General features: G+C 74.3%; 56 protein-coding genes and 1 riboswitch. Of the genes, 33 read left to right on the top strand and 23 right to left on the bottom strand.

Annotated features, from left to right (window positions below):
* The first annotated feature begins 109 nt into the window (after positions 1-109).
* From BMY40_RS11470 to BMY40_RS11445, 6 genes are all read left to right on the top strand, one after another.
* Positions 110-361, top strand: a complete 252-nt coding sequence (locus BMY40_RS11470; protein WP_093658300.1) for a hypothetical protein — start codon at positions 110-112, stop codon at positions 359-361.
* A gap of 20 nt (positions 362-381) precedes the next feature.
* On the top strand, positions 382-759 hold the full coding sequence (locus BMY40_RS11465) for a toxin Doc (RefSeq protein WP_093658298.1): 378 nt from the start codon (positions 382-384) through the stop codon (positions 757-759).
* A gap of 378 nt (positions 760-1,137) precedes the next feature.
* A riboswitch (cyclic di-AMP (ydaO/yuaA leader) is annotated at positions 1,138-1,294 on the top strand.
* A gap of 3 nt (positions 1,295-1,297) precedes the next feature.
* Complete coding sequence (locus BMY40_RS11460) at positions 1,298-1,771, top strand: C40 family peptidase (RefSeq protein WP_093658296.1); 474 nt, start codon at positions 1,298-1,300, stop codon at positions 1,769-1,771.
* 129 nt (positions 1,772-1,900) lie between these two features.
* The gene (locus BMY40_RS11455) at positions 1,901-2,902 is read left to right on the top strand and encodes an NAD-dependent epimerase/dehydratase family protein (RefSeq protein ID WP_093658294.1); all 1,002 of its coding nucleotides are present in this window, start codon (positions 1,901-1,903) and stop codon (positions 2,900-2,902) included.
* Between the two features lie 188 nt (positions 2,903-3,090).
* Complete coding sequence (locus BMY40_RS11450; protein ID WP_093658292.1) at positions 3,091-3,480, top strand: hypothetical protein; 390 nt, start codon at positions 3,091-3,093, stop codon at positions 3,478-3,480.
* Between the two features lie 223 nt (positions 3,481-3,703).
* Positions 3,704-5,119 (top strand): NADP-dependent succinic semialdehyde dehydrogenase, encoded by a 1,416-nt coding sequence (locus BMY40_RS11445; protein ID WP_093658290.1) that lies wholly within the window; start codon positions 3,704-3,706, stop codon positions 5,117-5,119.
* A 125-nt stretch (positions 5,120-5,244) separates the two neighbouring features.
* Here the strand turns inward: BMY40_RS11445 and BMY40_RS11440 are convergent, their stop codons facing one another.
* The gene (locus BMY40_RS11440; protein WP_177213964.1) at positions 5,245-5,670 is read right to left on the bottom strand and encodes an ATP-binding protein; all 426 of its coding nucleotides are present in this window, start codon (positions 5,668-5,670) and stop codon (positions 5,245-5,247) included.
* 396 nt (positions 5,671-6,066) lie between these two features.
* On the opposite strand from BMY40_RS11440, the gene BMY40_RS11435 reads away from it, so the two are divergent.
* Positions 6,067-6,924 carry a helix-turn-helix domain-containing protein gene (locus BMY40_RS11435; protein ID WP_093658286.1) on the top strand — a complete coding sequence of 286 codons (858 nt, stop codon included), beginning with the start codon at positions 6,067-6,069 and terminating at the stop codon, positions 6,922-6,924.
* A 158-nt stretch (positions 6,925-7,082) separates the two neighbouring features.
* Complete coding sequence (locus BMY40_RS11430; protein WP_093658284.1) at positions 7,083-8,306, top strand: hypothetical protein; 1,224 nt, start codon at positions 7,083-7,085, stop codon at positions 8,304-8,306.
* A 27-nt stretch (positions 8,307-8,333) separates the two neighbouring features.
* Here the strand turns inward: BMY40_RS11430 and BMY40_RS11425 are convergent, their stop codons facing one another.
* Positions 8,334-9,365, bottom strand: coding sequence for a DNA topoisomerase IB (locus BMY40_RS11425; RefSeq protein ID WP_093658282.1), 1,032 nt, complete (start codon positions 9,363-9,365; stop codon positions 8,334-8,336).
* A 197-nt stretch (positions 9,366-9,562) separates the two neighbouring features.
* On the opposite strand from BMY40_RS11425, the gene BMY40_RS11420 reads away from it, so the two are divergent.
* Positions 9,563-10,642, top strand: a complete 1,080-nt coding sequence (locus BMY40_RS11420; protein WP_093658280.1) for a glutamate--cysteine ligase — start codon at positions 9,563-9,565, stop codon at positions 10,640-10,642.
* Positions 10,643-10,667: 25 nt separating this feature from the next.
* Here the strand turns inward: BMY40_RS11420 and BMY40_RS11415 are convergent, their stop codons facing one another.
* On the bottom strand, positions 10,668-11,120 hold the full coding sequence (locus BMY40_RS11415; RefSeq protein WP_093658278.1) for a hypothetical protein: 453 nt from the start codon (positions 11,118-11,120) through the stop codon (positions 10,668-10,670).
* 222 nt (positions 11,121-11,342) lie between these two features.
* Here BMY40_RS11415 and BMY40_RS11410 point away from each other — a divergent pair, with 222 nt between their 5' ends.
* From BMY40_RS11410 to BMY40_RS11395, 4 genes are all read left to right on the top strand, one after another.
* Positions 11,343-11,981 carry a hypothetical protein gene (locus BMY40_RS11410; RefSeq protein WP_245770015.1) on the top strand — a complete coding sequence of 213 codons (639 nt, stop codon included), beginning with the start codon at positions 11,343-11,345 and terminating at the stop codon, positions 11,979-11,981.
* Between the two features lie 220 nt (positions 11,982-12,201).
* Positions 12,202-13,845 (top strand): catalase, encoded by a 1,644-nt coding sequence (locus tag BMY40_RS11405; protein WP_245770014.1) that lies wholly within the window; start codon positions 12,202-12,204, stop codon positions 13,843-13,845.
* Between the two features lie 124 nt (positions 13,846-13,969).
* Positions 13,970-14,242 carry a DUF4235 domain-containing protein gene (locus BMY40_RS11400; RefSeq protein ID WP_093658275.1) on the top strand — a complete coding sequence of 91 codons (273 nt, stop codon included), beginning with the start codon at positions 13,970-13,972 and terminating at the stop codon, positions 14,240-14,242.
* A gap of 365 nt (positions 14,243-14,607) precedes the next feature.
* Positions 14,608-17,808 (top strand): glycosyl hydrolase 115 family protein, encoded by a 3,201-nt coding sequence (locus tag BMY40_RS11395; protein ID WP_093658273.1) that lies wholly within the window; start codon positions 14,608-14,610, stop codon positions 17,806-17,808.
* A 77-nt stretch (positions 17,809-17,885) separates the two neighbouring features.
* Here BMY40_RS11395 and BMY40_RS28565 read toward each other — a convergent pair whose 3' ends face one another.
* Positions 17,886-18,866: a DUF2637 domain-containing protein gene (locus BMY40_RS28565; RefSeq protein WP_245770013.1), complete on the bottom strand. Its 981-nt coding sequence runs from the start codon at positions 18,864-18,866 to the stop codon at positions 17,886-17,888.
* 397 nt (positions 18,867-19,263) lie between these two features.
* Here BMY40_RS28565 and BMY40_RS11385 point away from each other — a divergent pair, with 397 nt between their 5' ends.
* From BMY40_RS11385 to BMY40_RS11365, 5 genes are all read left to right on the top strand, one after another.
* Entirely contained in the window at positions 19,264-20,145 is an 882-nt protein-coding gene (locus BMY40_RS11385; RefSeq protein WP_177213977.1) for a glycoside hydrolase family 19 protein, read from the top strand.
* Positions 20,146-20,294: 149 nt separating this feature from the next.
* Positions 20,295-20,708: a site-specific integrase gene (locus BMY40_RS11380; RefSeq protein WP_093658271.1), complete on the top strand. Its 414-nt coding sequence runs from the start codon at positions 20,295-20,297 to the stop codon at positions 20,706-20,708.
* Positions 20,709-20,857: 149 nt separating this feature from the next.
* Positions 20,858-21,163, top strand: coding sequence for a hypothetical protein (locus BMY40_RS11375; RefSeq protein WP_093658602.1), 306 nt, complete (start codon positions 20,858-20,860; stop codon positions 21,161-21,163).
* Between the two features lie 71 nt (positions 21,164-21,234).
* Positions 21,235-21,771, top strand: coding sequence for a DUF1360 domain-containing protein (locus tag BMY40_RS11370; RefSeq protein ID WP_245770012.1), 537 nt, complete (start codon positions 21,235-21,237; stop codon positions 21,769-21,771).
* 6 nt (positions 21,772-21,777) lie between these two features.
* Entirely contained in the window at positions 21,778-22,317 is a 540-nt protein-coding gene (locus BMY40_RS11365) for an ATP-binding protein (RefSeq protein ID WP_093658267.1), read from the top strand.
* A gap of 21 nt (positions 22,318-22,338) precedes the next feature.
* Here the strand turns inward: BMY40_RS11365 and BMY40_RS11360 are convergent, their stop codons facing one another.
* Together BMY40_RS11360 and BMY40_RS11355 are read right to left on the bottom strand one after the other, a co-directional pair.
* Positions 22,339-23,610, bottom strand: coding sequence for a cytochrome P450 (locus BMY40_RS11360; protein ID WP_093658265.1), 1,272 nt, complete (start codon positions 23,608-23,610; stop codon positions 22,339-22,341).
* 88 nt (positions 23,611-23,698) lie between these two features.
* Positions 23,699-24,091 (bottom strand): hypothetical protein, encoded by a 393-nt coding sequence (locus BMY40_RS11355; protein ID WP_107436760.1) that lies wholly within the window; start codon positions 24,089-24,091, stop codon positions 23,699-23,701.
* Between the two features lie 138 nt (positions 24,092-24,229).
* Between BMY40_RS11355 and BMY40_RS11350 the strand changes: the two genes are divergently transcribed.
* Together BMY40_RS11350 and BMY40_RS11345 are read left to right on the top strand one after the other, a co-directional pair.
* Positions 24,230-25,006, top strand: coding sequence for an alpha/beta hydrolase (locus BMY40_RS11350; protein WP_218158266.1), 777 nt, complete (start codon positions 24,230-24,232; stop codon positions 25,004-25,006).
* Between the two features lie 68 nt (positions 25,007-25,074).
* Positions 25,075-25,554 (top strand): phosphatase domain-containing protein, encoded by a 480-nt coding sequence (locus BMY40_RS11345; RefSeq protein ID WP_093658261.1) that lies wholly within the window; start codon positions 25,075-25,077, stop codon positions 25,552-25,554.
* Positions 25,555-25,560: 6 nt separating this feature from the next.
* Here the strand turns inward: BMY40_RS11345 and BMY40_RS11340 are convergent, their stop codons facing one another.
* Positions 25,561-26,202, bottom strand: coding sequence for a DedA family protein (locus tag BMY40_RS11340; RefSeq protein ID WP_093658259.1), 642 nt, complete (start codon positions 26,200-26,202; stop codon positions 25,561-25,563).
* A gap of 272 nt (positions 26,203-26,474) precedes the next feature.
* Here BMY40_RS11340 and BMY40_RS11335 point away from each other — a divergent pair, with 272 nt between their 5' ends.
* Complete coding sequence (locus BMY40_RS11335; RefSeq protein WP_245770011.1) at positions 26,475-28,130, top strand: glycoside hydrolase family 13 protein; 1,656 nt, start codon at positions 26,475-26,477, stop codon at positions 28,128-28,130.
* Between the two features lie 68 nt (positions 28,131-28,198).
* On the opposite strand, the gene BMY40_RS11330 is transcribed toward BMY40_RS11335, so the two are convergent.
* Positions 28,199-28,963, bottom strand: coding sequence for a TetR/AcrR family transcriptional regulator (locus BMY40_RS11330; protein WP_093658257.1), 765 nt, complete (start codon positions 28,961-28,963; stop codon positions 28,199-28,201).
* 141 nt (positions 28,964-29,104) lie between these two features.
* On the opposite strand from BMY40_RS11330, the gene BMY40_RS11325 reads away from it, so the two are divergent.
* The gene (locus tag BMY40_RS11325; RefSeq protein ID WP_093658255.1) at positions 29,105-30,073 is read left to right on the top strand and encodes an ATP-binding cassette domain-containing protein; all 969 of its coding nucleotides are present in this window, start codon (positions 29,105-29,107) and stop codon (positions 30,071-30,073) included.
* 64 nt (positions 30,074-30,137) lie between these two features.
* Positions 30,138-30,863, top strand: a complete 726-nt coding sequence (locus BMY40_RS11320; RefSeq protein WP_093658596.1) for an ABC transporter permease — start codon at positions 30,138-30,140, stop codon at positions 30,861-30,863.
* 79 nt (positions 30,864-30,942) lie between these two features.
* Here BMY40_RS11320 and BMY40_RS28030 read toward each other — a convergent pair whose 3' ends face one another.
* On the bottom strand, positions 30,943-32,313 hold the full coding sequence (locus tag BMY40_RS28030) for a hypothetical protein (protein WP_177213963.1): 1,371 nt from the start codon (positions 32,311-32,313) through the stop codon (positions 30,943-30,945).
* A 399-nt stretch (positions 32,314-32,712) separates the two neighbouring features.
* Here BMY40_RS28030 and BMY40_RS11310 point away from each other — a divergent pair, with 399 nt between their 5' ends.
* Positions 32,713-33,078: a hypothetical protein gene (locus BMY40_RS11310; protein WP_245770010.1), complete on the top strand. Its 366-nt coding sequence runs from the start codon at positions 32,713-32,715 to the stop codon at positions 33,076-33,078.
* A gap of 52 nt (positions 33,079-33,130) precedes the next feature.
* On the opposite strand, the gene BMY40_RS28025 is transcribed toward BMY40_RS11310, so the two are convergent.
* Positions 33,131-33,301, bottom strand: a complete 171-nt coding sequence (locus tag BMY40_RS28025; RefSeq protein WP_177213962.1) for a hypothetical protein — start codon at positions 33,299-33,301, stop codon at positions 33,131-33,133.
* Between the two features lie 327 nt (positions 33,302-33,628).
* On the opposite strand from BMY40_RS28025, the gene BMY40_RS11305 reads away from it, so the two are divergent.
* The 3 genes from BMY40_RS11305 (at position 33,629) to BMY40_RS11295 (ending at position 35,519) form a co-directional block, all read left to right on the top strand.
* Entirely contained in the window at positions 33,629-34,243 is a 615-nt protein-coding gene (locus BMY40_RS11305) for a TIGR03086 family metal-binding protein (RefSeq protein WP_093658253.1), read from the top strand.
* A 76-nt stretch (positions 34,244-34,319) separates the two neighbouring features.
* Complete coding sequence (locus BMY40_RS11300) at positions 34,320-34,697, top strand: DUF6412 domain-containing protein (protein WP_093658251.1); 378 nt, start codon at positions 34,320-34,322, stop codon at positions 34,695-34,697.
* Between the two features lie 105 nt (positions 34,698-34,802).
* Positions 34,803-35,519 carry a YidC/Oxa1 family membrane protein insertase gene (locus tag BMY40_RS11295; protein ID WP_093658249.1) on the top strand — a complete coding sequence of 239 codons (717 nt, stop codon included), beginning with the start codon at positions 34,803-34,805 and terminating at the stop codon, positions 35,517-35,519.
* 110 nt (positions 35,520-35,629) lie between these two features.
* On the opposite strand, the gene BMY40_RS11290 is transcribed toward BMY40_RS11295, so the two are convergent.
* From BMY40_RS11290 to BMY40_RS11240, 11 genes are all read right to left on the bottom strand, one after another.
* Positions 35,630-36,409: a polysaccharide lyase gene (locus BMY40_RS11290; RefSeq protein ID WP_245770009.1), complete on the bottom strand. Its 780-nt coding sequence runs from the start codon at positions 36,407-36,409 to the stop codon at positions 35,630-35,632.
* 414 nt (positions 36,410-36,823) lie between these two features.
* Positions 36,824-37,315 (bottom strand): YflT domain-containing protein, encoded by a 492-nt coding sequence (locus BMY40_RS11285; RefSeq protein WP_093658245.1) that lies wholly within the window; start codon positions 37,313-37,315, stop codon positions 36,824-36,826.
* A gap of 101 nt (positions 37,316-37,416) precedes the next feature.
* Positions 37,417-38,508, bottom strand: coding sequence for a YeiH family protein (locus BMY40_RS11280; RefSeq protein WP_093658243.1), 1,092 nt, complete (start codon positions 38,506-38,508; stop codon positions 37,417-37,419).
* Entirely contained in the window at positions 38,508-39,113 is a 606-nt protein-coding gene (locus BMY40_RS11275; protein ID WP_093658241.1) for a cysteine dioxygenase family protein, read from the bottom strand. The genes BMY40_RS11280 and BMY40_RS11275 overlap by 1 nt, the downstream gene beginning before the upstream one ends.
* 110 nt (positions 39,114-39,223) lie before the next feature.
* The gene (locus BMY40_RS11270) at positions 39,224-40,129 is read right to left on the bottom strand and encodes a LysR family transcriptional regulator (protein ID WP_093658239.1); all 906 of its coding nucleotides are present in this window, start codon (positions 40,127-40,129) and stop codon (positions 39,224-39,226) included.
* A gap of 95 nt (positions 40,130-40,224) precedes the next feature.
* A complete protein-coding gene (locus tag BMY40_RS11265) occupies positions 40,225-41,352 on the bottom strand; it encodes an FAD-dependent oxidoreductase (RefSeq protein WP_093658237.1) in 1,128 nt (375 codons plus the stop codon).
* A 110-nt stretch (positions 41,353-41,462) separates the two neighbouring features.
* On the bottom strand, positions 41,463-42,056 hold the full coding sequence (locus BMY40_RS11260) for a GTP-binding protein (protein WP_093658235.1): 594 nt from the start codon (positions 42,054-42,056) through the stop codon (positions 41,463-41,465).
* Positions 42,037-42,429, bottom strand: a complete 393-nt coding sequence (locus BMY40_RS11255; RefSeq protein ID WP_093658233.1) for a DUF742 domain-containing protein — start codon at positions 42,427-42,429, stop codon at positions 42,037-42,039. The genes BMY40_RS11260 and BMY40_RS11255 overlap by 20 nt, the downstream gene beginning before the upstream one ends.
* A complete protein-coding gene (locus BMY40_RS11250) occupies positions 42,426-42,860 on the bottom strand; it encodes a roadblock/LC7 domain-containing protein (protein WP_093658231.1) in 435 nt (144 codons plus the stop codon). The genes BMY40_RS11255 and BMY40_RS11250 overlap by 4 nt, the downstream gene beginning before the upstream one ends.
* On the bottom strand, positions 42,857-45,244 hold the full coding sequence (locus BMY40_RS11245; RefSeq protein ID WP_245770008.1) for a sensor histidine kinase: 2,388 nt from the start codon (positions 45,242-45,244) through the stop codon (positions 42,857-42,859). The genes BMY40_RS11250 and BMY40_RS11245 overlap by 4 nt, the downstream gene beginning before the upstream one ends.
* A 541-nt stretch (positions 45,245-45,785) precedes the next feature.
* Positions 45,786-46,160 carry an RNA-binding S4 domain-containing protein gene (locus BMY40_RS11240; protein ID WP_093658227.1) on the bottom strand — a complete coding sequence of 125 codons (375 nt, stop codon included), beginning with the start codon at positions 46,158-46,160 and terminating at the stop codon, positions 45,786-45,788.
* A 252-nt stretch (positions 46,161-46,412) separates the two neighbouring features.
* Here BMY40_RS11240 and BMY40_RS11235 point away from each other — a divergent pair, with 252 nt between their 5' ends.
* The 3 genes from BMY40_RS11235 to BMY40_RS11225 all read left to right on the top strand — a co-directional run bounded on the left by BMY40_RS11235 (position 46,413) and on the right by BMY40_RS11225 (position 50,682).
* A complete protein-coding gene (locus tag BMY40_RS11235) occupies positions 46,413-47,621 on the top strand; it encodes a glycoside hydrolase family 6 protein (protein WP_245770007.1) in 1,209 nt (402 codons plus the stop codon).
* Positions 47,622-47,955: 334 nt separating this feature from the next.
* Positions 47,956-50,115, top strand: coding sequence for a glycoside hydrolase family 3 N-terminal domain-containing protein (locus BMY40_RS11230; RefSeq protein ID WP_093658590.1), 2,160 nt, complete (start codon positions 47,956-47,958; stop codon positions 50,113-50,115).
* A gap of 156 nt (positions 50,116-50,271) precedes the next feature.
* Positions 50,272-50,682, top strand: coding sequence for a DUF2267 domain-containing protein (locus BMY40_RS11225; RefSeq protein WP_093658225.1), 411 nt, complete (start codon positions 50,272-50,274; stop codon positions 50,680-50,682).
* Between the two features lie 242 nt (positions 50,683-50,924).
* On the opposite strand, the gene BMY40_RS11220 is transcribed toward BMY40_RS11225, so the two are convergent.
* Positions 50,925-51,464 (bottom strand): cupin domain-containing protein, encoded by a 540-nt coding sequence (locus tag BMY40_RS11220; protein WP_093658223.1) that lies wholly within the window; start codon positions 51,462-51,464, stop codon positions 50,925-50,927.
* Between the two features lie 116 nt (positions 51,465-51,580).
* Here BMY40_RS11220 and BMY40_RS11215 point away from each other — a divergent pair, with 116 nt between their 5' ends.
* The 3 genes from BMY40_RS11215 to BMY40_RS11200 all read left to right on the top strand — a co-directional run bounded on the left by BMY40_RS11215 (position 51,581) and on the right by BMY40_RS11200 (position 54,733).
* Complete coding sequence (locus BMY40_RS11215; protein WP_093658221.1) at positions 51,581-52,561, top strand: RluA family pseudouridine synthase; 981 nt, start codon at positions 51,581-51,583, stop codon at positions 52,559-52,561.
* 81 nt (positions 52,562-52,642) lie between these two features.
* Positions 52,643-53,332 carry an HAD family hydrolase gene (locus BMY40_RS11210; protein ID WP_093658219.1) on the top strand — a complete coding sequence of 230 codons (690 nt, stop codon included), beginning with the start codon at positions 52,643-52,645 and terminating at the stop codon, positions 53,330-53,332.
* A 207-nt stretch (positions 53,333-53,539) separates the two neighbouring features.
* Positions 53,540-54,733: a polyprenyl synthetase family protein gene (locus tag BMY40_RS11200; protein WP_093658215.1), complete on the top strand. Its 1,194-nt coding sequence runs from the start codon at positions 53,540-53,542 to the stop codon at positions 54,731-54,733.
* A gap of 7 nt (positions 54,734-54,740) precedes the next feature.
* Here the strand turns inward: BMY40_RS11200 and BMY40_RS11195 are convergent, their stop codons facing one another.
* Complete coding sequence (locus BMY40_RS11195; protein WP_093658213.1) at positions 54,741-55,370, bottom strand: acetoacetate decarboxylase family protein; 630 nt, start codon at positions 55,368-55,370, stop codon at positions 54,741-54,743.
* Positions 55,371-55,379 lie beyond the last annotated feature (9 nt).

Genomic DNA, 55,379 nt, shown 5'->3' with positions numbered 1-55,379 from the left:
GCCCGGCGGGCCGCCGGTCCCACGGCCGGCCCGCCCGGCGGGTACCGGGCGGCCACCGCTTCGGCCTGCGGTGATTGCCGCACCGGTACCGGCGCAGTACCGTTGGGGCATGTCGGCTCTGAACGTGGACTTCAGCGACCAGGAGCTCCAGGACCTGCGGGAGATCGCCCGGGAGCGCGGGATGACGATGAAGGCACTGGTGCGCGAGGCCACCGCCGCCGACATCGCGCGCCACCGGGCTCTGAAGGAGGCTGCCGAGGTCTTCCGCCGCTTCTTCTCCGACCCCGCCGCCGAGCAGGCGTTCGCCGACGCGTTCCCCGACGACGAGCCCCGCGGGGGAGCCCCGGGCCGGGCCGCCTGAAGCGGGGGCCGGGCCGAACCGTGACACCCGTCGTCCACATAGACGTGCCCTGGCTGCTGCAGCGGCACGAGGAGGTCCTCCCGGACCAGCCGGCGATCTCCGACTTCTCCGCCCTCGTCGCGGCCGTCGCCCGCCACCGGGTCGACCCGCCGCGGCTGGGGACCGATCCGGACCCGGCCTGGCGCGCCGCGGCCCTGCTGCACACGCTGGTGCTGCTCAGGCCCCTGCCCGCCGGGAACGCGCGGTTCGCCTGCGCCACCGCCGTCGCCTACATGCACGCCTCCGGCGAGGGCATCGACGCCCCCTACGGCGCCCTGGTGGACCTGGCCCGGGAGATCCTCTCCGGCGCGGCGGACGTCTTCACCGCCGCCGACCGCATCCGCTCCTGGCGCATCTGACGCCCCCTCCACGGCGGTCCGCAGCCCCCGCCCGGCCTGCAGGCCGCTTCGCGACCCGCCGCGTTCACCCGACACGACCGCAGCCATTCGGGCTGATCCGGGTGACATGCCGAACCGGCCCGCGAACCGGCCGCCAGGCCGTCGGCGCATGTCCGGGAGGGCCCAACACCCGCTGCCGGCAGGCCTCTTCACACGCCGGCCGGTCAGCCCCCGGAACGGGCGCCTCTGCCGGCGGGCCGACAGTGAGCATGTTCACAAAACGCCTTCGATCGACCGATCGGGAGCTTTTCTGACGCACTATCCGTAGAAGACCGCAAGTCCCCGCTGAAGGGCGGGGCCGCCCGGACGGACGCCCAATCCTGCCGCCGCCCGGGTGAGAAACGGACCATGACGAGACGGCAGGAGCGGGAGACCCGAGCAAGGCGGGCCGCGCACGACGCGGCCCTTGGGGTGAAGCCACGCGGCGCGTGGCCGGGCAACTTCGCCAGCCCGAACCCGACAGGTCATCTTTCGCAGGCGTATGACGAAGGGTTCACTCATGTCTGCGCACGCACGCATACCGGGTCCGCTGTCCCGGGCGGGCATCACCACCGCCGTCACCGCCGCCACCCTGGCGGGAACGGTACTCATCCCGTCCGCCGCACCCGAGGCCGAGGCGGCCACCCCCGCGAGCAAGGCGCTCAAGGTCGCGGCCTCCAAGAAGGGCGCGCCCTACAGCTACGGCGCCGCCGGCCCCAACCGGTTCGACTGCTCGGGACTCACCCAGTACTCGTACAAGAAGGCGGGCAAGAAGCTGCCGCGCACCGCGGCGGCCCAGTACAACCGCTCGAAGAAGGTCTCCGCCAAGTCGCGCAAGAAGGGCGACCTGGTCTTCTTCCACTCGGGCGGCAGTGTCTACCACGTCGGCATCTACGCCGGCGAGGGACGGATCTGGCACTCCCCGAAGCCGGGCAAGACCGTCCGCAAGGAGAGGATCTGGACCAAGAGCGTGCGCTACGGGCGCGTGAGGTGACACGGCGGCACCCCAGCCGGACCGGGCCGGGCCCCACAAGGGCCCGGCCCGGTCCGGTTCGGCTCCTGGCGATTACGCCACGGGCGTGAAGCCGTTCCGCCCGGCCGCGCCGGCGGGCACGCTCGGCCCATGAGACTTCTGGTGCTGGGCGGAACGGAGTTCGTCGGCCGGGCGGCCGCGGAGGAGGCGCTGGCGCGCGGCTGGGAGGTGACGGTCTTCAACCGGGGGCGCCACGACCCGCCGCCCGGCGCCGCCGCGCTGCGGGGCGACCGCACGGCCGACGGCGGGCTCGCCGCCCTTGAGGAGGCGGCCGGCGGCTGGGACATCGTGGTCGACACCTGGTCCGGCGCGCCCGCCGCCGTCCGCGACGCCGCGGCCGTGCTGGCGCCACGGGCGGGGCACTACGCCTATGTCTCCAGCCGCTCGGTGTACGCCTACCCGCCCCCGGCCGGCCTGGACGAGACGGGCCCGCTCGTCGACGCCTCGCCCGGCGACGGCGACGGCGCCGACTACGCCAGGGCCAAACGGGGAGGTGAGATGGCCGTCGAGGCGGCCTTCGGCGACCGGGGCCTGCTGGTGCGGGCGGGACTGATCCTGGGCCCGTACGAGAACATCGGCCGGCTGCCGTGGTGGCTGCTGCGCATCGCCCGGGGCGGCGAGGTCCTGGCGCCAGGCCCCCGCGACCTGCCCCTGCAGTACGTGGACGCGCGCGATCTCGCGATCTGGACGCTGGACGCCGCCGAGCGCGGACTGGGCGGCCCGTACAACCTGGTGAGCCCGCCCGGCCACGCCACCATGGAGGAGTTGCTGGAGAGCTGTGTGCGGGCCACCGGTTCCGGCGCCGTGCTGCGGTGGACCGACCCGGAGCGGATCCTCGCGGCGGGGGTCGGGCCGTGGACGGACCTGCCGGTGTGGACTCCGCCGGGCGAGTTCCACGACGCCATGCACCGGGGCGACGTCTCCCGGGCCGTCGCGGCGGGACTGCGCTGCCGTCCCGTGGAGCGGACCGTGGCCGACACCTGGGCCTGGCTGTGCGGCCTGGGCGGTGAGCCGCCCCTTCGCCCCGACCGCCCCCGGGTCGGGCTGGCGCCCGAGAAGGAGGCGGAGGTCCTCCGCGCGATGGGGAGTTGATCCCCACGACCGTGATCTTCGCCGTTGCGTGAGGGGAGTCCGCCGTGGTGCCACGCCGGGCGGAGCAGGTACCGGACGCCGGGTGGGCGGCGCTCGCGGTGGCCGGCGCCGGCGGCGAAGGCACCGGCGGACGGCCGTGTGCCGGAACGGCCTGTGACCATCGCCCGCACCGGGGTACAGGTGGGGCTATGAGCACTGAACAGACCGGACAGACCAAGGAAGGGGCGTGCCTCGTCGAGATCGAGCTGCCCCACTGCACCGCTTCGAACGCGGCGGCCGTCTTCGCCGTCCTGAGGTCGGCGTTCCCCGAGTCGCCCGAACTGGGCAACGGCGGGGGCGGGGCCGGGACGGACGGCGAGCAGCGCAAGTTCTGGGTGGGCACGGTCGACGTCCGCACACACGGCGAGGTGGAGTGCACCCTGGAGCTCGGGGAGCCGGTCGAGGCGGACCTCAGCGGCGGCCCCGACGCGGTACGGCAGGTCCAGGAAGCTCTCGCGGGCTTCTACGACGTGACGGCCGAGCCCCGGATCTCGGGTGACCAGGAGGTGGAGGTGCGGCTGAAGCTCGCCCAGCGCTGACCGGCCCGCGGCGGCGCCGGCCGGTCCGCGGCCCTTCGGCGCGGCACGCCCCCCGAACCGCGCCCGTCCTCCCGCCGGGGCGTGCCGGCCGCCGACTGAGACCGCCGCGGGCGGGTACGCGCCCCCGCGAACGGAAGCGAGCGAGGACGAGCGGGAGCGGCGGGCAGCCGCCGGCCGTACCGGCCGGCGGCCGGCACCGTCCCCACCACCCCGGGAGGGACCCATGCCCATCTCGACCACCAACCCGGCCACCGGCGAGACCCTGCAGACCTTCGAGGCCCTGGGCGCGGAGGAGATCGAGGAGCGGCTGGAGCGCGCCCGCGCCGCCTTCGAGGAGTACCGCACCACCGGTTTCGCCGAACGCGCCGAACTGCTGCACCGGGCGGCCGACCTGCTGGAGAAGGAGCGGGACGACATCGCCCGCACCCTGACCACCGAGATGGGCAAGCCCCTCACCGCGGCCCGCGCCGAGGCCGCCAAGTGCGTGAAGGCGATGCGCTGGTACGCCGAGCACGCCGGGGAACTGCTGGCCGACGAGCACCCCTCCCCGGCGGACGTCGAGGACAGCGGCGGCAGCACCGCGTACGTGCGCTACCGCCCGCTGGGCCCGGTCCTGGCGGTGATGCCGTGGAACTTCCCGCTGTGGCAGGTGATCCGCTTCGCGGCCCCCGCACTGATGGCGGGCAACACCGGCCTGCTCAAGCACGCCTCGAACGTGCCGCGGACCGCGCTGTACCTGGAGGACCTCTTCCGCCGCGCCGGCTACCCGCGAGGCTGCTTCCAGACCCTGCTGATCGGCTCCGGCGCGGTGGAGGGCGTCCTGCGCGACGACCGTGTGGCCGCCGCGACGCTCACCGGCAGCGAACCCGCCGGGCGCTCGGTGGCCGCGGTCGCCGGCGACGAGATCAAGAAGACGGTTCTGGAGCTGGGCGGCAGCGACCCCTACCTCGTCCTGCCCTCGGCGGACGTGGCGAAGGCGGCCGAGGTCGCGGTGACCGCGCGGACCCAGAACAACGGCCAGTCCTGCATCGCGGCCAAGCGCTTCATCGTGCACCGGGAGGTGTACGAGGAGTTCACCCGGCTGTTCGTGGACGGCATGAAGGCCCTGAAGGTGGGCGACCCGATGGACGAGTCCACCCAGGTCGGGCCGCTGGCCAGTGAGAGGGGCCGGGCCGACCTGGAGGAGCTGGTCGAGGACGCCCGCGAGCGCGGCGCCACCGTGCTGTGCGGCGGGCGGCGGCCCGCTGCCCACCCGGCAGGCTGGTTCTACGAGCCCACCGTCCTCGCGGACGTCACGCCCGGGATGCGCGTCCACCGCGAGGAGACCTTCGGCCCGGTGGCGACCCTCTACCGGGCGGCGGACCTGGACGAGGCGATCGAGGTGGCCAACGACACCCCCTTCGGCCTGAGCTCCAACGTCTGGACCCGCGACCGGGAGGAGCAGGACCGCTGTGTGCGCGACCTGCGGGCGGGCGGCGTCTACTTCAACGGCATGACCGCCTCGCACCCGGCGATGCCCTTCGGCGGGACCAAGCGCTCGGGCTACGGCCGGGAGCTGTCGGGACACGGCATCCGCGAGTTCTGCAACGTCACCACGGTCTGGCACGGCACGCCCCCGGACGTGCCCACCGCCGAGTGACGCGCGGCGGCGTGCGACGCGAGGCCCGGCGACGGCGTGCTACGGGCGGTGACGCCAGGTGGCGGCGGCCGCAGTGGCGGGTGGTGCGGTGGCGGGGGAGGGGCGGTGCGCGACGGAGGGGCCCGTCACACCTCGTCCAGCCTCAGCTCCGCCCACACGACGCGTCCCCGCGCCTGGGCCGCGGGTATGTCCCCCCAGGAGTCCGCGAGGGCGTCGACGAGCTGGAGACCGCGCCCGCTGGTCGCCTCCGGGCCCGCCGAGCGGGCCGCGAGGCCGGGTGCGCCGGTGCCCTGGTCGCGCACCTCTATGCGCAGCCGCCGGTCGCCGTGCTGGAGGAGGCAGGCGATCCTGTCGCTGACGGTGTGGACCACGGCGTTGGTGACGAACTCGGACACGACCAGCTGCGCCGTGTCGACCACGCTCTGTGGACAGTGCCAGCGGTGCAGCCACTCCGCGAGCAGATGCCGGGCCACGCACACGGAGGAGCGCTGGGCGGGCACTTCGAACTCCGCCCGTTGCCGCGATCGCTGGGGGTGGACTGCCGGCAGCATGGGTGCCATGTGCGCTGAGCGGGGGAGAAGAGCCATCAGTGGCTCGCCTTTCGTACGCCGGTGGGCGTCGTCGGGGCCGGTGCGCCGCTGGGTCCGTACGAGGGACCGGTGCCCGGGAACGCCCGCTGACCGGTCACCGCGTCCAGTGCGTCACGGTGGGGAGGGGCGGCGAGGGCACGGGGCCCGCTTGAGGGGTGGGAGGGCCCGTGCACCGGGGCGGTTCGACGCCGGTGTGACCGCGTCGTGAACTGGATCACCCGGCTACTATGCTCATCGGTGTCCGCAAAAGGCAAGAAGAGTTCTGCAAATTGCAAGATTTAAATGACAGCCTGGCTGTGTCGCCGAGGTCGTGGCACACTGCTCTGCCGGTGAGGCGCGAGCGGAGAGGGAGAGACCATGGGCGAGTCCCGGTCGGCACCGACCGTGGGGCAGATCGTCCTGGGGCTGCGCCTGCGTGACCTGCGGGAGCGCGCCGGGAAGTCCTTCGAGGAAGCCGCCCGGGTCCTGAGCGTCACCACATCCACGGTCCGCCGCATGGAGAAGGCCGAGGTGGGCCTGCGCCCGCTCTACGTCAAGGCGCTGCTGGAGAGCTACGGCATCGGGGCGGAAGAGGTCGACGCCTTCCTCGCGCTGGTGGAGAAGGCCAACAGACCGGGCTGGTGGCACCGCTTCCGCAGCGTCCTGCCGGACTGGTTCAGCCTCTACGTCAGCCTGGAGAGCGAAGCCGACCTCATCCGCTCCTACGAGCCCCACTGCGTCCCCGGCCTGCTCCAGACCGAGGACTACGCCCGTGCCCTGCTGCGGACCGGCTTCCCCCGCGCGGACGAGGAAGAGCTCGACCGGCGGGTCGCGCTGCGCATGGGGCGGCAGCAGCTCCTGGCCAAGCCCGACGCTCCGCGCCTGTGGGCGGTGCTGGACGAGCAGGTGCTGCGCAGGCCGGTCGGCGGCGCCGGCGTCATGAGGGCCCAGATCGACCGCCTGGTCGAGGTCTGCGCCAGGCCCGAGATCAGTCTGCAGATCATGCCCTTCAGCGCGGGGCCCCACCCGGGGATGTTCGGTCCCTTCCAGCTCTTCCGGTTCAGCTATCCGGAGCTGCCGGACATCGTCTACACCGAGAGCCTGACCGGTGCCGTCTACATCGACGAGCGCCCCGAGGTCACCACCTACCTGGAAGCCCTCGACCGCATGGTCACCCAGGCCCTGCCGGTCCAGGACACCGAGCGGAAGCTCCTCGAACTGCGCGACGCCTTCTGAGGCCCGCCCCTCCCGCCTCCGGTGTGGCCGACGTCACACGGCTGCCGCCCTCTTCCGTACAACCGTTGTGCGGGCGGTGTGCGGACATGTAGGAATGGCTCTTTCTGATGATCGTTTCACGTCGACGCGTGATCGGAAGAGATGGGGAAGAGCACGTCATGCCTGCCCAGCCGCCGGCCCCCGAGAGCGAAGCGAACGAACCGGAGGGCAGACGACCGGACACGGCCGACGAGGCGTGGGAGCGCTTCGTCGCCGAGTGCGAGAGCCCGGCCGGCTCCGCCCCCAGGGAGCCTTCCGCCCGGGCGCGGATGGTGACCGAACGTCTGCGGAGGGCCGACGGGGAAGCCGCCCGGAGGCAGCGGACCCGGCGCTGGGGCAGGAAGCGGCAGCCCGAACCGTGGCAGCCCGAGGGCTGGCGCACCGGCCCCGCCTGGCAGGAGATGGAAGGCGGCAGGCGCGCACGCGGCGGGCGGCCGGGCCGGGCCGGCATGGCGCTCGGCGCCGGTGTGACCGCGCTGGCCCTGCTCTACGCGCTCGATCCGGCACTCGTGCGCTCCTGGCTGCCCGGCGGAGCCGGCGGCACCGGGCCGGACGCCCCCCTGCCCGCGGAGACCGCCGCGCCCACCACCGGGCCGGAGGAGGAGTTCCTCCCGGACCACCCCACGGTCGAGCGGCCGTTCGCCGGCTCGCCCGCCAAGCGGTGGGCCCGGGGCGCGGACGCCATCGAGGTGCCGGAGACCACCGCGGTCGGCGGTGTGCCGGCCGCCGAGATCCGGGCCGCCCTGGAGCGGACCAAGAGGTTCCTGGTCGCCTCCAACCTCGACCGCGACGTGCTGTACGGCGCCGAGCCGGCCGAGGCCCTGGCCCTGCTGGACCCGCTGATGGGGAAGTCCGTCGACCGGATCAGGAAGTCCCTGGACAAGCCCACCGAGAAGGACGACCCCACCTGGCTGTTCACCCGCTTCGACCGGGACGAGGTCCGCCTCGCCGGCGAGACGGTCAAGGTCCGCGGCCGGATGGAGGTGACCGAGAACGATCAGGGGGTGCCGCGCATCCGCGCCGACTACACCTTCGTCTACCCCCTGGTCCGCGCGGCGGGAGGCGAGGATGTCGCCCGCGCCGTCGTACGCCGCGTACTCGACGTCGACGTGCTGCACGGGCCGCGGTGGAAGCACACCGAGGGCACGCTGTGGATGTACGGCCACAACGCCGACATCGCCAACGACACCTGCGACGAGCACGACGGCTTCATCCACCCGCAGTTCGTCGCCGACCGGCACGCCGGCCCCGCCACGGGCCCGGAGAGGGACCCCTACGACCGCAGCAGGCCGGTGGAGGAGTGGACCGGGAAGGGAGAGTGCCTGACGGCCTCGCGCACCTGAGCCCCTCCCGCGCCTGGCCGTCCGGCCTCAGCCCCGGGGAGGGCGGCCGGTGCGCAGCATCCGCAGCACGGCCTCCTCGATCGCCCCCTGGGTCGCGGGAACCCCGAAGGCGGCCCGGTCCCCGAGCCGGTGCAGGACCGGGGCGATGGTGACCCCCTCCTCGTACAGTTCGACCACCCGCGGGTTGACATACGAGGCGCGGCACACCGCCGGGGTGTTGCCCAGGTACTCGGAGACCTCCTTGACGGCGCGGGCGACCGCACGGCGGCGGGCGGCCTCGCTCCGGTCGGCGAACCGCGAGACGGCCAGGGCGACGGACGCCAGCACGGTGGCGTGCCAGGTGCGGAAGTCCTTGGCGGTGATGTCCACACCGCCCAGATCCTTCAGATAGGTGTTGAGGTCCTCGCCCGTCACCTCGCGCCACACCGGCCGCTCCCAGTAGGCCAGCAGCCTCTCGCCGCCCCCGCGGCGGCGCTTGAGGGCGCGCACCGCCCGGAACGTCGCGGGGTCCGCCACGGCGCGCACCACCTCCCGGCCGTGCTTGCCGGTGTAGGTGAAGGTCACCTCGCCGCCCGCGCAGTCGGCGTGCTCGCGCAGCAGGGTGGTCAGGCCGTAGGAGTTGTTCAGTTCCGCGTAGCGCTCGCCTCCGATGCGGAAGAATCCCAGGTCCAGCAGGCGGACCGCGGTGCCCAGCACCCGCTCCCGGGTCAGCCCGCGCTCGTCCAGGTGCGCCCCGATCGTCTCGCGGATGCGGGGCAGCGCCTCGGCGGCCTCCAGCACGTGCTCGTGCTTGGCCTTCTCCTGCTCCGCCCGGAACCGCGGGTGGTACAGGTACTGGCGGCGTCCGGCGGCGTCGGTGCCGACGGCCTGCAGGTGGCCGTTGGGCCTGGGGCAGATCCACACGTCCTTCCAGGCCGGCGGGATGACCAGGGACCTGATCCGCTCGAGTTCCGCCGGGTCGCGCAGCGGCCGGCCCTCGGCGTCGAGGTAGCGGAAGCCGCGGCCGTGGCGCCTGCGGGTGTAGCCGGGATCGCCGGGCCGGGTGTGGCGCAGACGCAAGCTCTCCTCCCTGGCCTCTGTCCTGCGGCCGGCGTACGGCCGCGCGGGCGGTGCGCCGGTGGGATGGTGCTTGTTCCCCCTTCCGGCCCTTTCATGACCCGTTCGCCCGGCCCGGCCGTGCGGCCGAACCGCGGCGCGTACTTGCGCCCGGCCGGGGAATTCGCTGGATCGGACGACCGCCTGAGGAGGCTGTGGCGATGAGAAGCGTCGGTGTCGAGGAAGAACTGCTCCTGGTGAGCGCGGACAGTGGTGAGCCGCAGGCCGTCTCGGGAGCGGTGCTGGCCTCCGTGGGCGAGGACGAGGAACTGGAGAAGGAGCTCCAGGAGGAGCAGTTGGAGACCGGGACCCGCCCGCGTACGCAGATGGTGGACCTGGCCGTGGAAGTGCGCCGGTGGCGCGGCGCGGCGTCGCAGCGGGCGCGCGCGGTCGGGGCGGAGGTCGCGGCACTGGCCACCTCGCCGCTGGCGGTCGACCCCTCGCTCAGCCCCGGCGAACGCTACCGGCGGATGGCCCAGGAGTACGGGCTGACCGCCCAGGAGCAGCTCACCTGCGGACTCCACGTCCACGTGGGCGTGGAGTCCGACGAGGAGGGGGTCGCCGTCCTGGACCGGATCCGGCCGTGGCTGGCCCCGCTGCTGGCGATGAGCGCCAACTCCCCCTTCTGGCAGGGCGAGGACAGCGGGTACGCCAGTTACCGCAACCGGGTGTGGGGCCGGTGGCCGTCGGCGGGGCCGGTGGAGGTCTTCGGCTCGGCCGGGAAATACCGCGAGCGGGTGCGTTCGATGATCGGGACGGGGGCGCTGCTGGACGAGGGGATGATCTACTTCGACGCCCGGCTGGCGCGGAACTACCCCACGGTCGAGGTGCGGGTCGCCGACGTGTGCCTCGACGCCCGCGACACGGTGCTGCTCGCGGCGCTGGTCCGCGCACTGGTGGAGACCGCGGCCCGTCAGTGGCGCGCGGACGAACCGCCCGCGCCGGTGGACGTCGGCCTGCTGCGCCTGGCGGCGTGGCGGGCGGGCCGCTCCGGGCTCTCCGGGGAGCTGGTGCACCCGGTGACCTTCGAGCCCGCGCCCGCGGAGAGCGTCGTGGGCGCCCTGCTCGACCACACCGCCCCGGCCCTGTCGGACGCCGGCGACCTGGCCCTGGCCAAGGAGGGGGTCGAGGACCTCTTCAGGCGCGGCAACGGCGCCGCCGCCCAGCGTGCCGTCTTCGAGGAGACGGGCGGCGACCTGAGCGCCGTCGTGGCCGAAGCGGTGCGCAGGACCGTGGCCTGAACCGAGCCCCGCCCGCGGGCGGGGCTCAGCGATCGGCCGTGTCCTTGACCATCGCCGCGGCCAGCACCTTCTGCTTGAGCCGGGCCACGCAGTCCTCGCACGCGGAGAACACGGTCGTCCTCCCGCGGTAGCCGACCTCCGCGAGAGGGTTCAGCGGCACGTCGCCCCGCCCGCACCACAGCCAGCAGACGGAGCCCCGCCCGGTGGGGGAGGGGCTCCGCACCTGCTCCTCGAGCCGGCTGATGCAGTCCTCGCAGGCGTACAGCGGGGCGTGGGTGCCCCAGGAGACCACCGGTCCGAGCCAGGTCACCGCCGTGCCGCTGCGCAGGCACCACAGCCAGCAGTCGCCGACGACCCAGGCGCACCCGCCGTCCTCCGCCTGTCCCGGCACACCCGCGGGCGGACTTGCGGGCGGTCCGGGGGGCGAGACGCCGGGCGAGGCGCCGTACTCCCGGCCGGTGTCCGTCTCGGTGTGCACGGGGCGCCTCCTCTCCGCACGGGGGAGCGGCCGTCCGCTCTGCGGCCCCCCGTCATGCGTACCCCGGATCGGGCGGCGGGGACAGCGGAACTCCGGCCAGCCTCGCGGGCGCGCCCCCCGGGCTTCCGGTGGCGGCCGGAGTGCGGGAACCGGGCCCGCCCACCTGCGCGTCCACTGGTCGCGGCCGTCGACCGGACGGCCTTGGACAGGGGGTACACCACTGTGTTTCGGACATCTCGGGGAAGACTGCGCCGGGCGGCGATCACCGCGGCGGTCGCCGTGGCGGCGCTGACCGCCTGCCAGCCGGAGGACCTGCCGGCGGACGACGCCCCGTCGTCCGCGATCCCGGACGCGTCGGCGGTCGCCTCCCCGAGCGCGTCGCGGCCGGCCGTGCCGGGCGGCGAGCGGTCCCTGGTGGACGCGGCGGAGGCGGGGGGCCTGCGCAAGCACACCGGAGACGGCGCCGTCACGGACGTACCGGTCGACCCGGGCGAGATGCGGGAGGGCATGCGGCTGGTCGTCAGCCACTTCGCCGACCCGGAAGGCGGCGACCCGATCCTCTTCGAGGGCGTCGACAACGTCCCCGAGGACACGAGCAAGCGCCGCGAACACCTCTTCCGCGGCATGCTGGAGTACATCGAGTGGGACCCGGAGCTGGGGCAGCCCCAGGCGCAGCCGGTGGCCGACCCCGGACCGCTGGGCGGCTCGGTGGAGTGCCTGACGGCCTCCCTGGCCGAGAACGGCCAGGTGATCTGCGGCTGGGCGGACGAGAGCACCGCCGCAGTGGCGCTGTTCCCCGACAGCACCTCCGACGAGGCCGGGAAGCTGTTCGTCGCCATGCGCGGCGATCTGGAGCGCTGACCCCGGACGCCGGCACCCGGCACGGAGGCCCGCCCGCGCGCCGGTTCGCCGCTCTCCCCACGGGGTGCGGCGGACCGGCGCCTTCCGTCCGCGGGCTCCTCGCGGCGCACCGATGGCCGATGCGAAGGTACGAATGGGGTGGATCGGGGTACAGGCACACGCGCACGGCGGATTCCGGACGCCTCCGCCGCGTGAACCCCCGTTCGAAGGAGACCAGTACGTGACCGAGACAGCCAGGCAGCGCGACGACCGTCCGGTGCTCACGAACCGGCAGGGCCACCCGATCCACGACAACCAGAACCAGCGCACGGTCGGCGCCCGGGGTCCCGCCACGCTGGAGAACTACCACTTCCTGGAGAAGATCAGCCACTTCGACCGCGAGCGCATCCCCGAGCGGGTGGTGCACGCGCGCGGCGTGACGGCCTTCGGCTACTTCGAGGCGTACGGCTCCTGGGGGGACGAGCCCATCGCGCAGTACACCCGCGCCAAGCTGTTCCAGGAGCGGGGCAAGCGCACCGACGTGGCCGTCCGCTTCTCCACGGTCATCGGCGGACGCGACTCCTCCGAGGCGGCCCGCGACCCGCGCGGCTTCGCGGTGAAGTTCTACACCGAGGAGGGCAACTGGGACCTCGTCGGCAACAACCTCGGCGTCTTCTTCATCCGGGACGCCATCAAGTTCCCCGACGTCATCCACTCCCTCAAGCCCGACCCGGTGACCTTCGAGCAGCGGCCCGAGCGGATCTTCGACTTCATGTCGCAGACGCCCGAGTCCATGCACATGCTGGTCAACCTCTTCAGCCCGCGCGGCATCCCCGCCGACTACCGTCACATGCAGGGCTTCGGGGTCAACACCTACAAGTGGGAGAACTCCGACGGCCGCACCATGCTGGTCAAGTACCACTGGATGCCCAAGCAGGGCGTGCGCTCCATGACCGAGGAGGACGCCGCGAACGTCCAGGCCGACAGCCTCGGCCACGCCACCAAGGACCTGTACGAGGCCGTCGAGCGGGGCGAGTACCCCGAGTGGGAACTCCTGGTGCAGATGATGGAGGACCACGAGCACCCGGAGCTGGACTTCGACCCGCTGGACGACACCAAGACCTGGCCGGAGCAGGAGTTCCCGCCCAAGCCGGTGGGCCGCATGGTCCTGAACCGGATGCCGGACGACTTCTTCACCCAGAACGAGCAGATCGCCTTCGGTACCGGAGTGCTGGTCGACGGCCTGGACTTCTCCGACGACAAGATGCTGGTCGGCCGCACCTTCTCCTACAGCGACACCCAGCGCTACCGGGTGGGCCCCAACTACCTCCAGCTGCCGGTGAACCGGGCCAAGGCCCCGGTCCACACCAACCAGAACGGCGGCCCCATGGCCTACGAGGTCGACCCCCGGGGCGAGAACCGGCACGTCAACTACGAGCCGTCCACCCTGGGCGGGCTCCGGGAGGCGGAGGGTCCGGGCTACGGCGAGCAGGGGCCGGAGCTCCGCGGCAGGCTGACCCGCAGCCGCATCCCGCGGACCAACGACTACCTGCAGGCCGGGCAGCGCTACCTGCTGATGGATGACTGGGAGCGCGACGACCTGGTCGCCAACTTCACCAACCAGCTCAAGCAGTGCCCCAGGCACATCCAGGAGCGGATGGTGTGGCACTTCCTGCTCGTGGAGAACGACCTCGGAGTGCGGGTGGGCGAGGGGCTCGGCATCTCCCCGCAGGACGTGGCGGACCTGGAGCCGCTGCCGAACCAGCAGCTCACCGACGAGGACCGCGAGCGCCTGGCGAACCTCGGCAAGAACCCGCCGCGGGACGTCGAGGGCCTGACGATGACCCACTGCGTCCCGGACGAGCGGCACGTGGTGACCCGCTGACCGGCGGGTACGGCGGGTACGCCGTGTGGCGGGGCGTGTGCGGGGAATCCGGGGGAAGACTCCGGAACGCCTCCCTGCGGGGCGTCCCGGAACAGTCCCGCAGATCCGGTAGGAGAGCCAGGTCATGAAGAAGAGGAAGCAGAAGCTGGTGTACAGGCCGGTGGGGTTCGCGCTCGGCACCGTGGGCGGCCTGATCGCGAGCACAGCCTTCAAGAAGGCCTGGAAGGCGATCAGCGACGAGGACGACGCCCCCGACCCCGGCGACGAGGACCGCGGGCTGGGCGAGATCCTGCTGGCCGCCGCGATCCAGGGCGTGATCTTCTCGGTGGTCAGGGCCGCGGTGGACCGCGGCGGTGCCGTCGCCGTCCGCAAGATGACGGGCACCTGGCCGGGCTGAGCCCGGCGGCCGCCCGGTGGGCGGCGCACCACGGTGGGGTCGTACGGGTTGACCGTACGGCCCCGCCGCCGTGTGCGGAGCCGTACTGACACGCGGTGGCGGGGCCGCCTGTAGGACGTGCCGGCGCGCCGGAGCCACCGTCGCGTCGGCGAAAATTTCCGGAACAGCAGACGGCCCTCTCCTGTGGTTCTGTCCCTGAACCGCCCTTGCTCGCATGGAACTTCCGCGGCACAGAGCCTTGACCCGGACATGCCTCGATGATTTCCTTTCCGGAACCATTCCGGAAAGATCAGCGTGCAATTTCCCTCCGGTCCCCTCCGTTCCCCTCCAGTCCTCTCCCGTCCATGACCTGCGGAGATCGAGCAATGAGAAGGCCCAACACCGGTCCACAGGCTCCCGAGAACGCCAGCCGGCGGACGTTCCTCGGGTTGATACCGCTGACCGCGGCCGCCGCCTCCGTACCCGCCGCCGTCGCAGCCCCGGCCGCCGCCGCGGACCGGGGCAGGGGCGGCGGGCACACCGAAGACTCCGGCACCTACATCTCCTTCTCCCGCCGCGGCGGGAGCTTCCCCCTCGTCGCGGACGGCCGCGCCGCGCCGATCGTGGTCAGCGGCGGCGACCACCCGGGCGTACTGCGGGCGGCGGAGGACCTGCGCAAGGACATCGGGCGCGTCACCGGCGTCGAGCCGGCCCTCAAGCGGGGCGACGCCCCGCCGCGGCGCGCCGAGGTCGTGATCGTCGGCACCATCGGGAAGAGCCCGCTGATCGACCGGCTCGTCGCGGCGGGGAAGCTGGACGCCTCGGGCATCGCGGGGAAGTGGGAGACCACCGTCGAGCAGGTGGTGGAGGACCCGGTGCCGGGGGTGCGCCGCGCCTTCGTCATCGCCGGCAGCGACCAGCGCGGCACCATCTTCGGCATCTACGAGACCACCCGCCAGATGGGCGTGTCCCCCTGGCACTTCTGGGACGACGTACCGCCGCGCCGCCACGGCGAGCTGCACGTGCTGCCCGGCCGCCACACCCAGGGCACTCCGGCCGTGAAGTACCGCGGCTTCTTCATCAACGACGAGAACCCGGCACTCGGCACCTGGGCGCCGGAGTACTTCGGCCCCGGCCGCGCCCCCGGCTTCCCGAACGGCTTCAACAAGGAGTTCCACGCCAAGGTCTTCGAGACCATGCTCCGGCTCAAGGCCAACTACCTGTGGCCGGCCGTGTGGGGCCGGGCCTTCGCCGAGGACGACCCGGCCAACCACGCCACGGCCAAGGAGTACGGCATCGTGATGGGCACCTCGCACGAGGCCCCCATGATGCGCGGCATCGAGGAGTGGAACCGCCACGCCACCCCCGCCAGGCGTGACGCCGAGGGCAACATCACCGAGCCCGGCAGCGACCCCTACGGCGGCACCGGAGAGTGGAGCTTCCGCCGCAACCGGCAGGCGATCGAGGCGTACTGGGCCGACGGCATCCGCCGCATGGTCGAGGAGGACTTCGAGGGCGTGGTCACCCTCGGCATGCGCGGCAACGGCGACGTCAGCCTGCCCGACGGCGACGGCATCGACCTGATGCAGTCCATCCTCGACAGCCAGCGCGGGATCCTGGCCGAGGTCACCGGGAAGGAGGACGTCACCGGCATCCCGCAGGTGCAGACCCTCTACAAGGAGGTCCAGCGCTACTGGGACAAGGGCCTGCGCCCGCCGGAGGACGTCACCGTCGTCTTCTGCGACGACAACTGGGGCAACATGCGCAAGCTCCCGGACCAGTCGCTCCCCGAGCGCGCCGGCGGCTACGGCATGTACTACCACTTCGACTACGTCGGGGTCGGCCGCAACTACAAGTGGGTCGACACCGTCAACCTTGTCAGCACCTGGGAGCAGCTCCATCTGACCTACACCTACGGCGTGGACCGCCTGTGGGTGGTCAACGTGGGCGATCTGAAGGCCGAGGAACTGCCCACCCAGTTCTTCCTCGACTACGCCTGGGCTCCGGAGCGCTGGCCCCTGGAGCGCCTCCACGAGTGGGGGCGCGGCTACGTCGCGCAGAGCTTCGGCCCCGAGCACGCCGACGAGATCGCCGCGATCCTGCACACCTACGGCGTCCTGCAGGCCCGCCGCAAGCCCGAGCTGCTCAACCGCCGCATCACCCTCGACCCCGCCAAGGACCTGTCGAAGGACGAGGAGGCGGTGGTCTACGACGACCAGGCCAGCCCCTACCACCTCAACCACTACGGCGAGATGGCACGGGTCACCGAGGAGTGGCGCAGGCTCGCCAGGCGTGCGGAGAAGGCCGGCCGCCGGCTCCCGAAGGAGGACCAGGACGCCTACTACCAGCTCGTGCTCTACCAGGTGAAGGCCACCGCAAACCTCTACGAGCTGCGCGAGGCGCAGTTCACCAACATCCTCTACGCCGAGCAGGGCCGCGCCGCCGCCAACCGCTACGCCGACCTCACCGACGAGCGATTCGCCGACGACCAGGCGATGTCGGACTACTACAACAACATCCTGGCCGGCGGGAAGTGGAAGGGCTTCCAGACCCAGCCGAAGATCGGCTACGGCGACGTGGAGCGCTACGGGCCCGACGCGCCCTGGCAGCAGCCCCAGACACCCGACCACGTCGCCCTGCCCGACGAGGTCTTCCCGGCGGTCAGGCGTATCGAACCGCCCGACCGCGCCGAGATGGGCGTGGGCATCGACGGATCCGACCTGTGGTGGCCCGAGGCGGACGGGGAGGCGGTGCTGCCGGCCTTCAGCCCGTACCAGAACTACCCCGAGCAGTACATCGAGGTCTTCAACCGCGGCAGCAGGCCCTTCGACTACCGCATCACCGCGGCCGAGCCCTGGGTGAGGGTCACCCGCGCGCGCGGGCGGGTCGAGGAGCAGGTGCGCGCCACCGTGCGGGTCGACTGGAAGAGGGCCCCCAAGGGCGTCACCAGGGTGCCCATCACCGTCCACGGCCCCGGCGGCACCACCGTGGAGGTCCAGGCCGTCGTCGAGAACCACCGGATGCCGCGGCGGGGGCCGCGGGGCTTCGTCGAGGCGGACGGGCACGTGTCCATGGAGGCCGCGCACTACTCCCGGGCCGTCGGCACCGGGGGCGTCCACTGGAGGCGCCTGCCCGACATCGGGCGGGCCGAGGACGGGATGGAGCCCTACCCCGTCACCGCGCCCAGCCGGGAACCCGGCGGCCACGGGCCGCGCCTGGAGTACGAGATGACGCTCACCACGGCCGGCGAGGTCGATGTCTGGGTCCACCTGGCGCCGCGCAACAACGTCCTGCCGACGAAGGGCCTGCGGTACGCCGTCTCGATCGACGACGCCGAACCGCGGACGGTCGACGTCACCGCCGCCACCGGCGCCGACGACACCTACATGAACAAGCGGTGGGCGAGGAACACCTCCGACAACGTCAACCGCACCGTCACCCGGCACACGGTCGGCCGACCGGGCGTCCACGTCCTGAAGCTGTGGATGGTCGACCCCACGGTCGTCGTGCACCGGATCGTCGTGGACACCGGCGGTCTGCGGCCGAGCTACCTGGGACCGCCGGAGAGCCGGCGGGCCGGCCGCTGACGGGCGGCGCCGCACCATGACGAGCCGGCCGGGCGCTCCCCTCGGGGGAGGCCCGGCCGGCTCCGTTCCCGCCCGCCTCAGCGGCCCGGCCCGGGGCGCCCTTCCGGAGAAGGACGCCCCGGGCCGTCCCCGCGGTAGCCGGTCCGCATTCGGGGGAGCGGACCACGCTGGGGCAGCGGTGCGGGCCGGCGGGGCAGGGCGTGCCGGGGCTGGGTGAGGGTGATCTGCCCCACCAACTGGTGGAAGCAGGCCAGGGCGGTGATCGGGGGGAGGCCCGCGGCCGCCACCCCGGTCAGGGTCTTGGGGGCATGGGCCACGCACAGGACCACCGCCACCGCCGAGAAGAGGATCACCACCGCCCAGGAGTGCCGGACCCGGCGCCGCAGCACGGTGGCGCGCAGGATCGACAGGGAGCCGGCGAGCCAGGGCCCGTACACCAGCAGGGGCCACCACCGCGCCAGGTCGGCGGGCACGGCGGGCCCGGCCAGCAGGCGCAGGGGGTCGTAGGAGACCAGTCCGCCCAGCACGCTGACCATGGCCACGATGCCGGCGGTCAGTGCCGCCACGGCGTAGCTGAACACGTGCAGCAGCGACAGCTCCGGCCGCTGGGGCGTCCGGCGCCTGCGGCGGTGGCGGCGTTCGGCGGCCGAACGCCCCGACCGGCGGGCGGGAGCGGTGCTGTCACCGGGGTGCCCCGCCGCTTCGGCGTCCCCGGCGCCGAAGCGGCGCAGCACCCGGGTGGCCTCGTCCACGGCCGGCTCCGGCCCGGTGTGCGCCGCCCCCCGGGGCTGTTCGGCGGACTGGGCCCGGGCATGGGCCGGATCGTGCTCCCGGCCGTGGGGCCGGGGCGGGGCGTGACCGGAGTCCTGGAGCAGCTTGGCGAGTTCGGCCTCGAAGTCCCAGGACGGATCGAGGACGTCCACGTCGGGCGGGGCGGGGGCTCTCTGCTCCGGTACGAACCACGGGTCGAACTCCGGGTGGACACCGGTGCGGTGCCAGTCGGGGTCCGGACCCGGGGGCGTGCCGTACGGATCGAAGTGCGGGCCCTGGTCACTCACGGCAGCCCGATCCGGGGAGGCGGGCCGCGGATGTGGGAAACGGATCTGGTGGAGTCACGTCCACAACAACGAAGGCCGGACCCGACCGGATGACCGGCATTCGGGTGAAGTCTCAATTCATACGATCGCGGAGAATGACCTTCGTCTCATGCCGGATCATCCGTTTCCGGACCAATGCCCTCATCAGGGAAGGAAGTGGGTGAAGGGGGCGTCGGGCTGGGCGGGCGCCGACCGGGCGGGCCGAAGGGGGGTTCGACGCGGTCCCGGCCGGGCCGTCGTGGGCCCCGGTGTGAAGCTGGTCTGGTCCATACCTTGACTGGTACATACCAAGGCGCTTGAGTGTTCCCGACCAACCCCCCACCTCTGAAGGGAAGTTCAGGTGCTGAGAAAACGCCTCATGGCGGGTCTCGCCGCCTCCGCCCTCGCAGGCGCCCTGGCGGTCGCCGTACCCGCGACCTCCGCCTCCGCCGCCGAGTGCGCGACCCCGTGGAACTCCTCGTCGGTCTACCTCGGCGGGACGACCGTCTCCCACAACGGCCACAACTGGACCGCCCGCTGGTGGACCCAGAACGAGGCGCCGCCCGGCACCTCCGGCGTCTGGAGCGACCAGGGCGCCTGCGGCGGCGGTACGACCCCGCCGCCCACGGACCCGGATCCGTCCGGATTCGTGGTCAGCGAGGCGCAGTTCAACCAGATGTTCCCGAACCGGAACTCCTTCTACACCTACCAGGGTCTGAAGGCCGCCCTGAGCGCCTACCCGGCCTTCGCCGGCACCGGCAGCGACACGGTGAGGAAGAGGGAGGCCGCCGCCTTCCTCGCCAACGTCAGCCACGAGACCGGCGGTCTGGTCCACATCGTGGAGCAGAACACCGCCAACTACCCCCACTACTGCGACAGCAGCCAGCCCTACGGCTGCCCGGCGGGCCAGGCCGCCTACTACGGGCGCGGTCCGATCCAGCTCAGCTGGAACTTCAACTACAAGGCGGCGGGCGACGCGCTGGGCATCGACCTGCTGCGCAACCCCCACCTGGTGGAGCGGGACGCCGCGGTCGCCTGGAAGACCGCCCTGTGGTACTGGAACACCCAGAGCGGCCCGGGCACCATGACCCCGCACAACGCGATGGTGGGCGGGCACGGCTTCGGTGAGACCATCCGCAGCATCAACGGCTCCCTGGAGTGCGGCGGACGCAACCCCGCCCAGGTGCAGAGCCGGATCGACAAGTACCAGCGGTTCGTCCAGATCCTGGGTACCACCCCGGGCGACAACCTGAGCTGCTGACGGGGGAGTTGGGCCGGAAGGCCCCCGTGCCGCCGCCCTCCGCCGCATGAGCGGCGGGCGGCGGCACGGGCTTTTACGGAAAAACCTTCACAGGAAGGATCCTTCCTACCCCTACCCGCGGACGTGCCCGCCCGGAATACTGCCGGGCCATGACGCTCACGGACGAACGCATCACCGCCGAACGGCTCGAGGAACTGCTCCGCGACGACTCCATCGACATGGCGCACCGGGCCCTGTGGCTGCTGCTGTGGGAGGGAGACCTGCGGGTGCTGGACCTGCTCTCCCTGGAGATCCGGGACGTGGACCTCCGGGCGAGGCGGGTGACCGGGGTCTGCGGCCGGCCGGTGCCCGAGGGCGAGGGGGACATCAGCGAGCGGGCGGCCGGACTGCTGCGCACACTGGTCGGCGACCGGGAGAGCGGCCCGCTGTTCGCCACGGGGAACCGCGCGCTCGGCTGGGAGCAGGTGATGCTGACCGCGGGCGAGCAGGGACACGCCATCCACGAGTTCCGCGCGGGCGGCAGGCTCCACCGCCGGGAGGAACCGGCGGCGCACTCCGAGTGAGCCGCCGACGCCGTGGCGCCGCCGCGGTGGACGGCACGGCGTCCGGCGACGGGGGGAAGGAGCCCGGGCGGCGGCCCCGGACCTCCGGGAACTGCGGAAACCGCGGGAACAAGGGTGTGGGGACGGCCTCCGGGGAAACCCGTACCCCCGTGTCAGTACGCAAGCGATACGCCGTGGCCGCGTCGGGCCGGTGGACCGACGAGGAGGACAACGTCCGGCTGCCCGCGGGCGAGGCGCACGCCTGGGAGCAGGGCATGAACCAGACCGTGTGCGGGCTGTCCCTCAGCCGCTCACGGCTCGACCGCTTCCCGCATGTGACGTGGACCGACGTCATCCCCGAGTCGGGCGGTGCGGCCGACCGCGTGCAGCGGCTGTGCCCGCGGTGCGCCTCGGTCGCGGGGCGGAGAGGGGCCGACGCGCGCCCCCGGTGGCGGCGTACGAACCCCAGGCCCTGACACGGGCGCGTGCCGGGCACGGGGTGCGAGGCGCGAGGCCTTTTTGCGGACCGGTGACGAGGAGGAGCCGAATGAGTGGTGCCATGGACCAGGCCGCCGAGACGGTGGGCCGGGTCACCGGCGCGGACGAGTACTCCGAGGAGGGTGAGGTCTCCCTGCGCGGACTCGCCACGCTGGCGGGCGTCTACGCGACCGGGGCGGGGGTGTTCGCCTGGCGCATGAGGGCGTCGGGACGGCAGCTGCCCGAGCGGATCCCCCCGCTGGACCTGCTCCTGATGGGGGTCGCCACCTACCGCAGCTCCCGGCTGCTCACCAAGGACAAGGTCACCAGCTTCCTGCGGGCCCCCTTCACCCGCCGCACCGGCAGCCTCCACGGCGCCGAGGTCATGGACGTGCCCCGCGGACACGGGCTGCACCGGTCCGTGGGCGAACTGCTGGCCTGCCCCTTCTGCGTGGCGATGTGGATCGCCGGCGGTCTGACGGTGGGCTACGCGACGGCTCCGCGCGCCACCCGCCTGGTCACCTCCTGCCTGAGCAGCGTGGCCCTGTCCGACTGGCTGCAGTACGCCTGGAGCCTGACGCAGCAGAAGGCCGAGGGCGAGGGCTGAGAAGCCGTGGCGGGACCGCCGCGGCCGCCGGCCCCGGGCGAGGGGCCGCGGGCCCGCCCGGAACTGGCCGTGCTGGTCGGCCTCCAGGGCTCGGGTAAGACGACCTTCCGCGTCCGCTGCCTGCCCGCCGAGTACACCGTGGTCAGCAAGGACCTCTTCCCGCGTTCCGCCCGGCACAAGCAGCGGCGGCAGATGCGCCTGGTGGAGGAGGCGCTGGAGCGGGGGCGGCCGGTGGTCGTGGACAACACCAACCCCTCGCCGCTGGAGTGGGCTCCACTGATCGCCGCGGGACGCGCGTACGGCGCGCGGGTGGTGGCGTACTGGTTCCCGCCGGACGTGCCCAACGCCCTGGCGCGCAACGCCGCGCGCCAGGGCAGGGAGCGCGTGCCCGAGGCGGGCTTCTTCGACACCCTCCGGCGGCTGCGCGAACCCCGCCGTCCGGACGGCTTCGACGCGGTGCGGGAGGTGCGGATCGACGGCCGCGGCGGGTTCGAGGTACGGGACGTACCGGACGCGCGGCCGGACGAGGAGGGCCGAGGGGGCTGACGGCCCGGCGGCCGGGCCCGGTCAGCCGGGCGGGCGCACGTTCGCGACGACGAAGCCGCTGCGCGGACGGGAGGGGATGCGGCGCAGCGGAATCCGCAGATCCTGCTCGGGCACGTCGTACTCCAGCAGGGAAAGCCGCGCCGACAGAGCCGTCAGCAGCGCCACGGTGACGTCCTCGCCCGGGCACCGGTGGCCCGTGGCGGGGTCGCCGCCGCCCTGCGGGATCAGCTCGTCCCGCTCCGGAGGGCGGTCGAGGAAGCGCCGCGGGTCGAAGGAGTACGGGTCCTCCCACAGCGCGGGGTCGTGGTCCTGCCCGTGGATGTCGAGCAGGACGAGCGCGCCCCGGGGGACGGGCTCGCCCCGCCATGTCAGATCGGCTGCGGCGAGGCCGCCGATGAACGGCGCGAACGGATAGAAGCGGCGCACCTCATGGGCGAACGCCTCCGCGTACGCGCCCCCGAAGCCGTGCCCGGCGCCCGTGCGAGCCTCCTCGGCCAGCCGGGCCCGGTGCTCCGGCCACCGGTGCAGGGCGTGCGCGGCGAAGGCGACGAACCAGCAGACCGCGACGGTGGGGCGCAGCACGTTGAGGATCTCCACCGCGGCCGTCCGCGCGTCGAGCCGCTCGCCGTCGGCGTCGACGTGCCGCGCCACCACATCCACCACCGAACCCTCCGGCACGCTCGCCGAGCCGTCGCGCACCGCCTCCACGAGGGACGCCAGCCACGCCTCGCGGCGGCGGCGTGCCGACCGGGCGCGCCAGTGGCGCGGGCCCAGGGTGGCGAAGCCGTCCACCATGGCCACCAGGTCGCGGGCGGCGGACTCCGCCTCGGCCTCCTTCAGCGGTACGCCGGCCCACCGGCAGACCGCCCCGGCCAGTACCCGGCTCGCCTCGTCGAACAGCACCACCCGCTCCCGCTCCGCCCACCGGGCGGCCGCCTCGTCCCACGCCGCGGTGGCATCGCCGACCAGGCCGGCGATGTTCTGCGGGGACTTCAGCAGCGACAGGAACATCGCCTTCCGCACGCGGTGCGCCTCACCGTCGAGGGTGTGCACCGCGCCGTGCCCGAACAGGGTGCTCTTCACCGGTTCGGGGAGGGCCGGCCCGCGGCGCACATGGCGCTCGTCGTAGACGAAGCGGACCGCCTCCGGCCCGCGCAGGGCCACCGTGGGCTTCCCCAGCAGCCGGGCGCGCACCAGGGGGCCCGTGGTGCGGCGCATACGGTCGGGCAGCCAGGCGTAACCCCGGGCGAGCAGGGACAGGGTGCTGTCCGGCAGGAGGCGGGAGAGACTCATGCGGGCCGCGTGCCCCGGCGGACCGGGGTGAAACGGGAGGCCGCACCGCCCTCCGGGGCGCGGCGGTGGAACTCCACCCCAGTGGCCGCTACCCGCGTCCGGTGTCCTCACCGGCCTCCCGGGTCTCCTCGCCGGCTCCTTCCTCCCCGGGCGTGCCGTCCCGGTCGACGATCCCGGCCGGATCCTCGCCCACGACCGACCTGCCCGGCCGGGCGCGCGCGGGGCCCGCGGGCTGCCCGCCACCGGTGGTGCCGTAGCTCCCGGAGAGGCCCGGCGGCATGTCCGCGTCGGCCTCCTCCCTGCTGATGCGGCGCCTGGCCCGCACATTGGCCCGGCGCTCGCCGTAGGGGTAGTCGAACGGGCGGGACTCGCCGCGCTCGCGCTCGGCCTCCCGGATCTCCCGGACCCTGTCGTCGTCCGGGGCCCACTTCGACGGCGTGTCCCTGCCGGCGTTCCCGCCTGTGTCCTTTTTGTCGGCCATGCGGGGTGCGTACCCCCGGGTGACGCGGGCATGCGCCGTGCCGCCGGGGGTACCACGGCGCCGGGCGGCGACCGGACGCCCGGCGGGCACGGTGCCCGCCGGAGAGCCGGGGCGCCGGAGGCGGAGGAGGGAGCGGAAGTGACCGGGACGGACGGAGAGGAGGGCGCGGGCGGCGCCCCGGGGCCGGAGCGGGCCCTCCCCCATCCGGATGTCGGGGAGGACGTGTCGCACGGCCGGCTGTCCGCCCGGCCCTCCGCTTCCCCGCCCGGCTTCGCGGAGGGGGAGCCGGGCACGCACCACCTGGACGGGCGGGCGCTGCTGCGCGTTCCGCCGTCCGCGGGGGCCGGCGCACCGGTGCGGCCGTACTGGCTGGTGGTGGTGCTGCACGGAGCCGGGGGAACGGCGGAGCAGGCGCTGACCTGGCTGCTCCCGCAGGCCGGGTCCGGCCGGCTGCTGCTGCTCGCGCCCCAGGCGGCCGGCTCCACCTGGGACGTCGTCGCCGGCGGCTACGGTCCGGACGTGGCCCGGCTGGACGCCGCGCTGCACGACGTCTTCCGGCGCTTCCCGGTGGACCCGGCGGGGGTGGCGGTGGCGGGCTTCTCCGACGGCGCCTCCTACGCGCTCTCGCTGGGGCTGGCCAACGGGGACCTGTTCGGTGCGGTGCTGGCCTTCTCGCCGGGGTTCATGGCCCCGATGGTCCACCACGGGCACCCCCGCGTCTTCGTCTCCCACGGCCGGGAGGACCCCGTACTGCCGGTCGGCGCGTGCAGCCGCCGCCTCGTCCCCGAGCTGATGCGGTCCGGTCACGCGGTCACCTACCGGGAGTTCGGCGGTGGCCACGAGGTGCCGCCCGAGCTGGCCACGGAGGCGCTGCGGTGGTGGGTGGACGGCCCGCCGGCGGCCGCGGAGCCGTGACCGGCGGGTGCGAGCACGGTGGGAGCATGGTGGGAGCGCCACTGCCGTACCGCACCCGGAGGTGACCGATGGCGTCCCGCTCGCTGGCGGTGTTCGACCTGGACGGGACGCTCGCCGACGTCCGCCACCGCCTGCACTTCCTCGACGGGCGCCGCGACTGGGACGCCTTCTTCGCCGCCGCCCCGGACGACCCGCCGCTGGCCGAGGGCGTCGAACTGGCGCTGGCCGCGGCGGAGGAGCACGAGATCGCCTATGTGACCGGACGGCCGGAGCGGTGCCGCCGCGACACCCTCCGGTGGCTGGCCCGGCACGGCCTGCCGGGCGGACCGCTGCTGATGCGCGGCGGAGGGGACCGCCGCCCGGCCCGCGTGGCCAAGCCCGAACTGCTGCGGAGCCTGGCGCGGGAGCGCGCCGTCGCCGTGGTGGTCGACGACGACCACCAGGTCTGCGACGCCTACGAGGCGGCCGGTTTCACGGTGGTGCGGGCCGGGTGGATGACGGCCGGACCCGTTCTGGAGGAGGCCCAGGAGAAGGAGGGGCGCACCTGAGGCGCCCTACCCGTCGCCGCGGCGGTACCTCACCGTGCGGACGGCGACGAAACCCACGACGGCTGTGACGATGACGGCCACCACGGCCTTGGAGTACATCGAGACATAGCCCGACACGGTGTGCCAGTTCTCCCCGAGCGCGTACCCGGTCAGCACGAAGAGGGTGTTCCACAGCAGGCTGCCGAGCGTGGTCAGGGTCAGGAACGTCGTCGCGGGCATGCGCTCGACACCGGCGGGGACCGAGATCAGACTGCGGAAGACCGGGACCATCCGCCCGAAGAAGACCGCCTTGGTGCCGTGTCTGGCGAACCACGCCTCGGTCCTCTCGATGTCCGAGGGCTTCAGCAGCGGGATCCTCCGTGCGACGGCCAGGGTCCGCTCCCGGCCCAGGAGCGCGCCCGCCCAGTACAGGAGGAACGCCCCGGCCACCGAGCCGAGCGTGGTCCACAGCAGGGCGGCGAAGAGGCTGATGTCGCCGCGGCTGGCGGTGAACCCGGCCAGCGGCAGGATCACCTCGCTCGGCAGCGGGGGGAAGAGGTTCTCCAGGGCGATGGCCAGGCCCGCACCGGGGGCGCCGAGGGTCTCCATCAGGCCGGTGGCCCAGTTCACCAGGCCGTCGGTCCGCTGTGCTGCCGATGCGGCGTTCATCGAATCCTCCGTGGACGCCCCCGCTTCCGGACGGGGAGGGAGCCAGTGTGCGACCCGGCGCCGTGCGGGGAGGGCACGGACGGTGTGAGGACGGTTACCCGGGCCTTCCCCGGCGAACCGCGTGACGAGGGCGGCTGAACCGGAGCGGGGAGTCCGGACATCACCGGACATGGCATATGTCACGTGCTCGTATCCCGGGCATTTCTTGACCGTGAACCGAGTGGCGGCCCAATAATTCGGCTTGTCTTGCAAGCAGGATCCGAGAGGCAGCCGTGACACAGAGCACGTCCCGAGGCGACGACGCCGACTGGTGGCGGGAGTCCGTCGTCTACCAGATATACGTGCCCAGCTTCGCCGACGCCGACGGGGACGGCATGGGCGACCTGAAGGGGGTCACCGACCGCCTCGGCCACGTCGCGGAGCTGGGCGCGGACGCGGTGTGGCTCACCCCCTTCTACCGCTCGCCCTGGGCCGACGGCGGCTACGACGTCAGCGACTACCGCGACGTCGACCCGCGCCACGGCACCCTGGACGACTTCCGCGAGCTCCTGGAGAGGGCCCACGCCCTGGGACTGAAGGTCATCGTCGACATCGTCCCCAACCACTGCTCCAGCGAGCACCCCTGGTTCGCCGAGGCGCTGGCCTCCCCGCCCGGCTCGCCCGCCCGCGACCGCTTCGTCTTCATGGACGGCCGCGGCCCGGACGGCGGCGAGCCGCCCTCGGACTGGCAGTCCAAGTTCGGCGGCGGGGTGTGGACCCGGGTGCCGGACGGCCAGTGGTACATGCACATCTTCGCCGCCGAGCAGCCCGACCTGAACTGGGAGAACCCCGAGGTCGTCGCCGAGTTCGAGAGCATCCTGCGGTTCTGGCTGGACCTGGGCGTCGACGGTTTCCGCATCGACGTGGCACACGGCATGCGCAAGGACCTCACCCCGCCGCTGCGCGACACCAACGGATCGGACTCCGCCCCCCTCAACGCGCCGCCCGAGGGACACGACCACCCCTTCTGGGACCGTGACGAGGTCCACGACATCCACCGGGCCTGGCGCAGGATCCTCGACGAGTACGCTCCGCCCCGGATCGCCGTGGCCGAGGCGGGTGTCAGCCAGGCGCGGCTGCCGCTGTACACCCGGCCCGACGAACTCCACCAGGCGTTCAACTTCCCCTACCTGCGCTGCCCCTGGGACGCCGGCGCCTACCGCGAGGTCATCGACTCCTCGCTGGAGGGCGCCCGCTCGGTCGGCTCGCTGCCCACCTGGGTGCTGTCCAACCACGACGTGGTGCGCCACCTCAGCCGCCACGCCCTGCCCGCCGGCACCGACACCACCGCCTGGCTGATGTCGGACGGCCGCGAGCCGGCCGCCGACGAGGAGGCGGGCCGCCGCCGGGCCCGCGCCGCCGCTCTGCTCACGCTGGCGCTGCCCGGCACCACCTACCTCTACCAGGGGGAGGAACTGGGCCTGCCGGAAGTGGCCGACCTGCCGCGCGAGGCGCTGCGAGACCCGATGTGGGAGCGGACGGGGAACGCCCGCAAGGGCCGCGACGGCTGCCGCGTACCGCTGCCCTGGGAGCGCTCGGGCCCGTCCTGCGGGTTCGGCCCGGGCGGAAGCTGGCTGCCGCAGCCCGAGGGCTGGGGCGAGTACTCGGTGGAGGCCCAGACCGGCCGGCCGGACTCCTTCCTGGAGCTGTACCGGACGGCGCTGAAGACCCGCCGCTCCTTCACCGGGGACGAGAGCTTCACCTGGCTGCCGTCCCGGGACGGTGAGCTGGCCTTCCGCAAGGGGGCCCTGGAGTGCCGGGTCAACCTCTCCGGCGTCCCGCTGCCCCTGCCGCCGTCCGCGGCCGAGCCGCTGCTGGCCAGCGGTGCGTGCGACTGGCGGACGCTGCCGCCGGACACCGCCGTCTGGCTGGACGCCCAGCCGCGCTGACCACCGGACCCCGTCGGCTCCACCGGGCCGCTGCCGGGGTGCCGCCGGGCCGCTGACGCCGCCGTGCGTCAGCGGCCCGGCGCGTTCCGCGCCCGTACCAGCACCTCGACGCCGTCCAGCAGGCGCTCCAGGCCGAAGGCGAAATCGTCGTCGGGTCCCTCCGGCTGGTCCATGACCCCCGAGGCGAGGAGCGCGGTGACGGCCGGGAATCGCTCGGGGTCGGTCAGCCTGCCCAGCAGCCGGGTGTAGGAGGCCATCGTCTCCGCCGTGCTGCGGCCCGAGGCCCTGGCGGCGGCCTCGATGTCCGCCGCCAGGGTCGCCTCGTTCCGGACGAAGCCGCTGACCAGCAGGATGACCTGGACCTTCTCGCCCTCGTCCAGCCCGGTGCCGCGCAGACAGGCCAGGCCCCGCTCCATCCAGGCGACCGAGTTGGGCGTGATGGGCGGCGAGCTGACCGGGATGCGGAGCATCCACAGGTTGCGGTGCAGCACCTCGCGGTGGGAGCGGGCCCAGTGCGCGAGCGCGGCCCGCCAGCCCTCCTCCTCCGGCGAGGGGCCCTGCGGAGGCGGCCCGGAGGCGGTGTCCTCCATGAGGACGAGGAGCTCCTCCTTGGACGTCACGTACCGGTACAGCGACATCGTCGAGACGCCGAGCGCGGCGGCGACCCGGGCCATGGAGACCGCCGCGATCCCCTCGGCGGCGGCGAGTTCGATCGCGGCGCCGACGATCCGGGCCACGCTCAGCCCCGGCCGGGGCCCCTTGCCGGGACGTTCGCGCAGGCCCCAGGCGGTCTCCACACCGGGAGGCAGGCCGTCGCCGCTGTCCTTCGCCATCTGTCGCGCCCGTCCTCGCCGTATCTCGTGCCCTGCGTCCGGTTGACCGCCATCCTAGGGATGCGTATAGCCTACGCAGTAGCGCGTATGACATACGCAGAAGCGCGCGGAGGACACGCGGGACAAGAGGGGGAGGCCGCCATGGCCGACGAACCGGTGGTCGAGACGACCGGTCTGGAGAAGTCCTACGGCCGGGTGAAGGTCCTGGCCGGAGTGGACCTACGGGTGGCGCGCGGAAGCGTGTTCGCGCTGCTGGGACCCAACGGTGCCGGCAAGACCACCACCGTGCGCATCCTGTCCACGCTGGTGCGCCCCGACGCGGGCCGGGCCCGGGTCGCGGGCTTCGACACGGTGCGCGACCGGCGCGAGGTGCGCCGCCGCATCAGCCTCACCGGCCAGTACGCGGCGCTGGACGAGCAGCAGACCGGTGAGGAGAACCTCCGCATGATGGGCCGGCTGTACGGGCTGACGCGGCGCCGGGCCCGCGAGCGAGCCGGGGAACTGCTGGAGCGGTTCGACCTCGCCGGCGCCGCCCGCCGCAGGGCCGGCACGTACTCGGGCGGGATGCGCCGCCGCCTGGACATCGCGGCCGGACTCGTGGGAGACCCCGAGGTCGTCCTCCTCGACGAGCCGACGACCGGACTCGACCCGCGCAGCCGCCAGACGATGTGGGAACTCGTCGCCGATCTGGCGGCCGCCGGCACCACGGTCCTGCTCACCACCCAGTACCTGGAGGAGGCCGACCGGCTCGCCGGCCGCATCGCCCTCCTCGACGCGGGCCGGGTGGTCGCCGACGGCACCGCCGCCGACCTCAAGAGGCGGGTCGCCGGACGGCGCCTGGACCTCACGCTCGCCGACGCCGCCGCGTACGGGCGGACCGCGGAACTGCTCGGCGGGCGCGCCGTGCACCGCCAACCGGACCGGCTCCTCCTCGGGGTCCCCACCGACGGGAGCGCGTCCCACGTGCGGTCGCTGCTGGAGGAGATCGACCCGGAGCGGGACGCGGTGGCCCGCTTCACCGTGCACGAGGCCACCCTCGACGACGTCTTCCTGGCCCTCACCGGCCGGGCCGCCGCATCCGCCGACCGCAGGGAGCCCGCCGGTGCCTGACCTCACCGCACCCCGCGCCGCCGCGCCCGGGTCCCCGGCCCGCGTCCTGACCCACTCCCTGGTCATGGCCGCCCGCTGCACACGGCTGTCCGCGCGCAACACCGACGCCCTGCTCACCTCGCTGATACTGCCGGTGATGCTGATGCTGGTGTTCGTCTACTTCTTCGGAGGGGCGATCGACACCGGCACCCGGTACGTCACCTATATCGTCCCCGGGGTGCTGGTGCTGTGCGCCGGCTACGGGGCCGCGGCGACGGCCGTCGGCGTCGCGGGCGACATGGCCGAGGGCGTCGTCGACTGCTTCCGGTCCCTGGACGTCGGCGGCACCTCCCTTATGGCCGGGCACGTGGCGGCGAGCGCCGCGCGCAACGCCGCCGCCACGGGCGTGGTGCTCGCCGTCGCCCTGGCCATCGGCTTCCGGCCGGAGGCGGGGCCGGCCGGCTGGGCTGCCGCGGCGGGAGTCCTGGCGGCCTACGTCCTGGCCCTGTCGTGGCTGTCCGCCGCGGTGGGCCTGCTCGCGAAGTCCACCGAGGCCGCGAGCGGCTTCACCTTCCTCGTGCTGTTCCTGCCCTACCCGAGCAGTGCCTTCGTCCTCGTGGACACCATGCCGGGCTGGCTCCACGGCTTCGCCGGGAACCAGCCGGTCACCCCGGTCATCGAGTCGCTGCGGGGGCTGCTGCTGGGGCAGCCGGTCGGCGGTGCGCTCTGGCAGGCTCTGGCCTGGTGCGCCGGGATCCTCACCGTCTCCGTCGCCGCCTCCGGGATGCTCTTCCGCCGCCGTACGGCATGACGCCCCGCACGGCATGACGGTGCGATGCGGCCCGGGCCGGAAGGAGCCCGGCCCGGGGCCGCACGGCGCGGAGGGGCCCTCAGAAATCGCCCCCGCCGCCGAAACCGCCGCCGAAACCCCCGCCGCCGAAGCCGCCGCCGAAGTCGCCCCCGCCGCCGCCGAAGCCGCCGCCGTCCTCGCCGCCGTAACCCCAGCCGGGTCCGTAGCCGTAGCCCCAGCCGCCCATGCTGCTGCCCAGGACCGTTCCGAAGAGCAGGCCCGGCAGCAGCATCGAGCCGTAGCCGCCGTAGTAGCCGCCCATCCAGGGACCGTAGGCCGGGCCGGCGTCCCAGTAGGGCACCCGCTCGCCGGTCGCGGTCGGCACGGTCCGCACCGCCGGGTCCAGTCCGTCGTCGAGCCGGGCGGCGTCGGCCGCGCAGACCGGCACCTCGCGGGGCGCGCCGCCCGGGGGTGCCCACTCCGCATCGCGCACCGACGGCCCGTGCCGGGGGTCGAAGAAGCACGGCGGCCGCCGCTGCGGCAGTTCCCGCCCCTCCCGCCGGGCGTCCAGCACGGCCAGGGCGAACCGGCCGTCCTCCAGCGCCTCGGACACCGCCCGCACGTCGCCGGGGCGGCGGGCCGCGTCGGAGGCGTCCTTGGCCTTCTCGTACGCGTCCAGTGCCCGCTGGTAGTCGTCGAGCATCTCCGGGGTGACACCCGGGGCCGAGGGGGAGAAGTCCAGCCGGTCCAGGGCCTCGCCGTAGGAGGTGATGTCCTCCTGGACCGCCGCCCGCACCTGCTCCAGTTCGGCCCGCTCCTCCTCCTGCCGCCGCTTGCGCGAGCGCCGGGTCAGGAACAGGCCGCCGAGCGCGAACACCGCCAGCACGGCCAGGAAGCCCACCAGGACGCCGCCGCCTCCGCCTCCGCCGGTGGTGTCCCGGTCGCCGTAACCGCCTGTGCCGCCGCCGTCGCGCGCGGCCGACTGCACGTCGGTGACGAAGCCGCTGAGGATCCGGTCCGGTTCGCCGGAGTGCTCCCGCAGGTTGCGCTGGGCCAGCTCGCTCGCGGTCGAGCCGGCCAGCACACCGGCGTCCGAGGCGGCGCCGAACTGCGAGCCCAGTGCTACGGCGTACACGCCGGGACGTCCCACCTCCGAGCGCAGCCGGTCGAAGACGGCGTCGCCCCCGTAGGAGGAGTCGGCCGGCAGGACGGCGATGTAGACGGGGACGTCGCCGGCCCGGATCTGCTCGGCGAGCCGGTCGGCCTCGGATTCGGAGAGCTTGTCGGAGGCGGCCGGATCGACGTAGACGGGATCGTCCCGCAGCGCGGCGGCGACCTCGCCGAGATCGGTGGCCGCGCGGGCGCCGCCCGCAGGGGTGAGGAGGGCGGTGGCGAGGGCGAGCAGGACGGCCCAGAGCAGAGTCGCCCGCCGCCCCCGGAGTATGTGAGAGACGGGGCGGTTTGTCCTCATGGTGTTCCGCTACCCAGCCGCCGTCCGGTCACCCGGGAACGCCGGGGGAAACTGTGCGGAAGCGCGAGAGGAACCCGGTGTGCGGGAACACTCCGGAGTGGTTTACGGTTGAACCAGATGCGGGTGCCGACGGACGCCGACGCGCCTCTTCCCCCGGGGCGCCGCCTTCCGGCACCCGCCTCTCACCGGCCCCGGTCGAGTTCTCCCCCGTCTCGACCGGGGCCTTCCCATCCCTCCACCGGACGCCGAAGGGACCGCGAGCCGCCGGAACGCGGCCGTACCATGGAAGGTGCCCCGCCCGCCCGCCCGCCGCGGCAGACGACGGGCGCGGGGCCCGGAACGCCGGCGCCCGCGGGGAGCCCCGCCCGCCCCCTCTTCCACCTCTGCACGGAGGCCGCGTTGTCCTCGATCTCGATCGGAACCGCCCGCCACTTCCACCCCAGGGGAACGCCCGGGGACGTCTGCCGCGACCACAACCGCGCCGCCCTGGCCACCGTGGTGGCCGCCGAGGCACGCCGCAGGGGATACGGGCCGGACCTGAGCGACGAGCAGATCGACGAGTGCGCCGCGCTCGCCGGGCGCAAGGCCCCCTCGCCCACGTCCCGGGAGGCGATCCGGGCGGCCCTCGGGCCGCCGATCACCGCCGACGACACACCGGAGGCGGTGGCGGCGGCCGTCTTCGGCGCGCTGCCCTCCCACCCGGTGCGCGTGGTCGGACGCGACGGCCGGGAGTTCTTCCTGGTGCCGCTCCCGGTCACCGCCTGACGGCACCGCCCGGCGCTCCCGCTCCCGGGGGCGGGGGCCGGGCGGCCCGGGGTCACTCGGGCCGGCGCTGCGCCTCGCCCGGCTCTCTCCAGTCCAGGACCTCACGGGTCTCGCGCAGTATTCGCTCGGCCGCCTCGCGCGTCTCGGTGGGTACGTCCCCGAGCTCCTCCAGCAGACCCTCGTAGATCGGCGGGTGCTCGGTCCGGGTCGCGGTGGTCGCCATGGTGCGGATCCTTCCTCTCGTTTCACGGGTGCCGTGAGCGACCCGTGGTGCGGCCGTTCGCCGCGCCCAGATCGTTTCACGTGCCGATCGAGCGCCCGCCGCCGCGCCCGCCATCCGGGCACGCCCGCTCAGGGCGTGTCCGGCCGGTGGGCGGCGGCGGACCAGCGGGCGGCTACCCGTGGCGGCGGCGGTCATGCCCCGCGCCGGGGGAGACGTACGCCACCCGCCGCGAGGGCGATGAGTTCCCCACACCGCGCCGGTCTCCACACGTGCGCGCCCGTACGGCGCCGCGCGAACCGGTGCACCCGTGAGAGGAAGGAACGCGAGATGACCGCGATGCCCGATCTGGAACCCCCGGCCCGGCGAATGGCCCTGGTGCTGGAGGGGGTCGCCGACGGGCGGCTTTCCGCGCCGACACCGTGCGAGGCGACCACCGTCGGCGATCTGGTCCACCATGTGCTCGGCCTGAGCATCGCCTTCCGGGACGCCGCCCGCAAGGACCTGGGGCCCACGACCCGGACCGACCCCTCCGCCTCCCGGCCCTCCGCCGCGCTGCTGCCCGCCGACTGGCGCGACGCCGTCCCCCGGGCCCTGGACGGACTCGTCGCGGCATGGCGGGAGCCCTCGGCGTGGGAGGGGACCACCCAGGCGGGCGGCGTCACCCTGCCCGCCGCGGTGGCCGGCCGTGTCGCCCTGAACGAACTCCTCATCCACGGCTGGGACATCGCCCGCGCCACGGGCCAGGAGTACGACTGCGACGAGACGAGCCTGCGGGTGTCGATCGACCTGCTGTCGCAGTCGACGGACGAGGCCGGGAGGGCGGGTGTGTTCGGCCCCGTCGTCGAGGTCCCCGGCGACTCCCCGCTGCTGGACCGCGCCGTCGGACTCAGCGGCAGGGAGCCCTCCTGGAACCCCGGGACCGCTCCGGGGCGTCTGGGCTAGCATCGGTGGCGGCCGGCGCGAGCAGGCGGGGACGCCGGGGGAGGGAACCGCGGGAAGCGGGAAGGGGGAGGCGCACATGCCGTACGGCGGGTCCTCGGGCCTGACGGGCGCCTCCTGTTCGCTGCGGCGGCACATCCCCCTCGGCCCGCCCGCCCTCCTGATCCCTCCGGTGCTGACGGCGCTGCTGGTGCTCCTGACGGGCCTCCAGTCCGCTCATGGCGGTGGTCTGGCGGAGGCCGCCGCGGCCCTGGCCGCCACCGCCGCCGCGGGCACCGCCCTCGCCGTGGCCGCTCTCCTCACCGCGTGCCGCGCCAGGCCCGCGCCGCCCGCGCGCATCCGCACCGCCCTGCGCGACCGGGAGCGCCGCACCGCCTTCCTGCCGCAGCGCGACCCCGACGCCTCGGGCCGCCCGCGGCCCCGGGCACCCGGCCGTCCCCTCCCGACGGCCGGGTAGGCGCGGAAGAACCGCGGCGGATTCCCCGCCGGGGCCGCGCCCGCACGGCTCGTCACGCCGACGTCTCCTCACTCCGGCACGACGAGACCCCGGGAGGGCTCAGCCATGTCCGCCATCGTCCACCTCTTCGCGCTGCTGGCCGGCGCGCTCGAACCGCTCTTCGCCACCTTCGCGACCGCCGCCGCGATCGTGGTGGCCACCGTGTGCGTACGCGCACTGCTCCACCCTCTGGCCCGGGCCGGGGCGCGGGCGGAGAAGGCACGGGCCCGCCTCGCCCCGCAGACCGCCGAGCTGAGGAGGCGGCACGGCGCGGACCCCGAGCGGCTGCGGCGCGCCCTGCTGGAACTGCACGCCCGCGAGGGTGTCTCACCGGCGGCGGGCTGCCTGCCGATGCTGGCGCAGCTGCCCGTCTTCTTCGTGATGTACCGGCTGTTCACCGCGGAGCGGGTGGGCGGCGAGCCCAACGGATTGCTGGAGGACCGGCTGGGAGCGGCCCCGCTGGGCGGCGTCTACGCCGACGCGCTCGCGGACGGCGGGGTGTTCGGCCCGCAGGGGCTGGTGTACCTCGGCCTGTTCGCGGTGATCGCCGCCGTGGCGGCCTGGACGTACCGGCGGGCGCGCACGGCGGCGCTCCGGGCGGAGACACCCGGAGCGCCGGGCCTGGCGAGGGTCCTGCCGCTGCTCTCCTTCGGCACCCTGGCTACCGCCGCGTTCGTACCGCTGGCCGCCGGCCTCTACCTGGCCACGACCACGGCGTGGACGGCGGCGGAGCGGGCGCTGCTGCACCGCGACCGCGGTCGCGGTGCCGACGGGGAGGGATGAGCCGGACGCGGGGCCCCGGCGCCGCCCACGTCCTCGGCACGCGCCCGGCACCGCGGGCGCGGGCGCGTGCCGAGGCTCCTCCCGTGGGGGGGTACGGGGGCGGGAGGCGGTCAGCAGCCGATGCGGGAGCCGCCGACGGCCACGTCGTCGAACCACAGGGTGTCGGTCTCGCCGCCGTAGCTCTCCCAGCCCAGCCTCAGGTCGGTGAGCCGGGGACGCCAGTCGGCCCTGCGCAGCCACTGCCCGTCGATGTCGTGGGTGGGTGTGCCGTCGACGGCCAGGCCCTGGACGGACGTGCCGTCCACCCAGGTCTCCAGGTGCCCGGTGGACCCGTCGACCCGGAACTCCACACAGGTCCAGGTGCCCACCGGCAGGGGCCTGCTCATCGACACGCCGTTGGGGCTCTGCTCGGGCAGGGTGGCGTCGTCGGACTCGCGGTTCCACTGCAGGGCGCCGTTCTGGCCGCCCATCCGCAGGTCCCTGCCGTTGTCGGCCGAGTCGCGCAGGGCCGCGAAGGTGACGTGGGCGGCGGGCAGCGCGGTGGTGTGCCGTACGTGGAAGCGGGCCCAGAAGGGGGCGGAGGTGTCCACGTCGTCCAGCGTGGTGCCGGCGAACACGTGGTTGCAGTAACCGCCGCCGCCGTCGATCCGCAGGGACTTGCCGCCGCTGCGGGCCACCGAGGAGTCCACGCTCGCGGAACCGCTGCCGGAGCAGTTGGGCGCTCCGGCGCTCCATCGGCCCGAGGGCAGGGTGCCGGTCTGCGACTCGAAGTCCTCGCAGAAGCCGTCCGCCGGGCAGGCCGCCGCGGTTGCCGCCGGGGCTGCCGTCGGGGCCTCGGCGGCGGCCGAGGGGGCCGCCGGTACCAGCGGAGCGGAGGCGGCCAGAGCCATCGCGGCGGCCGAGAGCGGCCGTCGCCCGAGACGGGAGCGGAGACGGGGGCGGAGACGGGGGCGCGGTGTGGGGGGCATGCGTCTCTCCTCGGGAAGGCGCCGCGGCGGGAGTGGGGCCCGTGGCGGCGCGGGGACGGTACGCCTGTCCTTCGAAGGGGGCGGCGACGGCGGATCGGTGGTGTCCGGCATGCGGCCGATGCCTATGGGAGCGCTCCCATTCAATGGCACTGTAGCGCCGCCGCACCCTTCTGGAAACCCCGCTCCACCGCTCGCCGCGCACCGACCGGCCCGCGGCCGGAAGGGCTCCGTCCCCGCGCCCTCCGTGCTCCCGCGGCCCGTGTCGCCGGCTCACGGCCGCGGCGCCGCCACCGCGTACGGCGTCCGCGTCGTGGTCACGTCGTGGTCACGGCGCGGTCATGCTGTGCCCGACAGCCCCTCGCGCTGGAGGATGCCCCGCGCGTGGTCGGCGTGCCCGCCGCGCACGATGACGTCGTAGCGGGCGGCGGCCAGGGACCGGGTGGAGGAGAAGTCGCGCTGCCCGCCGGTCGCGGCGTGGCCGACGAACCCGAAGATCGCCCCCCACAGCGCGCCGATGAGGATGCCGCCGAGAATCAGCCCGAGCCAGGCGCCGCCGGTGGTGAACAGCCCCACCAGCAGGCCGATGAAAAGCCCGAACCAGGCGCCGCTGGCGGCCCCCATGGCGGCCGCCCGGCCCTTGGTCATCCGCCCGGTGACATGCTCGACCAGGCGCAGGTCGGAACCGACGATGTCGATCTGCTCCACGGGGAAGCGCTCGTCGGAAAGGCGGTCCACGGCGGTCTGGGCCTCCGTGTAGGAGGAGTAGCTGGCCACCGTGTTCCAGGCATCGCTGACCGGATTGACGGGGTTCGGTTCGATGTTGGCCATCTCGTGCTCTCCTTGTCGGGATGTCCGCTACCGTCCGCCTTCCCCGCCGGGCGCCCCTTCATGGGCGCCGGCGGGGAAGGCGGAGGGCGGTTCCGCGGGCGTCAGGTGGTGAGCAGTACACCCGCGTAGGAGACTCCGGCGACGACCACCCACGAGCAGGCCCCGAGCACGGCCAGCCGCATGCCGGTCCGGGCCAGGGAGGGCAGGTGGACGGCGCTGCCCAGGCCGACGAGCGCGGCGGCGAGTACGAACTCCCGGACCGTCGCGGCGGCTTCCAGCGCGCCGGCCGGGACGGCCCCGGTGGTGCGTACGGCCACCGCCGCCAGGAATCCGGCCGCGAACAGCGGGACCAGCGGGGGACGCCCGCCGCGCGGCCCCCCGTCCCGGCCGCGCCGTACCGCAGAGAAGGCCACCGCCGCGACCAGCGGAGCCAGCAGCAGCACCCGCATCAGCTTCACCAGCACCGCCTCGCCCAGTGCCGCCGGGCCCGCGGTCTGGGCGGCCGCCACCACCTGGCCCACGTCGTGCACACCGGCGCCGACCCAGCGCCCGAACTGGGCGCCGTCCAGGCCGAGGGGGTGGTGCAGCAGCGGCAGGACGACGACGGCCAGCGTGCCGCACAGGGTCACCAGCGCCACGGAGGCGGCCGTGTCCCGCTCGTCGCTGCCGCGCGCCTCGCCGACCGCGCCGATCGCGGAGGCACCGCAGATCGAGTAGCCGGTGGCGACCAGTAGCGGCTGGTCCCCGCGCAGGCCGAGCCGGCGGCCCAGCCACAGGGTGCCGAAGAAGGTCGAGGCCACCACCGCCAGCACCATGCCGACGGTCGCCCAGCCCAGCCCCAGCACGTCGCCCAGGCTCAGCTCCAGGCCCAGCAGCACCACGCCGGCGCGCATCAGCCGTCTTCCGGCCAGCGAGAGTCCGGGCCGGCCGGTGCCGGAGGCGAACCGGCCCACCGCGGGGAGGTGGGCGGCGGCGACGCCCAGCACGACCGCCGCGGTCAGCATCGGCACCCCCGGCAGCAGCCGGTGCACGGCCCAGGCCAGCGCGGTGCCGCCCGCGGCGAGGGCGAGGCCGGGCAGCGGGCCGGGCGTGCCCCGGCGCCGGGGACTCGGCCCGGCCGGGCGGGCGGGGGCGCGGTCCTCGGCGCCGTGCTTCCCGGCGGGCCGCCCCGGACGCTGCCCGAGCAGCGCCATCAGCGGTCGGAGGGCAGGTCGTAGACCCGGCGGACGCTGCTGCCCAGCCGGGAGATGTCGGCTCCGTAGACGTGGATGGACACGGCCTTGCCCGGGCCGCCGTTCCAGACCCGGTGGATGTCGCCGGGGGGCGCGAAGCCGCACACCGAGCCCTGCGGGTTCACCACGTCCTCGGTGGCGACCAGCCGTGCCCGGCCGCCGGGGGAGTCGGCGGGCAGCAGTCGGTAGCGGCGTTCGTGCTCCTCGCCCTCGTGGACCCCGGTGACGCACCAGGAGACGTGGTCGTGCACGGAGGTGCGCTGGCCCGGCAGCCAGACGAGGGCCACGACCGAGAAGCCGCCGTCGGCCTCGGCGTGCAGCAGGTGCTGGCGGTAGCGCTCGGGGTCGCCCTCGCACTGCTCGGGGGTGAGCAGGTCGGCGGCGCCGAGGTGGGGAGTCAGCTTCTCGCCGACCAGGTACGCGGTCGGGTCCGGCGGCAGGCCCCGTCCCACGGCCTCGCGGATGTCCGCGACGAGGGCGGCGAGGCGGCCGGTCGTCCGCGGGCCCGCGGTACGGGCGGCCGGGAGGGCGGCGGGGTGTGCGGTGGAGGAGAGCGAAGCGGCCATGCCCGCAGCGTCGCCCCCGAGCACCCATCACGTCCAACGAGGGTTTCTTCGCCGTTCCCCGAATTCTGCTTATGGATGGACGCGGGAGACGGGCCGTGCGGCGGCCGGTCTCAGCAGCCGGCGCGGTTCGCCGCCACCGCCTCCAGCTCCCGGAGCACCAGCGCGGTGGCCGGTATCCGCAGATGCTCGCGGAGCACGTACGCCGAGACCTGCCGCCGGGCGGCCGGGTCCAGGGCGCGCCCGGTGACCTTCCGGTGGACCAGGAAGGACAGCACCAGCCCCGGCATCATGGCGATGCCCAGCCCTTCGGCGACCAGGCTCTGGACCACGAGGTTGTCGTCGGTGGTGAAGACGATGTCGGGGGCGAAACCCAGCTCGGCGCACTCGTGCAGGAAGTTGGTGCGGCAGCGCAGGCACCCGGCGATCCACCGCTCGTCCGCCAGCTCCGCCAGCCGGACCGCCCGCCGCCGGGCCATCGGATGCCCGGTGGGCAGCAGCACGGTGAGCTGGTCCTCCAGCAGCGGGATCTCCACCAGTTCGTCGGGCACCTGCTCGCGCAGCCCGGGGTAGGTGAAGGCCAGGGTGATGTCGCACTCGCCGCGCACCACGCGGTCCAGCGACTCCGGCGGCTCGCTCTCCTGGAGCTCCACCCGCACCCCCGGGTGGTCGGCCGCCAGCCGCGCCAGCGCCTCCGGCACCAGGGTGGCCCCGGCGCTGGGGAAGGCGCACACCCGCACCCGGCCCGCGCGCAGCCTGGTCAGCGCCGCCATCTGCTGCCGGGCGGCCTCCATGCTGCCCAGGATCGCGCCGGCGTGCCGGGACAGCGCCTCGCCCGCCTCGGTGAGCCGCATCCGCCGGCCGGCCCGCAGGAACAGCGGAGTGCCCACCGCCCGTTCCAGCGCCTTCATCTGCTGGGTGATCGCGGGCTGTGTGTACCCCAGGGACCGGGCCGCCGCCGAGTACGAACCGGTGCGGACCACCTCGTGGAAGGTCCTGATGTGCCGCGAATCGAACATGCCGGAACGATAAACGGATTTTGGGGGTGGCGAAGGACCGCTACGAGCCTTGGATGGAGCGCGCACGGACCGCGGAGCACCGGAAGGACACCGTCCTACGGGCGCTCGCCGAGCACCGTCATGGTCCGGCCGATCAGTCCGGGCACGTCCGCGTCCCGCACGCCCTCCATCAGCCAGGCGCCCAGCCGCACGGAGTTCTCCACGACCATGCGCACCCGCGGCATGCGGCGCTCCCGGTAGGCGGCCGGCAGCTCCTCGTCCCAGTCGGCGCCGCCGGCGAGCAACTCGGCGAGGACGAGGGCGTCCTCCAGGGACATCGCCGCGCCCTGGGCGAGGGTGGGCGGGCAGGCGTGGGCCGCGTCCCCGGCCAGCACGACCCGGCCGCGGTGCCACGGCCCCTCGACCAGGAGCCGGTGGAACCAGGTGTAGTTGACCGCGGAGTCCTCCGATATGGAGGAGCGGATCTCCTCCCAGGCGCCGCCGTAGCCCGCGGCCAGTTCGCGCATCCGGGCGGCGTACGAGGAGGGGGGCAGCTCGGCGCGCTCGCGCGCGGGCTCGACCAGATAGGCGTAGAGGGAGTCCTCGCCGGTGGGGCAGTAGCCGGCGATGTAGGCGGGGCCGCCGTAGGCCAGATCGGTGCGCTCCACGCCCCGCGGGCGGGGCGCGGTGACACGCCAGATGCCCATTCCGGTGGGCTCGGGCCGGTCCTCGATCCCGATCATCGCGCGGACGGGGGAGCCCAGCCCGTCGGCGGCGACCACCAGGTCGTAGCGGCCGGCGGTGCCGTCGGTGAGGCGGACGTCCACCCCGCCGCCGTCCTGCTCCAGGGACTCCACCGTGCAGCCGAGCCGGACGCGGACCCCGGCCGCGCGTACGGCGCCGGTCAGGACGCGCTGGAGATCGGGGCGGCGTATGCCCAAGGTGGCGGGCAGTCCGGGCCCGCCGGTGCGGATGTCCTCGGCGACGTGCAGCACCGTGCCGTCCGGGGCGATCAGCCCGAGGGTGTCGAAACCGAAGCCCGCCCTGCCGACCTCCTCCCACACGCCCACCTCGCGCAGCACCCGCAGGGCGTTGCCCTGGAGGGTGATGCCGGAGCCCTGGACGTTCCAGTCGGAGGAGACCTCCACCAGGTCGACTCCGATGCCCGCGCGGCGCAGCAGGACGGCGAGGGCGTTGCCGCAGATCCCGCCTCCGACGATGAGAACGGTAGGGGCCGGGGACATGACTTCCTTTCGGGAGAGCCTTCGGGGAGGGGCGTGCGGGGAGGAGCCGTGCGGAGTGCGCGCCGGAGCGCGCCGGCCGGCGGGCGGGGGAGGGGCGGCCTCGCCGCCGGTCAGCCGGCCGGCTCGTGGACCGGCGCGGACCGGGCCATCAGCAGGTCGATCAGGGCGACCAGCAGATCGCGGCCCGCCTCGGGCCGCCGTACGTCCCCCAGCAGCAGCGGGACGCCCGGGTCGAGGTCGAGGGCGTCGCGCACCTCCTGCTCGGTGCGGTCGCAGCGGCCGTGGAAGCAGTTGACGCCCACCACGAAGGGGATGCCCCGGCTCTCGAAGAAGTCGATGGAGGCGAAACTGACCTCCAGCCGCCGGGTGTCGACCAGGACGACCGCGCCCAGGGCGCCGTTGACCAGGTCGTTCCACATGAACCAGAAGCGCTCCTGGCCCGGGGTGCCGAAGAGGTAGACCACCAGCTCGGGGTTGACGGTGATCCGGCCGAAGTCGAGCGCCACCGTGGTGGTGGTCTTCTCCGCGACCCCGCCGATGTCGTCCACTCCCACGCTGGCCTCGGTCAGGTACTCCTCGGTGCGCAGGGGGGCCACCTCGCTGACCGCCCCCACCATCGTGGTCTTGCCCACCCCGAAGCCCCCGGCGACGAGGATCTTGACGGCCAGGGGGCCCGTCGTACCGTCAGAGTCTCTGGAGCCCATCCCTCACCGCCTGAAGAGTTTCCACGTTCAGTCCACCACTTCCCCCGTCCGCCAGCGGCGGACGGGTCGTCACCCTGCCGAGCGCCACGAGATCGCCGATCAGGATCTTCGTCACCGACACGGGCAGGTCCAGCTCAGCGGCGATCTCCGCCACCGCGGCCGGCTCGCGGCACTGCTCGACGATGGCCCGGTGCTCCGGCTCCAGCCGCCGCCCGGCGGGCCGGCCCTCCTCGGGCTCGACCGTCGTCACCACCGTGATCAGGGTGAGGTCGTCGCGCTGCGGAGCGGTGCGGCCGCGTGTGATGGTGTACGGCCGGACCAGTGAGTCCTCTTCTTCTCCGTCGGACTCCAGACTGTCCGTCCAGTGGTTCACCCACGTCCACCCCCGCCGGAGGCCGGGGCGTCGGACCGGGCCTCGGTGCCGAGCTTCTGGCCGACCTGCTGGACGAGGGTGTGCATGGCCACCGCCATCACCTCGGCGTCCACGTCCTGGGAGGCGACGACGGCCAGGTGGGTGCCCTTGCCGGCCGCGGTGATGAACAGCCACAGGTTGGCCAGCTCCACGATGACCTGCTGCACCGGGCCGCCGTCGAACAGCTCGTCGACGCCGCGGGCCAGGCTCTGCTGGCCGGTGGCCACGGCGGCCAGCCGCTCGGCGGCGGTGCGTTCGATGGTGCCCGACTGGCTGATCACCAGCCCGTCGTCCGACAGGACGACGGCGTGCCGGGTGCCCGGCACCTGCTCGACCAGACCGTCCAGCAGCCAGTCCAGGTCTTGGTTGGTGGCGGTGGTTCGCTGTGTCATGTTCGGTCTTCCGTCTTGGGTCGGCTCTGACCCGGCGTGCTGCCGCCGGTTGTGGAGGGGGCGTCGGGGGCGGCCTGCTGCCTGGCGATGCGGGACTGCCGCTGGAAGGCGCCGATGGCGGCGCCGGAACGGGCGGGCTCCGGGCGCAGGGTGAGCGTGTCCTCGTCGGGAGCGGGGGCTCTCCGGGCGGCCGGCTTCCGCAGCTCGGGGACGAGGCTGGCCTGGCGGACGCGCTTGGGCAGGGGCCTGGCCTCCGCGCCGTCGTGCCGCGCTTCTCCGGCGCCGTCGGGGTTCCCGGCGGCTTCGGTGTCCCGGGCGCTCCCGGTGTCCCCGGCGCGCCGGGCCGCTTCGGCGGACGGCGGGCCCGCCGGAGCGGGGACGACCGCGGACATCGCCCGGCCGCGGGACCGCACGGGCAGCGGCGCGGGGGACCCGCCGGCCGGCCGCGTGCTCTCGCTGCCGGCGGCGCTGCCGCGTACGGCGTCCGCCTCACGGCGCGCGCCGGCCCTCCGGGGCGCGTCGTCGGCGGGCCGGTCCGCCACCAGTTCCTCGGGGATGTGGACGATCACCCGGGTGCCGCCGAACACCGACGGCCGGAACTCGACCCCCAGACCCAGCCCGGAGGCGAGCCGCGCGACCACGTACAGACCGAGCCGGACGTCGTCGGCGCGGGAGAGCATGTCGGCGCGGGGCGGATCGGCGATGAGCCGGTTGACCCGCTCGTACTCGTCCGGCTCCATGCCCAGGCCGCGGTCCTCGATCTCCACGACCAGGCCCCGCCCGACCATGCCGGCCCGCACCTCCACGGGGGTGGGCGGCTTGGAGAACGCGGCGGCGTTCTCCATCAGCTCGGCCAGCACGTGCACCACCGGGCCCACGGCGCGGCCGGTCAGCCAGGGCCGGCCCTCGACCTCGACCTGGATGCGCCGGTAGTCCTGCACCTCGCCCAGCGCGGCGCGCAGCACGTCGAGCATCTTCACCGGCTTGCGCCAGCGCCGCTGCGGCTGGCCGCCGCCGAGGATGACCAGGTTCTCCTCGTAGCGGCGCAGACGGGCCGTCAGATGGTCGAGGTCGAACAGGCCCTCCAGCACCTCCGGGTCCTCGTGGCGGCGCTCCATCTCGTCGAGCTTCTTCATCTGGAGGCCGATGAGGAGCTGGGTGCGGCGGGCGATGCGCTGGAGCAGGCGCTCGAAGCCGCGGTGCTGCTCGACCTCCCGTACGGCGGTCTCGACGGCGCTGCGGCCCGCGAGGTTGAGGGCCTGGCCCAGCCGGCCCAGTTCGTCCCTCTCGTGACCGACCCGGGGCACCTCGGTCTCGGTGTCGACCGCCTCGCCGCGGCGCAGCCGCTCGACGACGTCCGGCAGCTTCCTCTCCAGCTCCAGGGCCTCCTGGCGCAGTGATGTGATGCGCCGTCGCAGGACGCTCGCGGTCCGCAGGCTGAGCGTGACGACCAGGAGGACCGCGACCAGGCCGATGGCGGCGACGATCGTCATGCGGCGCTCCAGAGATGCCAGCGCCTCGTCGCCGACCCGGTTGATGTCGATGGTCCGGTTCATCACCAGCTTCTGGAACTGCGGGGTGATCGCGTCCACCGACTTCCGCCACTCGGCCTCGGAGTCGGGCAGGGGGATGCCGGACGCCCCGTTGTGGGAGTGCGCGCCCAGCAGCACCCGCTCCGTCTCGGCCTTGCCCAGCCAGTGGCTGCTGGTGGTCATCTGGCGGTACAGCAGGAGGTCCTCGTGCGGCAGGTGGGGCGCGATCCGGCTCTCCAGCAGGAACTGCTGCGCGCCGATCCACTCGGTCAGGTTGGAGTGCTCGCCGTTGGTGATCCGGCGGGTGCCCCAGCCCCGGGCGAGCAGGGCGTCCTCGCGGGAGAGCATCTCCTTGGCCCAGAACAGGTCGATCAGGACCCTGGCCCGGGCCGTCACCTCGCTGTTCTGCGAGCGGCTCAGGGTCTCGAAGAGCCGCAGGTCGACGGCGATCAGCTCGGTGAAGTAGCGGAAGACGTCGGCCTGGCCCGCCACCCCGTTGTCCACGCTCTGGCGGATGCGGTCGATGCGGAGCATGTCCGAGCGGGTCAGCTCGACGATCTCCCGCAGGTCCTCGGGTGCGTTGGAGGCGTCGATGCCGGACAGCGAGCGGAAGGCGCGAATGGCCTCGTCGGTCCGGGCGCGCTGCTCGCGCAGGGCGGCGCGGGTCGGGCCGTCGGGATCGGCCAGCATCTCGGCGCTGAGGCGCCGCTCCTCCTGGAGGTTGAAGTAGACGGCGTTGGCCGGGGTGCCGGCACGGGCGGCGAGGGCCTTCTCGTCCTTTTGGACCTCCCAGTCCCGCGCCCACTGGGCGGTGCTGACACCCCACAGGGCGATCATGGCGAGGCTGGGCACGACGGCCAGGATGAGCAGGGCCGTCCGGATCGAGTTCGGACGCAGTGAACTCAGGCGGAACGTTTTGCTCGCCGACCGCCCCTGCCGCCTCGGCACACGGGTGCGCAGTGCCATCTCTCCCCAGCAGTGGTTCACGGTGACGGGTCGCCGCTGGTGAGGGCGGCGAAGGACGGAGCGATGTTAGTCATACGCGGTGTCAAAAGAAAACAGGTGGGGGCGTACTTCGCATCACCTGACAGCACGTCCGGCCGGGCCCTCGGACCTGCCTCGTCGCGGTCCGCCGGCGAGGCCGTCCGGCGAATGATTGAAAATTGGACGATAGTGCGGGGAGGGGACGGGGGGCCGGCTCCAAGGGAGCGGAATCACCGGGGGCGCCGATGTCGCGGTGTGACCGGGATCATGGGCGGCCGGGGGATTCCCCGCCGCGAATCGGGGTGGCCGCGCGAGGGTGCGGACGTGCGGTCCCGGCCGTGCGTCCCGGTCGTGCGGGACCGGGCCGTACACCGACGGCGTACGGCCCGGTCCCACGCGGCGGGTGGGGTCAGCGACCGCGCAGCCGCTCGATCTCGCGCCGCTCGCGCTTGGTCGGGCGGCCGGCGCCGCGGTCGCGCCGGGCCGCCGGGGCGGTGTACTCGCGCGGGGGCGGGGGCGGGCTGTTGTCGACGAAGCACTCCGCCGCGACGGCGGCGCCGACCCGCTTGCGCACCAGGCGCGTGACGACGACGATCCGGTCGCGGCCCAGATGGCGCAGCCGCACCTCGTCGCCGGGGCGCACAGGGTGGGAGGCCTTCACGCGGTCCCCGTTGATGCGGACGTGGCCCCCGCGGCAGGCGTCGGCGGCCATCGAACGTGTCTTGGTGAGCCGGACGGACCAGATCCAGCTGTCGATCCTTACGCTCGCCTCGTCTGCAGCCATGCCTCCGACTCTAGAGGAGGGCGCCGCGCGGCGGGTGCTCCGCCGCCGCCCTCGCCCTTCGCCTCCGCAACCAAAGCCCCTGGTGCGGGGTGCGGGGCGCGGCGGGCTCCGCGGAAAAACCGGGCGGGGGTCTTGACGGGCGGCGCTGACGGGAGGAAGGTCTGGCAGCGAGCATGGGAGCGCTCCCATCAAGCGGCGGGCCGTGCCGCCGGTGAGTGCTCCGTCGGACCGCCCACGTCAGGAGCCGGGAACGTGCGCAGACGCAGAAGAGGAACCGTCATCGCAGCGGCCGCAGCCGCCGCCGCGCTGGCACTGGTCGCCGGGGCCGCCGGGACGGCCGGGGCCGCCGACCGGGCCGCGGAGGGGGCGGAGAAGCGGGGACGGGGCGGAGAGCGCCTGTACGTACCGCCGGCCAACCCCGACGCGTACACGCAGATCGGGGAACTGGTGGAGGCGGGGGAGTACCGGGACGCCGCCGGCATCGCCCGGATGGTGACCACCCCCCAGGCCGTCTGGCTCAACGGGAACGGGGACGACAGCCGCATCCGGCAGGAGGTGGCCCGCATCGTGCGGGACGCCGCGCGCAAGGGCGCCCTGCCGGTGCTGGCCCTCTACAACGTCCCCGGGCGCGACTGCTCGCAGTACTCGGCGGGCGGCGCGGCGAACACCGCCGAGTACAAGGCCTGGATCGACGAGGTCGCCAGGGGCCTCGGCGGCAGGAGGGCGCTGATCGTCCTGGAGCCCGACTCCCTCGCCCTGCTGCCCTCCGACTGCGGCCAGGACGATGACGAGGGCACCCTGACCGCCGCCCGCTACGCGGAGATCCGCTACGCCGTCGAGACCCTCTCGGCCCGGCCCGGCGCCACCGTCTACCTCGACGCCGGACACAGCGGCTGGCACGGCGTCGGCTCCATCGCGCCCCGGCTGGTCGAGGCCGGGATCGAGCGGACCGCCGGCTTCTACCTCAACGCCTCCAACTACCGGGCCGACGAAGAACTGGCCTGGTACGGCAAGCTGGTGTCCGGCTGCGTGGAGTACGTCCAGGGCGGCGGCGACGCGGCCTCCTGCCCCGACCAGTGGTCGGACAGGAACGACGCCCAGGCCTGGCTGGACGAGAACGTCACCGCGGACCCGTCCGACCAGCCCCACTTCGTCACCGACACCAGCCGCAACGGCAAGGGGCCGTGGACGGCTCCGGCGGGCCTGTACCCGGACCCGCAGGAGTGGTGCAACCCGCCGGACCGCGGCCTGGGCGCGCGGCCGACCACCCGCACCGGCGACCCGCTGCACGACGCCCGCCTGTGGATCAAGATCCCCGGCGAGTCGGACGGCCTGTGCCTGCGCGGCACCGAGGGGCCCCAGGACCCCGCGCGCGGCATGGTCGATCCGGCGGCCGGCCAGTGGTTCCCGGAGCAGGCGCTGGAACTGGTGCGCAACGCGGAGCCGCCGCTGCGCCCCTGAACCACGACCACCCGTCCGGAAGGCTCCCCGCGCCTGGAGTCCCGGTCGGGAACCCCCGGTCCGGCGGCGCGATGAGGGCGCGCCGCCGAACCGGCTCCGCGTCCGGCCCCGGTGTCTCCTCCGCCGGGGCCGGACGTCCGGCCCGGTGGCCACCGGCCGGGGCCGGAAGCCCCCCACAGACCGCGTGTCCAGAGCGCGGCCCCACCGGAAGGACGGCACCGCGATGAGACGGACGACGAGAGGGACCCCCGGACAGCGGACGGGACGGACACCGGCCGGCACCGCGTTACGCGGGCGGCTCCGGCGGCTGACCGCGGGAGCGGCGGTGAGCCTGATGGTGGCCTGCAGTCTGAACGGCACACCCGCCGCGGCGTCGGCCGACGCGCCGCCCGCCTACGAGGACCCGGCACTGCCGGTGGACGACCGAGTCGAGGACCTGCTGTCCCGCATGTCCCTGGACGACAAGATCGGCCAGATGACCCAGGTCGACCGGAGCGCGCTGGAGACGCGGTCGGACCTGGCGGCCTACCGCATCGGCTCCGTCCTGTCCGGCGGCGGCTCCGTCCCCACCCCCAACACCCCCCAGGCGTGGGCGGAGATGTACGACTCCTTCCAGCGCACCGCGCTGTCCACCCCGCTGGGCATCCCCATGATCTACGGCGTGGACGCCGTCCACGGCCACAACAACGTGCGCGGGGCGACGATCTTCCCCCACAACATCGGGCTCGGCGCCACCCGCGATCCCGGACTGGTGGAGCGGATCGGGCGCGCCACCGCCGAGGAGGTCTCCGGCACCGGTGTCGACTGGACCTTCGCGCCCTGCCTGTGCGTGGCCCGCGACGACCGCTGGGGGCGCACCTACGAGTCCTTCGGCGAGACGCCCGAACTGCCCGGTGCGATGACGTCGCTGATCGACGGCCTCCAGGGCGCCTCGCTCGACGCCCCCGGCTCGATCCTGGCCACCGCCAAGCACTACATCGGCGACGGCGGCACCACCGGCGGCGACGACCAGGGGAACACCGAGCTGAGCGAGGCCGAGCTGCGCGCGATCCACCTGCCGCCGTTCCGCGAGGCGGTGGAGCGGGGCGTGGGCTCGGTGATGGTCTCCTACAGCAGCTGGAACGGCGCGAAGCTGCACGGCCACCGCTACCTGATCACCGACGTCCTCAAGGGCGAACTGGGCTTCACCGGCTTCGTGGTGTCCGACTGGGCGGGCGTGGACCAGCTCGACGGGCGGGAGGGCTTCACCGCCTCCGAGGTCCGCGACGCGGTGAACGCCGGCATCGACATGGTGATGGTGCCCCACGACTACCGCAGGTTCATCGAGCTGCTGCGCGGCGAGGTGCGGGCCGGACGGGTGCCGATGGAGCGCGTCGACGACGCCAACCGCCGCATCCTGGCGAAGAAGTTCGAGCTGGGTCTGTTCGAGAACCCCTACACCGACCGCTCCTACACCTCCACGATCGGCTCCGCCGCCCACCGCGAACTCGCCCGGGAGGCGGTGCGCAAGTCCCAGGTGCTGCTGAAGAACTCCGGCGGGCTGCTGCCGCTGGCCGAGTCGGCGAAGGTCTTCGTGGCGGGGAAGAACGCCGACGACATCGGCAACCAGAGCGGCGGCTGGACCATCACCTGGCAGGGATCCAGCGGTGACATCACACCGGGCACCACCATCCTGGAGGGCATGCGGGCCGCGGCGTCGGACCCCTCGAAGGTCGCCTACGACCGCTACGGCAACGGCATCGACGGCTCCTACGACGTGGCCGTGGCCGTGGTCGGCGAGAGGCCGTACGCGGAGATGGAGGGCGACCGGCCCGGCTCGATGGGCCTGGACCAGGAGGACCTGACCACCCTCTCGCGGCTCAAGGCCTCCGGAGTGCCCGTCGTGGTCGTGCTCGTCTCCGGCCGTCCGCTGGACATCGCGGGGCAGCTCGACGGCTGGGACGCGCTGCTCGCCTCCTGGCTGCCGGGCACCGAGGGCGCGGGGGTGGCCGACGTGCTCTACGGCGGCCACGCGCCGACGGGGAAGCTCCCGGTGACCTGGATGCGGTCCGCCGGCCAGCAGCCGGTCAACGACGGCGACGGCAAGGACGCGCTGTTCCCCTACGGGTACGGACTCACCTACACCGACGCCGGCCCGGAGGAGCCCGGCGAGCCGGAGGAACCGGAGGAGCCCGGTGAGCCGGGCGGCCCCGGACAGGCGCTGTGCACCGCCGACTACCGGGTCGTCAACCAGTGGTCGGGCGGTTTCCAGGCCGAGGTGACGGTGCGCAACAACGGCTCCGCACCCGTCGACGGCTGGCAGGTGCGCTGGACCCCGCAGGGCGGGTTCACGGTCGGCAGCGTCTGGAACGCCACGCTCACCCGCTCCGGCGACACCGTGATCGCCACCGGCGCGGCCTGGAACGCGCGGCTGGCCCCCGACGGCTCGGCGACGTTCGGCTTCACGGCCGCCGGGTCCCCGGCCGTGCCGGACACCGTCTGCGGCGGTTCCTGACACGGCTGCCCGCCCCGGTGAAGGCTCCGGTCCGGCCCCGACCCGAACCCGTCACCGGGGCCGGACCCGAGCCGCCCCCGGAGCCGCCGAACGGGTGTTTCCTCCCATTTCGCCCGGGTACCGGGGCTGGGTCAGCGAAGAAGGGACGAGGTGACCATGCGGTACGACACCTTCCTCGGACAGGTACAGGCGCGTGCCCGGCTGGACAACCCCGGCGCGGCCGAGACCGCCACCCGGGCCAGCCTGGAGACCCTCGCGGAACGAGTCCCGGCCACGGTCGCGGAGAAGCTGGCCGCTCAGCTCCCACGCGAGATCGGCGAGCATCTGCGCAGGGTGGCGTACGCGCCCGACGAGCCGGCCTCGGGCATGCGGATGAGCCCCCAGGAGTTCTTCGACCGCGTCGCGCAGCGCGCCTCGGCCGACCGCCCCAAGGCCATGCACGAGGCCCGCTGCGTGATCGAGGTGGTCGACGAGGCCACCGGCGGGGCGTGCTCGGCGAAGATCCGCCCCTCACTGGACGACGAACTCGCCCGGGTGCTTTTCGCGGGCAGCTCGGGGCACACGTGAGCAGGGGCGGTGCCGGCCACCGGCCCGGTGCCCCGGCACCCGCCGGGGCGCCCGCGCGACGATCCCTGAGACGGTGACCGTGTTCGTCTTCTTCTCCAACCGCACCGGGTGCCTGGGCTCCCTGCTGGTCAGCCTGGCCGGTACGGCCCTCCTGCTTCTGCTCCTCTACAGCTGCCAAGGGCGCTGACCGGGCGCTGACCGGGAAAGCGGGGCGGCGGGGCGGGTCCCGCGAGCCGGGGCGCCTACGCGGTCCCCGGCGACGGCAGCGGCTCGCCGCACCGCTCGCAGACGCCCGAGTCCGCCCGCTCGTTCATCCGGCCGCAGGCGGGGCAGACCCGGTCCAGCATGCACGGGCCCTCGCCGCCCTCGTCACCGCCCTCCTCCCCGCCGGGAGCGGCGCGCTCCACGGAGGACGGGCGCGCGCCGACGGTCATGCCGGGCCGCCGGCGGTGGACGGTCAGGTAGACCAGGCCGTCCGGGCCCGCCCGCAGGGCCCGCCGCGAGGTGCGCGGCAGCCACACCAGGGCCTTGGGGGCGAGCGCCCGGCGCCCGCCGGAGCCGTCCTCCACCTCCCCGCCGCCGGCGACCACGAGCAGCAGGACGTCCAGATCGTTCTCGGCGTGCTCGCCGACGGACGCCCCCGGCGGCAGGCGCACCAGGTTCGCGTCGAGCTGCCGTCCGGACTCGGCCAGCCGCCACAGCGCCCCGCCCTCGTCCGGCGCCGCCCGCGCGATGCGGTCGTCGAGGTCGGTCAGGACGCGGGGGCTCTGGTCGGGGGACACCGGCACCTCCGGGAAGGGGCGTGGACGGTCGCCCCGATCCTACGGCGGCCCGCCCCGGCGGCCGGACCGGGCGCCCGGCCGTCCCGGTACCGCACGGCACTAGGCTTGCCCCCGAGATGAGACGCAGACGCCCGGTGCCGCCCTCCCCCCTGCCGCAGCGCCACGGGATCGATCCCGTCCGCCTCAGGCTGCCCGAGGACGGCCGCTGGGAGACGGTCCGGGACCACCTGGTCGACCGGCTGCCCGCGGTGGCGCCCGCCCTGATCGACGCCATGCTGCGCGAGGGCGCCGTCTGGTGCGCGGACGGCCCGCTGGCGCCCGCCGCCCCGTACCGGCCGGGTGCCTACCTGTGGTTCCACCGGGAGCTGCCGCAGGAGGCGCCGGTGCCGTACGCGGTGGAGGTGCTGTACCGCGACGACGTCCTGGTCGTCGCGGACAAGCCGCACTTCCTGGCCACCACACCGCGCGGCCGCCACGTCACCGAGACCGCGCTGGCCCGGCTCCGCCGCGACCTGGGGCTGCCCGCGCTCAGCCCGGCGCACCGGCTGGACCGGCTCACCGCGGGCGTGGTGATGTTCACCGTCCGCCCCGAGCACCGCGCCGCCTACCAGGGCCTCTTCCAGGGCCGGCGGGTGCGCAAGGAGTACGAGGCCGTGGCGCCCCACGACCCGGGCCTCGCGCTGCCGCGCACGGTGCGCAGCCGGATCGTCAAGGAGCGCGGGGTCATCGCCGCGCGGGAGGTGCCGGGGGAGCCCAACAGCGCCAGCCGCGTAGAACTGCTGGAGCACCGCGGCGGACTCGGCCGCTACCGGCTGGTGCCGGTGACCGGCCGCACCCACCAGCTGCGCCTGCACATGAGTTCCCTGGGCATCCCCGTCCTGGGCGACCCGGTCTATCCGGCGGTCACCGACCCCGCCCCGGACGACTTCTGCCGCCCTCTCCAACTGCTGGCCAGGTCACTGGAGTTCACAGACCCCATCACCGGCCGCGCACGCCGCTTCACCAGCCGGCGCACGCTGTCCGCCTGGGAGTGCCACCGGCGGTGGGCCGCCGGGGACGGGGCCCAGGGGGCGGTGAGCACACCCCCGTCCGGGTGATCACGCGCCCCATGGCCGGGGAGTTCGGGGGTAACCGGGAAGACGCCTCTCGGGAGGCCGACCGGCGGAAAGGGGCTGCGGATGAGCGGCGACGGAACGGGAAGGGCCGTGCTCTTCGATGTGGACGGCACCCTGGTGGACACCACCTATCTGCACACCGTGGCCTGGTGGGAGGCGCTGCGGCAGTCGGGCCGCCGGGTGCCGATGTCGGTGATCCACCGGACCATCGGCATGGGAAGCGACCAGCTCCTCGCCCGGTTCCTCGGTGAGGACCACGATCCGGACGAGGCCGCCGCCGTCAGCGCCGCCCACCACACCCTGTACGCCGAGTACTGGCCGAGGCTGGCCCCGCTGGACGGAGCGGCCGAACTGCTGAGGGCCTGCGCCGACCGCGGCTGGACGGTCGTCCTGGCCAGCTCCGCGCGCGGCGACGAACTGGAGGCGATGCGGCGCGCGGTGGGCGCGGACGAGGCGGTGACCGCCGCGACCAGCTCCGATGACGTGGAGGCCAGCAAACCCGCGCCCGACCTGGTGCGCTCCGCGCTCGACGGCGCGCAGGTCACCCCGGACCGGGCCGTCTTCGTCGGCGACACCGTGTGGGACGTGGCGGCGTGCGAGCGGGCGGGCGTGCCCTGCGTGGGGGTGCTCTCGGGCGGCATCACCCGGCGGGAGCTGGAGGAGGCGGGCGCGGCGGAGGTCTACGAGAACCCCGCGGACCTGCTGGCCCACCTCGACGGCAGCCTGCTCGCCCGCCGGCCCGGCCGGGGCTGAGCCCCGCCCGTGCCCCCCGGCGGCGGAGGTTCCCCGCCGCCGGGGGAGGGCACCCGTTGCCCGCCGTCCCCGGTGCCCGGGACATCGGCGGCGAGGACGACGGTGAGGAGGCCGCGATGCCCGTCAGCCGTACCCCGCCCGCGCCCCGGCCGGCGAGGCGCCCCCGCCTCGCCGCCGGGCGGGGCGCGACCTCGTGCGGAACGCCCGATGGCCGCGACCGGTCCCGGCGCCCGCGGCGGTGACGGTTCCGGCGGTGCCCACGGGCGGCCGCCGGAACCGGACCTGCCGCCCTCCCCGGCCCGCGGCGAATCCACAGGACCCGACGGCGAGTTCCGCCGCGGTCTCGAGGAGACCCTGCGGCGCTACACCGACCGCAGGTGCGAGGAGGCCGGCGGCCTCGACGGCCTCTTCCGCGCCCGGCCGGCCGCCGATGTCACACGGTTCGCGCTGCACGGGGGCAAACGGACGCGCGCCGCCTTCCTGTGGTGGGGCTGGCGCGCCGCCGGAGGGCGCCCGGGGGACGGCGACGAGGCCACCGCCCTCCGGCTCGCCGGGGCCCTGGAACTGCTCCAGGCCTGCGCGCTGATCCACGACGACCTGATGGACGACTCCGCGCTGCGCCGCGGCCGCCCGGCCCTCCACGTCGACCTCGCCCGCCGCCACCGGCGCGAGGGGATGCTCGGCAGCCCCGAGGCGTACGGGGCGTCTATGGCGACCCTCGCCGGCGACCTCGCGCTGGCCTGGGCCGACGACATGTTCGCCGAGGCGCTGCCGGAGGGGCCGGCCGGGCAGCGGGTCCAGGAGCCGTGGCGGGCGATGCGCACGGAGATGGTGGCCGGCCAGTTCCTCGATCTGCACACCCAGGCCGAGGGTGGCTTCTCGGCGCCGACGGCGCTGCGCGTGGCCTGTCTCAAGAGCGCCCTCTACAGCGCCGAACGCCCCCTGCAACTGGGCGCGGTCCTGCGCGGCGCGTCCCCCGCCCTGGTCGGCGCGCTGCGCCTGGCGGGCCGGCGGGCTGGGCTGGCCTTCCAGCTCCGCGACGACCTCCTCGGCGTCTTCGGCGACCCGCGGCGAACGGGCAAACCGGTGGGTGACGACGTACGGGAGGGCAAGAACACCTATCTGGTCGCCCTCGCCCTGGCCCGCGCCGAGGCGCTCGGCGACGCCGGGGCCCGCGCCGTCCTGCGCGAGAGCCTGGGGGACCGGACGCTGACCCCCCAGCGGCTCGCCCGCTTCCGCGACGTCCTGACCGCGCTGGGGGTGCGGGCGGCCGTGGAGAGGCGGATCGAGCGGCTGAGCGCGCTCGCCCTGCACGGGCTCCACCAGGTCTGCGACGACCCCGCCGTCCACCGGGGGCTGACCGCCCTGGTGAGGGCGGCGGCGGGCACGGAGCCGCCGTGACCGGCGGTCAGCAGCGCACCGGTTCGGGAACGGTCATGCGGAAGGGGCGCACCGCCACCGAGAGCCGTGCGGTGGTGCGCTCCAGGGGCGGAAGCCGGTCCGACCACGAGGTGACCGCCACCGTCTCGGGGCGCAGGGACCCCACCAGGCGGCCCGGGACGAACAGCCGCCGCCCGGCCGAGCCGGAGAAGCCCGGAAGGGGCAGCGGAAAAGCCGGGAGCCGGAGCCTCCCCGGGGCGAAGGCCAGCCCGGCGACCGGGCCGTCGTGGTCGGTGACGTGCACCGAGCCGTCCGACCACGTGAACGAGGCGAGCTCCTTGGGCAGCCCCCAGATGTCCCGGCCGCCCCGCACCGACGCGGTGTCGCTGACCCAGATGCGGTCGATCAGCAGTCCGGCGCGGCGGCCGCGCCGGACCAGCGGGCCCATGGCCAGCTCGTCGTAGACGAGGGTGCCCTCCCGGTACCGGACCAGTCCGACCGCCAGCAGGGAGGTGCCCGCCAGCGGGCGGAGGTCCGGCGGGACGGGCAGCCGGTGGCGCACCGGCAGGAGCGCCGCCCACAGATGCCCCCGGAAGCTCCAGGGGGCCGGCGGGTACGGCGGGAGCGGCCCGTTCGGGGCGGGGGCGGAATCCGGCATGCTCCACGG

The organism is Streptomyces radiopugnans (assembly GCF_900110735.1).
In the GTDB taxonomy this organism is placed as follows: Bacteria; Actinomycetota; Actinomycetes; order Streptomycetales; family Streptomycetaceae; genus Streptomyces; species Streptomyces radiopugnans.
This window is presented reverse-complemented; position numbering and strand designations above follow the sequence as displayed.

Coding starts and splice junctions, on each gene's coding strand:
- BMY40_RS11470 (WP_093658300.1), top strand. CDS start 110: ATGTCGGCTCTGAACGTGGACTTCAGCGACCAGGAGCTCCAGGACCTG.
- BMY40_RS11460 (WP_093658296.1), top strand. CDS start 1,298: ATGTCTGCGCACGCACGCATACCGGGTCCGCTGTCCCGGGCGGGCATC.
- BMY40_RS11455 (WP_093658294.1), top strand. CDS start 1,901: ATGAGACTTCTGGTGCTGGGCGGAACGGAGTTCGTCGGCCGGGCGGCC.
- BMY40_RS11450 (WP_093658292.1), top strand. CDS start 3,091: ATGAGCACTGAACAGACCGGACAGACCAAGGAAGGGGCGTGCCTCGTC.
- BMY40_RS11445 (WP_093658290.1), top strand. CDS start 3,704: ATGCCCATCTCGACCACCAACCCGGCCACCGGCGAGACCCTGCAGACC.
- BMY40_RS11440 (WP_177213964.1), bottom strand. CDS start 5,670: ATGCTGCCGGCAGTCCACCCCCAGCGATCGCGGCAACGGGCGGAGTTC.
- BMY40_RS11435 (WP_093658286.1), top strand. CDS start 6,067: ATGGGCGAGTCCCGGTCGGCACCGACCGTGGGGCAGATCGTCCTGGGG.
- BMY40_RS11430 (WP_093658284.1), top strand. CDS start 7,083: ATGCCTGCCCAGCCGCCGGCCCCCGAGAGCGAAGCGAACGAACCGGAG.
- BMY40_RS11420 (WP_093658280.1), top strand. CDS start 9,563: ATGAGAAGCGTCGGTGTCGAGGAAGAACTGCTCCTGGTGAGCGCGGAC.
- BMY40_RS11400 (WP_093658275.1), top strand. CDS start 13,970: ATGAAGAAGAGGAAGCAGAAGCTGGTGTACAGGCCGGTGGGGTTCGCG.
- BMY40_RS11395 (WP_093658273.1), top strand. CDS start 14,608: ATGAGAAGGCCCAACACCGGTCCACAGGCTCCCGAGAACGCCAGCCGG.
- BMY40_RS11385 (WP_177213977.1), top strand. CDS start 19,264: ATGGCGGGTCTCGCCGCCTCCGCCCTCGCAGGCGCCCTGGCGGTCGCC.
- BMY40_RS11380 (WP_093658271.1), top strand. CDS start 20,295: ATGACGCTCACGGACGAACGCATCACCGCCGAACGGCTCGAGGAACTG.
- BMY40_RS11370 (WP_245770012.1), top strand. CDS start 21,235: ATGAGTGGTGCCATGGACCAGGCCGCCGAGACGGTGGGCCGGGTCACC.
- BMY40_RS11360 (WP_093658265.1), bottom strand. CDS start 23,610: ATGAGTCTCTCCCGCCTCCTGCCGGACAGCACCCTGTCCCTGCTCGCC.
- BMY40_RS11355 (WP_107436760.1), bottom strand. CDS start 24,091: ATGGCCGACAAAAAGGACACAGGCGGGAACGCCGGCAGGGACACGCCG.
- BMY40_RS11345 (WP_093658261.1), top strand. CDS start 25,075: ATGGCGTCCCGCTCGCTGGCGGTGTTCGACCTGGACGGGACGCTCGCC.
- BMY40_RS11340 (WP_093658259.1), bottom strand. CDS start 26,202: ATGAACGCCGCATCGGCAGCACAGCGGACCGACGGCCTGGTGAACTGG.
- BMY40_RS11330 (WP_093658257.1), bottom strand. CDS start 28,963: ATGGCGAAGGACAGCGGCGACGGCCTGCCTCCCGGTGTGGAGACCGCC.
- BMY40_RS11325 (WP_093658255.1), top strand. CDS start 29,105: ATGGCCGACGAACCGGTGGTCGAGACGACCGGTCTGGAGAAGTCCTAC.
- BMY40_RS11320 (WP_093658596.1), top strand. CDS start 30,138: ATGGCCGCCCGCTGCACACGGCTGTCCGCGCGCAACACCGACGCCCTG.
- BMY40_RS28030 (WP_177213963.1), bottom strand. CDS start 32,313: ATGAGGACAAACCGCCCCGTCTCTCACATACTCCGGGGGCGGCGGGCG.
- BMY40_RS28025 (WP_177213962.1), bottom strand. CDS start 33,301: ATGGCGACCACCGCGACCCGGACCGAGCACCCGCCGATCTACGAGGGT.
- BMY40_RS11305 (WP_093658253.1), top strand. CDS start 33,629: ATGACCGCGATGCCCGATCTGGAACCCCCGGCCCGGCGAATGGCCCTG.
- BMY40_RS11300 (WP_093658251.1), top strand. CDS start 34,320: ATGCCGTACGGCGGGTCCTCGGGCCTGACGGGCGCCTCCTGTTCGCTG.
- BMY40_RS11295 (WP_093658249.1), top strand. CDS start 34,803: ATGTCCGCCATCGTCCACCTCTTCGCGCTGCTGGCCGGCGCGCTCGAA.
- BMY40_RS11290 (WP_245770009.1), bottom strand. CDS start 36,409: ATGGCTCTGGCCGCCTCCGCTCCGCTGGTACCGGCGGCCCCCTCGGCC.
- BMY40_RS11285 (WP_093658245.1), bottom strand. CDS start 37,315: ATGGCCAACATCGAACCGAACCCCGTCAATCCGGTCAGCGATGCCTGG.
- BMY40_RS11280 (WP_093658243.1), bottom strand. CDS start 38,508: ATGGCGCTGCTCGGGCAGCGTCCGGGGCGGCCCGCCGGGAAGCACGGC.
- BMY40_RS11275 (WP_093658241.1), bottom strand. CDS start 39,113: ATGGCCGCTTCGCTCTCCTCCACCGCACACCCCGCCGCCCTCCCGGCC.
- BMY40_RS11270 (WP_093658239.1), bottom strand. CDS start 40,129: ATGTTCGATTCGCGGCACATCAGGACCTTCCACGAGGTGGTCCGCACC.
- BMY40_RS11265 (WP_093658237.1), bottom strand. CDS start 41,352: ATGTCCCCGGCCCCTACCGTTCTCATCGTCGGAGGCGGGATCTGCGGC.
- BMY40_RS11260 (WP_093658235.1), bottom strand. CDS start 42,056: ATGGGCTCCAGAGACTCTGACGGTACGACGGGCCCCCTGGCCGTCAAG.
- BMY40_RS11250 (WP_093658231.1), bottom strand. CDS start 42,860: ATGACACAGCGAACCACCGCCACCAACCAAGACCTGGACTGGCTGCTG.
- BMY40_RS11240 (WP_093658227.1), bottom strand. CDS start 46,160: ATGGCTGCAGACGAGGCGAGCGTAAGGATCGACAGCTGGATCTGGTCC.
- BMY40_RS11230 (WP_093658590.1), top strand. CDS start 47,956: ATGGTGGCCTGCAGTCTGAACGGCACACCCGCCGCGGCGTCGGCCGAC.
- BMY40_RS11225 (WP_093658225.1), top strand. CDS start 50,272: ATGCGGTACGACACCTTCCTCGGACAGGTACAGGCGCGTGCCCGGCTG.
- BMY40_RS11215 (WP_093658221.1), top strand. CDS start 51,581: ATGAGACGCAGACGCCCGGTGCCGCCCTCCCCCCTGCCGCAGCGCCAC.
- BMY40_RS11210 (WP_093658219.1), top strand. CDS start 52,643: ATGAGCGGCGACGGAACGGGAAGGGCCGTGCTCTTCGATGTGGACGGC.
- BMY40_RS11200 (WP_093658215.1), top strand. CDS start 53,540: ATGGCCGCGACCGGTCCCGGCGCCCGCGGCGGTGACGGTTCCGGCGGT.
- BMY40_RS11195 (WP_093658213.1), bottom strand. CDS start 55,370: ATGCCGGATTCCGCCCCCGCCCCGAACGGGCCGCTCCCGCCGTACCCG.